50 protein-coding genes and 1 pseudogene (1 of these 51 only partly in view) are annotated in these 56934 nt (G+C 70.1%); 24 read left to right on the top strand and 27 right to left on the bottom strand.

Annotated features, from left to right (window positions below; all coding sequences use genetic code 11):
* Positions 1-642, bottom strand: partial view of a VOC family protein gene (locus IWX89_RS14745; RefSeq protein ID WP_196904304.1) — the 5' portion only. It extends 159 nt beyond the left edge of the window; only the first 642 of its 801 coding nucleotides appear in the window; its start codon is at positions 640-642; its stop codon lies beyond the left edge, outside the window.
* Positions 643-800: 158 nt separating this feature from the next.
* Entirely contained in the window at positions 801-4619 is a 3819-nt protein-coding gene (locus IWX89_RS14740) for a multifunctional oxoglutarate decarboxylase/oxoglutarate dehydrogenase thiamine pyrophosphate-binding subunit/dihydrolipoyllysine-residue succinyltransferase subunit (protein ID WP_196904303.1), read from the bottom strand.
* 132 nt (positions 4620-4751) lie between these two features.
* On the opposite strand from IWX89_RS14740, the gene IWX89_RS14735 reads away from it, so the two are divergent.
* The 3 genes from IWX89_RS14735 to IWX89_RS14725 all read left to right on the top strand — a co-directional run bounded on the left by IWX89_RS14735 (position 4752) and on the right by IWX89_RS14725 (position 8784).
* Entirely contained in the window at positions 4752-6191 is a 1440-nt protein-coding gene (locus tag IWX89_RS14735; protein ID WP_196904301.1) for a GuaB1 family IMP dehydrogenase-related protein, read from the top strand.
* Between the two features lie 162 nt (positions 6192-6353).
* Positions 6354-7724 carry a hemolysin family protein gene (locus tag IWX89_RS14730; protein WP_196904330.1) on the top strand — a complete coding sequence of 457 codons (1371 nt, stop codon included), beginning with the start codon at positions 6354-6356 and terminating at the stop codon, positions 7722-7724.
* Positions 7717-8784: a hemolysin family protein gene (locus tag IWX89_RS14725; RefSeq protein WP_196904300.1), complete on the top strand. Its 1068-nt coding sequence runs from the start codon at positions 7717-7719 to the stop codon at positions 8782-8784. Before IWX89_RS14730 ends, IWX89_RS14725 begins: the two co-directional genes overlap by 8 nt.
* Positions 8785-8790: 6 nt before the next feature.
* Here IWX89_RS14725 and IWX89_RS14720 read toward each other — a convergent pair whose 3' ends face one another.
* A complete protein-coding gene (locus IWX89_RS14720; RefSeq protein ID WP_196904299.1) occupies positions 8791-9882 on the bottom strand; it encodes an NADH:flavin oxidoreductase/NADH oxidase in 1092 nt (363 codons plus the stop codon).
* Positions 9883-9955: 73 nt separating this feature from the next.
* Here IWX89_RS14720 and IWX89_RS14715 point away from each other — a divergent pair, with 73 nt between their 5' ends.
* From IWX89_RS14715 to IWX89_RS14700, 4 genes are read left to right on the top strand one after another with little or no spacing between them, the layout of a single operon-like run.
* On the top strand, positions 9956-10834 hold the full coding sequence (locus IWX89_RS14715) for an ADP/ATP-dependent (S)-NAD(P)H-hydrate dehydratase (protein WP_196904298.1): 879 nt from the start codon (positions 9956-9958) through the stop codon (positions 10832-10834).
* A gap of 53 nt (positions 10835-10887) precedes the next feature.
* Positions 10888-12165, top strand: a complete 1278-nt coding sequence (locus tag IWX89_RS14710; protein WP_307836578.1) for a glycosyltransferase 87 family protein — start codon at positions 10888-10890, stop codon at positions 12163-12165.
* A 28-nt stretch (positions 12166-12193) separates the two neighbouring features.
* Complete coding sequence (locus tag IWX89_RS14705) at positions 12194-12529, top strand: thiamine-binding protein (RefSeq protein ID WP_196904297.1); 336 nt, start codon at positions 12194-12196, stop codon at positions 12527-12529.
* A gap of 10 nt (positions 12530-12539) precedes the next feature.
* On the top strand, positions 12540-13811 hold the full coding sequence (locus IWX89_RS14700) for an MFS transporter (protein ID WP_196904296.1): 1272 nt from the start codon (positions 12540-12542) through the stop codon (positions 13809-13811).
* 45 nt (positions 13812-13856) lie between these two features.
* On the opposite strand, the gene IWX89_RS14695 is transcribed toward IWX89_RS14700, so the two are convergent.
* The 7 genes from IWX89_RS14695 to IWX89_RS14665 form a co-directional block, all read right to left on the bottom strand.
* Complete coding sequence (locus IWX89_RS14695) at positions 13857-14534, bottom strand: response regulator transcription factor (protein WP_231383351.1); 678 nt, start codon at positions 14532-14534, stop codon at positions 13857-13859.
* A 69-nt stretch (positions 14535-14603) separates the two neighbouring features.
* A complete protein-coding gene (locus IWX89_RS14690) occupies positions 14604-15896 on the bottom strand; it encodes a hypothetical protein (protein WP_196904295.1) in 1293 nt (430 codons plus the stop codon).
* Positions 15893-17062: a sensor histidine kinase gene (locus IWX89_RS14685; RefSeq protein ID WP_196904294.1), complete on the bottom strand. Its 1170-nt coding sequence runs from the start codon at positions 17060-17062 to the stop codon at positions 15893-15895. The genes IWX89_RS14690 and IWX89_RS14685 overlap by 4 nt, the downstream gene beginning before the upstream one ends.
* 268 nt (positions 17063-17330) lie before the next feature.
* Entirely contained in the window at positions 17331-18770 is a 1440-nt protein-coding gene (locus tag IWX89_RS14680; protein ID WP_196904293.1) for a DUF4389 domain-containing protein, read from the bottom strand.
* Between the two features lie 106 nt (positions 18771-18876).
* On the bottom strand, positions 18877-20079 hold the full coding sequence (locus IWX89_RS14675) for a homoserine O-acetyltransferase (protein ID WP_196904292.1): 1203 nt from the start codon (positions 20077-20079) through the stop codon (positions 18877-18879).
* Between the two features lie 194 nt (positions 20080-20273).
* Positions 20274-21605 (bottom strand): bifunctional o-acetylhomoserine/o-acetylserine sulfhydrylase, encoded by a 1332-nt coding sequence (locus tag IWX89_RS14670; protein WP_196904291.1) that lies wholly within the window; start codon positions 21603-21605, stop codon positions 20274-20276.
* 140 nt (positions 21606-21745) lie between these two features.
* The gene (locus IWX89_RS14665; protein ID WP_231383339.1) at positions 21746-22861 is read right to left on the bottom strand and encodes an acyltransferase family protein; all 1116 of its coding nucleotides are present in this window, start codon (positions 22859-22861) and stop codon (positions 21746-21748) included.
* A gap of 29 nt (positions 22862-22890) precedes the next feature.
* Here IWX89_RS14665 and IWX89_RS14660 point away from each other — a divergent pair, with 29 nt between their 5' ends.
* Positions 22891-23670: an SDR family NAD(P)-dependent oxidoreductase gene (locus IWX89_RS14660; RefSeq protein WP_196904289.1), complete on the top strand. Its 780-nt coding sequence runs from the start codon at positions 22891-22893 to the stop codon at positions 23668-23670.
* 48 nt (positions 23671-23718) lie between these two features.
* Here IWX89_RS14660 and IWX89_RS14655 read toward each other — a convergent pair whose 3' ends face one another.
* The 4 genes from IWX89_RS14655 to IWX89_RS14640 all read right to left on the bottom strand — a co-directional run bounded on the left by IWX89_RS14655 (position 23719) and on the right by IWX89_RS14640 (position 28890).
* Entirely contained in the window at positions 23719-24774 is a 1056-nt protein-coding gene (locus IWX89_RS14655) for a 2,3-butanediol dehydrogenase (protein ID WP_196904288.1), read from the bottom strand.
* 133 nt (positions 24775-24907) lie between these two features.
* The gene (locus IWX89_RS14650; RefSeq protein WP_196904287.1) at positions 24908-26551 is read right to left on the bottom strand and encodes a cation acetate symporter; all 1644 of its coding nucleotides are present in this window, start codon (positions 26549-26551) and stop codon (positions 24908-24910) included.
* Complete coding sequence (locus IWX89_RS14645) at positions 26548-26907, bottom strand: DUF485 domain-containing protein (RefSeq protein WP_196904286.1); 360 nt, start codon at positions 26905-26907, stop codon at positions 26548-26550. Before IWX89_RS14645 ends, IWX89_RS14650 begins: the two co-directional genes overlap by 4 nt.
* A 36-nt stretch (positions 26908-26943) precedes the next feature.
* Positions 26944-28890 carry an AMP-binding protein gene (locus tag IWX89_RS14640; protein ID WP_196904285.1) on the bottom strand — a complete coding sequence of 649 codons (1947 nt, stop codon included), beginning with the start codon at positions 28888-28890 and terminating at the stop codon, positions 26944-26946.
* An 88-nt stretch (positions 28891-28978) separates the two neighbouring features.
* Between IWX89_RS14640 and IWX89_RS14635 the strand changes: the two genes are divergently transcribed.
* Genes IWX89_RS14635 through IWX89_RS14600 form a run of 8 tightly spaced genes read left to right on the top strand, consistent with a single transcriptional unit; the run spans position 28979 to position 35896 of the window.
* Complete coding sequence (locus tag IWX89_RS14635) at positions 28979-29677, top strand: GntR family transcriptional regulator (RefSeq protein ID WP_307836577.1); 699 nt, start codon at positions 28979-28981, stop codon at positions 29675-29677.
* Between the two features lie 15 nt (positions 29678-29692).
* Positions 29693-31228 carry an MmgE/PrpD family protein gene (locus IWX89_RS14630; protein ID WP_196904283.1) on the top strand — a complete coding sequence of 512 codons (1536 nt, stop codon included), beginning with the start codon at positions 29693-29695 and terminating at the stop codon, positions 31226-31228.
* Positions 31228-32139, top strand: coding sequence for a methylisocitrate lyase (prpB, locus tag IWX89_RS14625; protein ID WP_196904282.1), 912 nt, complete (start codon positions 31228-31230; stop codon positions 32137-32139). The genes IWX89_RS14630 and prpB overlap by 1 nt, the downstream gene beginning before the upstream one ends.
* A gap of 17 nt (positions 32140-32156) precedes the next feature.
* On the top strand, positions 32157-33287 hold the full coding sequence (locus tag IWX89_RS14620) for a bifunctional 2-methylcitrate synthase/citrate synthase (RefSeq protein WP_196904281.1): 1131 nt from the start codon (positions 32157-32159) through the stop codon (positions 33285-33287).
* Between the two features lie 25 nt (positions 33288-33312).
* Positions 33313-33870: a phosphoribosyltransferase gene (locus IWX89_RS14615; RefSeq protein ID WP_196904280.1), complete on the top strand. Its 558-nt coding sequence runs from the start codon at positions 33313-33315 to the stop codon at positions 33868-33870.
* Complete coding sequence (locus IWX89_RS14610) at positions 33867-34586, top strand: Type 1 glutamine amidotransferase-like domain-containing protein (protein ID WP_196904279.1); 720 nt, start codon at positions 33867-33869, stop codon at positions 34584-34586. The genes IWX89_RS14615 and IWX89_RS14610 overlap by 4 nt, the downstream gene beginning before the upstream one ends.
* Before the next feature lie 11 nt (positions 34587-34597).
* Positions 34598-35287 carry a uracil-DNA glycosylase gene (locus tag IWX89_RS14605; RefSeq protein WP_196904278.1) on the top strand — a complete coding sequence of 230 codons (690 nt, stop codon included), beginning with the start codon at positions 34598-34600 and terminating at the stop codon, positions 35285-35287.
* Positions 35288-35317: 30 nt separating this feature from the next.
* The gene (locus IWX89_RS14600; protein ID WP_196904277.1) at positions 35318-35896 is read left to right on the top strand and encodes a GNAT family N-acetyltransferase; all 579 of its coding nucleotides are present in this window, start codon (positions 35318-35320) and stop codon (positions 35894-35896) included.
* Between the two features lie 12 nt (positions 35897-35908).
* Here the strand turns inward: IWX89_RS14600 and IWX89_RS14595 are convergent, their stop codons facing one another.
* A complete protein-coding gene (locus IWX89_RS14595) occupies positions 35909-36733 on the bottom strand; it encodes an SDR family oxidoreductase (RefSeq protein ID WP_196904276.1) in 825 nt (274 codons plus the stop codon).
* Between the two features lie 39 nt (positions 36734-36772).
* On the opposite strand from IWX89_RS14595, the gene IWX89_RS14590 reads away from it, so the two are divergent.
* Complete coding sequence (locus IWX89_RS14590; protein ID WP_196904275.1) at positions 36773-37129, top strand: hypothetical protein; 357 nt, start codon at positions 36773-36775, stop codon at positions 37127-37129.
* A gap of 5 nt (positions 37130-37134) precedes the next feature.
* On the top strand, positions 37135-38562 hold the full coding sequence (locus IWX89_RS14585; RefSeq protein WP_196904274.1) for an amidase: 1428 nt from the start codon (positions 37135-37137) through the stop codon (positions 38560-38562).
* Between the two features lie 57 nt (positions 38563-38619).
* Here the strand turns inward: IWX89_RS14585 and IWX89_RS14580 are convergent, their stop codons facing one another.
* Entirely contained in the window at positions 38620-40683 is a 2064-nt protein-coding gene (locus IWX89_RS14580; protein WP_196904273.1) for an MMPL family transporter, read from the bottom strand.
* A 62-nt stretch (positions 40684-40745) separates the two neighbouring features.
* Here IWX89_RS14580 and IWX89_RS14575 point away from each other — a divergent pair, with 62 nt between their 5' ends.
* From IWX89_RS14575 to IWX89_RS14565, 3 genes are all read left to right on the top strand, one after another.
* Positions 40746-41360, top strand: a complete 615-nt coding sequence (locus IWX89_RS14575) for a MarR family winged helix-turn-helix transcriptional regulator (RefSeq protein ID WP_231383338.1) — start codon at positions 40746-40748, stop codon at positions 41358-41360.
* Positions 41361-41454: 94 nt separating this feature from the next.
* On the top strand, positions 41455-41997 hold the full coding sequence (locus IWX89_RS14570) for a Fur family transcriptional regulator (protein ID WP_196904272.1): 543 nt from the start codon (positions 41455-41457) through the stop codon (positions 41995-41997).
* Positions 41994-43490, top strand: coding sequence for a catalase (locus IWX89_RS14565; protein ID WP_196904271.1), 1497 nt, complete (start codon positions 41994-41996; stop codon positions 43488-43490). The genes IWX89_RS14570 and IWX89_RS14565 overlap by 4 nt, the downstream gene beginning before the upstream one ends.
* Positions 43491-43592: 102 nt before the next feature.
* Here IWX89_RS14565 and IWX89_RS14560 read toward each other — a convergent pair whose 3' ends face one another.
* The 9 genes from IWX89_RS14560 to IWX89_RS14520 form a co-directional block, all read right to left on the bottom strand.
* Complete coding sequence (locus IWX89_RS14560; RefSeq protein WP_196904270.1) at positions 43593-44006, bottom strand: DUF302 domain-containing protein; 414 nt, start codon at positions 44004-44006, stop codon at positions 43593-43595.
* A 23-nt stretch (positions 44007-44029) separates the two neighbouring features.
* On the bottom strand, positions 44030-44872 hold the full coding sequence (locus IWX89_RS14555; RefSeq protein WP_196904269.1) for an SDR family NAD(P)-dependent oxidoreductase: 843 nt from the start codon (positions 44870-44872) through the stop codon (positions 44030-44032).
* Positions 44869-45243, bottom strand: coding sequence for a Fe-S oxidoreductase (locus IWX89_RS14550; RefSeq protein ID WP_196904268.1), 375 nt, complete (start codon positions 45241-45243; stop codon positions 44869-44871). Before IWX89_RS14550 ends, IWX89_RS14555 begins: the two co-directional genes overlap by 4 nt.
* Before the next feature lie 45 nt (positions 45244-45288).
* Entirely contained in the window at positions 45289-46293 is a 1005-nt protein-coding gene (locus IWX89_RS14545; RefSeq protein ID WP_196904267.1) for a TerC family protein, read from the bottom strand.
* A gap of 271 nt (positions 46294-46564) precedes the next feature.
* Positions 46565-48019, bottom strand: a complete 1455-nt coding sequence (locus tag IWX89_RS14540) for an NAD(P)/FAD-dependent oxidoreductase (RefSeq protein WP_196904266.1) — start codon at positions 48017-48019, stop codon at positions 46565-46567.
* Between the two features lie 51 nt (positions 48020-48070).
* Positions 48071-48877, bottom strand: coding sequence for a crotonase/enoyl-CoA hydratase family protein (locus IWX89_RS14535; protein WP_307836576.1), 807 nt, complete (start codon positions 48875-48877; stop codon positions 48071-48073).
* 114 nt (positions 48878-48991) lie between these two features.
* The gene (locus IWX89_RS14530) at positions 48992-49825 is read right to left on the bottom strand and encodes an arginase family protein (RefSeq protein ID WP_196904265.1); all 834 of its coding nucleotides are present in this window, start codon (positions 49823-49825) and stop codon (positions 48992-48994) included.
* Positions 49826-49914: 89 nt separating this feature from the next.
* Complete coding sequence (locus IWX89_RS14525; RefSeq protein ID WP_196904264.1) at positions 49915-50646, bottom strand: PspA/IM30 family protein; 732 nt, start codon at positions 50644-50646, stop codon at positions 49915-49917.
* A 109-nt stretch (positions 50647-50755) separates the two neighbouring features.
* Positions 50756-52831 (bottom strand): TPM domain-containing protein, encoded by a 2076-nt coding sequence (locus IWX89_RS14520; protein WP_231383337.1) that lies wholly within the window; start codon positions 52829-52831, stop codon positions 50756-50758.
* A gap of 256 nt (positions 52832-53087) precedes the next feature.
* Here IWX89_RS14520 and IWX89_RS14515 point away from each other — a divergent pair, with 256 nt between their 5' ends.
* Together IWX89_RS14515 and IWX89_RS14510 are read left to right on the top strand one after the other, a co-directional pair.
* The gene (locus IWX89_RS14515) at positions 53088-53891 is read left to right on the top strand and encodes a gamma-glutamyl-gamma-aminobutyrate hydrolase family protein (protein WP_196904262.1); all 804 of its coding nucleotides are present in this window, start codon (positions 53088-53090) and stop codon (positions 53889-53891) included.
* Between the two features lie 165 nt (positions 53892-54056).
* Positions 54057-54902: an aldo/keto reductase gene (locus IWX89_RS14510; RefSeq protein ID WP_196904261.1), complete on the top strand. Its 846-nt coding sequence runs from the start codon at positions 54057-54059 to the stop codon at positions 54900-54902.
* Here IWX89_RS14510 and IWX89_RS14505 read toward each other — a convergent pair.
* Positions 54890-56131 (bottom strand): PLP-dependent aspartate aminotransferase family protein, encoded by a 1242-nt coding sequence (locus IWX89_RS14505; protein ID WP_196904260.1) that lies wholly within the window; start codon positions 56129-56131, stop codon positions 54890-54892. The two genes, IWX89_RS14510 and IWX89_RS14505, sit on opposite strands and share 13 nt — an antisense overlap.
* Before the next feature lie 54 nt (positions 56132-56185).
* Between IWX89_RS14505 and IWX89_RS14500 the strand changes: the two genes are divergently transcribed.
* Positions 56186-56623, top strand: coding sequence for a DUF1294 domain-containing protein (locus IWX89_RS14500; RefSeq protein ID WP_196904259.1), 438 nt, complete (start codon positions 56186-56188; stop codon positions 56621-56623).
* Between the two features lie 84 nt (positions 56624-56707).
* Here the strand turns inward: IWX89_RS14500 and IWX89_RS14495 are convergent.
* Positions 56708-56934, bottom strand: a pseudogene (locus IWX89_RS14495) (HNH endonuclease); the annotation flags it as partial.

The raw sequence follows: 56934 nt of genomic DNA, 5'->3' as shown, positions 1-56934 counted from the left end.
GGGCACATCGGCCACGCCGAGGTAGAGCTGCCAGTGCGAAGGCATTCCGTCGGGGAGATGCGCCGACGCGTCGAAGACGCCGGCGACCATCGCGCCCTCCGCACCGATGGTGCTGTAGCGGAACTCGTCGGTGTCGCTGAGCACGACCGGTTTCCAGCCGAAGACGGTCTCATAGAACGCGACGGCGGTGGGGTAGTCCAGGGTGTTCAGTTCGTGCCAGACCGGGCTGCCCACCTCGCCCGTCACGCCGAAACCGGCGAAGTCGTGGGGCTGCCAGAGGCCGACGGCCGCCCCGGTCGGGTCTGACACGATGGCCATCCGCCCCATCGAGCCGATCGTCACCGGGTCGGCGAGCACCTGGCCGCCGGCCGCCCGTGCGGCCTGGGCGGTGGCGTCCACGTCCTCGACGGCGAGGTAGATCGACCAGGCGTCCGGGGCTCGGGAACCGGCCATCTGCACGGCCATGCCGGCGACGTCGGCGTCACCGCGCCGGAACGTGATGTAGTCGCTGTCTTCCAGGTCGGACCGGACCGCCGTCCAGCCGAAGAGCCCGCCGTAGAACTCCCGGGCCCCGTCGGGGTCGGTGGTCATCAGGTCTGCCCAGCATGGTTCGCCGAATCGGGTGGCATCGCGTTCGGGCATGGTGGCGGGCTCCTGTCGACGGGGGATGCGCCCAGCCTAGGACGGTCGCCCGGAAGCGGCAACGGGGCGGCCGGCGGGAGGCCCGCCGCACGCAGGAGGGCCCGCACGAAACCGTACGGGCCCTCCTGCGTGCGTCTATCGACAGTGCTCCTATCAACTCAGACGGTGAGCGCCCTGCTGATCAGGTCAGCCTGCTCCGCGGCGTGGCGCTTGGCCGATCCGGCGGCCGGCGACGCCGACGCCGCCCGCGAGAACAGCGTCACCGGGCGCGGGCCCAGCTTGTTCGTCTCCAGGTAGAAGAACGGCCAGGCGCCCTGGTTCTCCGGTTCGTCCTGGACCCAGGCGAGTTCGGCATCCGGGTACTGGTCGGCAATCTGCTTGAGTTCGACCTTGGGCAGCGGGTAGTACTGCTCCATCCGGACGAGGGCGATCTCGGGGTTCGGGTTCTTCTCGAGTTCGCTGAGCAGGTCGTAGTAGAGCTTGCCGGCCATGAACAGCACCCGCTTGACTCGTGACCGGTCGGTGATCCGGGCGTCGTCGATGACCGGTTCGAACCGGCCGGAGGTGAAGTCGGCGACGCTGCTGGTCGCGCCGCGAAGCCGCAGCATCGACTTGGGCGTGAAGACGACGAGCGGGCGCCGCGGGCGCATGTACGCCTGGCGGCGGAGCAGGTGGAAGTACGAGGCCGGCGTCGACGGGCGGGCGACGGTCATGTTGTCTTCGGCGCAGAGCTGCAGGTAGCGTTCGATCCGGGCGGAGGAGTGGTCAGGGCCCTGGCCCTCGTAGCCGTGCGGCAACAGCAGCACGACGGATGACCGCTGGCCCCACTTCTGCTCCGCGGAGGACACGAACTCGTCGATCACGGTCTGCGCGCCGTTGGCGAAGTCGCCGAACTGGGCCTCCCAGAGCACGAGGGCGTCGGCGCGTTCCACCGAGTAGCCGTACTCGAAGCCCATGGCGGCGTATTCGCTGAGCAGCGAGTCGTAGATCCAGAACCGGGCCTGGTCCTCGCTCAGGTTCGCCAGCGGCAGCCATTCCTGGCCGTTGATGCGGTCGTGCAGCACCGCGTGGCGCTGCACGAACGTGCCGCGGCGGGCGTCCTGGCCGGCGAAGCGCACCGGGGTGCGCTCGAGCAGCAGCGAGCCGAGGGCGAGCAGCTCGCCGAAGCTCCAGTCGATGTTGCCGTTGCGGCTCATATCGAGACGCTTCTGCATCAGCTGCTGCAGCTTGTTGTGCACGGTGAAGCCGGCGGGCTTGTTCATGAACGCGTCACCGATGAGGTGCACGACGGCCTCGGGGACGCCGGTCGTGGCGGGTTCGCCGACCGCGTCATCCTGGGCCTGGTTCTCGCCGAGCCCGCGCGAGCCGGAGCCGGCGGCGCCGACGATCGGGATCGACGAGGACTGCGCCGCGTGAGTCTCCATGAACGCGCGCTCCAGCCGGTCCTGGAAGTCGCCGTGCGCGGCCTCGTATTCCGCCTGGGTGATGTCGCCACGGCCGACAAGGGCCTCCGTGTACAGCTTCCGGACCGAGCGCTTCGCCTCGATCAGGTTGTACATGAGCGGCTGCGTCATCGACGGGTCGTCGCCCTCGTTGTGGCCGCGCCGGCGGTAGCAGACGAGGTCGATGACGACATCGCGCTTGAATTCCTGGCGGTAGGCGAACGCGAGTTCGGCGACCCTCACCACGGCTTCGGGGTCGTCCCCGTTGACGTGGAAGATGGGCGCCTGGATGGTCTTGGCGACGTCGGTGGCGTACACCGACGTGCGGCCGTCGCCCGGCAGGGTCGTGAAGCCGACCTGGTTGTTGACGACGAGGTGGATGGTGCCGCCGGTGCGGAACCCGCGCAGCTGGGACATCTGCAGGGTTTCGAGCACGATGCCCTGGCCGGCCATCGCGGCGTCGCCGTGGACGAGCACGGGCAGGGTGGAGAAGGTGCCGATCGGCTTGCGGTCCTGCTTGGCCCGCACGATGCCCTCGAGGACGCCGTCGACGGCCTCCAGGTGGGACGGGTTCGCGGCCAGGTAGACCGGCATCTCGGTGCCGTCGGTGGCGCGGAAGGTCCCCTCGGTGCCGAGGTGGTACTTGACGTCGCCGGAACCCTGCACGGTGCGGGGGTCCTGGGTCCCCTCGAACTCGCGGAAGATCTGGCCGTAGGTCTTGCCGGCGATGTTGGTGAGCACGTTCAGGCGGCCGCGGTGGGCCATGCCGATCGCGACCTCGTCGAGCCCGGCATCCGCCGCGCCCTGCAGGATCGCGTCGAGCAGCGCGATCGTGCACTCGCCGCCCTCGAGGCTGAACCGCTTCTGGCCGACGTACTTGGTCTGCAGGAAGGTCTCGAAGGCCTCGGCCTCGTTGAGCTTGCCGAGGATGCGCATCTGCTCGTCGTGGGTGGGCTTGACGTAGGTCTTCTCGATCTTCTCCTGCACCCATTTGCGCTGGGCCGGGTCCTGGATGTGCATGTACTCGATGCCCGTGGTGCGGCAGTACGAGTCGCGGAGCACGCCGAGGATGTCGCGGAGCAGCATCAGGCGTTTGCTGCCGAAGCCGCCGGTGACGAACTCGCGGTCGAGGTCCCAGAAGGTCAGCCCGTGGTTGGAGATGTCCAGGTCGGGGTGGGTGCGCTGGGTGTACTCGAGCGGGTCGATGTCGGCCATCAGGTGGCCGCGCACGCGGTAGGCGTTGATGAGTTCCTGGACGCGGGCGGTCTTGTCGACGGCGCTGGCCAGGTCGACGCTGATGTCGGGCGCCCAGTGGATCGGGTCGTAGGGGATGCGGAGGGCGGAGAAGATGTCCTCGTAGAAGTTGTGCCCGCCGATCAGCAGCTCGTGCACGATCTTGAGGAACTCGCCCGAGCCGGCGCCCTGGACGACCCGGTGGTCGTAGGTGCTGGTGAGGGTGATGGTCTTCGAGATGGCCAGGCCGGTCAGCGTCTTGACGCTCGCGCCCTGGAACTCGGCCGGGTAGTCGAGCGCGCCGGCGCCGATGATGCAGCCCTGGCCCTTCATCAGCCGGGGCACGGAGTGCACGGTGCCGATGCCGCCGGGGTTGGTGAGGGACACCGTCGCGCCCGAGAAGTCGTCGGCGGTGAGCTTGCCGGTGCGGGCGCGGGTGACGAGGTCTTCGTAGGCGGAGAGGTACTCGCCGAACGTCATCGTGTCGGCCCTCTTGATCGCGGGGACCATCAGCGACCGGGTGCCGTCGGGCTTGGGCAGGTCGATCGCGATGCCGAGTCCGACGTGGGCGGGGGCGATCACCGACGGCTTGCCGTCGATCTCGTTGTAGTACACGTTCTGGCTCGGGAACATCTTGAGCGCGTTGATCAGGGCCCAGCCGATCAGGTGCGTGAACGACACCTTGCCGCCGCGGGACCGGCGCATGTGGTTGTTCATCACGATGCGGTTGTCGATCAGGAGCTTGGCGGGGATGGTGCGCACGCTGGTGGCGGTCGGGACGGTCAGGCTCATCGCCATGTTCGCGGCGAGGCTCTTCGACATGCCGCGCAGGGGAGTGACGACGTCCTGCGCCTCGACGGTCTGCTCCTTGCCCGCGAGCGGCTGCGGGCTCGTGATGGGAGCGTCGGCCGGCACGGGAACCGGTTTGGGTGCGACGCCGGTGGTGCGGGCGGTGCGCTGGCCGCCGATGATCGTGATCGGGGCCGGCTCGGCCGCGGCGGGTACCGCGGGTGCTGCGAGCGGCGGGGCTGCGACCGGCGGGGCTGCGACCGGCGGGGCTGCGGCGGGGGCGGCCGCGGCAGCGCCTGCTGCCTCGGCGGGGGCGTCCCCGGCATCCGTCACCGCGGCGGTCCGGCCGTTCGCGGTCTGGTGGTAGCTCTCGAGGACGGGCCACCAGGACTCGTCTACCTGGTTCTTGTCGACGAGGTACCGTTCGTACAGCTCGTCGACGAGCCACTCGTTCGCTCCGAATTCACCCGACGTGGTCTCGTCGGATCCACTACCGGTCAACTGGCTTGACACAGCCGGTTCCCACTCTCTGCGTTGATTCTGAATGTCCAGACGATGAAAAATCGCCGGTTCGGTCTGCCCGTCCAGCCTAATCCCCTCGGGCATGGCTGCGGGCATCCGCGCGGGGGGGCTAGCGTTATTTCCATGCAGTTCTATGGAGCGGTACCCAGCCACGATCTCACGTACTCCGACGTCTTCCTGGTGCCCAGTCAATCAGGCATCCGGAGCCGGCTCGACGTTTCGCTCGCCCCCGGCGACGGAACCGGCGCCACCATCCCCGTGGTGTCGGCGAACATGAATTCGGTGACGGGCCCGCGCCTGGCCGCGGCGCTCGCCCGGCGTGGCGGCCTCGGCGTGCTGCCGCAGGACATGCACCTGCAGGAGCTGGATGCCGCGATCCGCTGGGTCAAGGACCAGTCGACCAGGTTCGACACCCCCTTCGTGTTCGGCCCGGAGGACACCGTGGCGCTTGCCCTGCGGCAGGTCCCGCCGGTGGCCGGCCAGGGGCTCGTGATCAACGACGAGGACGGCACCTACCTGGGCTGCATCGACGCCGCCCGCCTGGCCACGGCGCTCTCCGACGCCCGGCTCGGGGACCTGCTGCACGGCCCGCTCACCTCGCTCGACGCCGACGACATCGAGGGCCCGCGCCGCGCGTTCGACCTGATGACCGCGGCCGAACTCGACTTCGCGCCGGTGCTGCACCACGGCTCCATCGTGGGCACGCTCAGCCGCAAGAGCGCCCTGCGCTCCACCCTGTACCAGCCGGCCCTCGACGCCCAGGGACGGCTCAGCGTGGCCGCCGCGATCGGGATCAACGGCGACGTGGCCGCCAAGGCGCGCGCCCTCGCCGCCGCCGGGGTCGACGTGCTCGTCCTGGACACCGCCCACGGACACCAGGACGGCATGCTGCGCGCGCTGAAGACCGTCGCCGACCTCGACCTCGGCATCCCCATCGTGGCCGGCAACGTGGTCACCGCGGACGCCGTCGGCGACCTCGTCGGCGCCGGCGCCACCATCGTGAAGGTCGGCGTGGGTCCCGGCGCCATGTGCACGACCCGGATGATGACGGCGGTCGGGCGTCCGCAGTTCTCCGCGGTGCTGGAGACCGCCGCCGCCGCGCGGGAGCTCGGCGCTCACGTCTGGGCCGATGGCGGGGTGCGCTACCCCCGCGACGTGGCCCTCGCGCTCGCCGCGGGCGCGGCATCCGTCATGATCGGCTCCTGGTTCGCCGGCACGATCGAGGCGCCGGGCACGCTGGCCACGGATGCCGCGGGCGCCCTCTACAAGGAAAGCTGGGGGATGGCCTCCACCAAGGCCGTCCAGGAGCGCTTCGATCGGCTCGACCCCTACGAGCTGGCCCGCAAGACCCTCTTCGCCGAGGGCATCTCGAGCTCGAAGATCTACCTGGACCCGCTGCGCCCGTCGCTCGAGGACCTGCTGGACATGATCACCTCCGGGGTGCGCAGCTCGTTCACCTACGCCGGCGCGACGAGCGTGGCGGAGTTCCACACCCGCTCGCTGGTCGGGATCCAGTCCGCCGCCGGCTACGAGGAGGGCAAGGCTCTGCCCGTCTCCTGGTAGCCGGGCGCCGGTGAAACGGGGCGTGCCGGTACAGGCGTGCCGGTATAGTTGAGGGAATAATGGACGACCCCCCTTCTGCGAAATCGCCCGGCCACCATTCCCGCCGCCCCCACGGACACTCGTCCGTGAACACGGGCGGTGAACCGCGTGTTTGAGTGGCTGATGCTCGGCGTCGGGTTGATCCTGACCGTCGGCACCGGCCTGTTCGTGGCCAGTGAGTTCGCCCTGGTCAACCTCGACCGCTCCGACCTCGAGGCACGCCGCGACCGCGGGGAGACCCGCCTCGCCCTGACTATCGCCGCGCTCCGGATCACCTCGACGCACCTGTCCAGCGCGCAGCTCGGGATCACCCTGACCACCCTCCTCACCGGGTATGCGATGGAGCCGGCGCTCAGCTCCCTGCTCACCGGCCCGCTGACGGGGCTGGGGCTTCCGGCGGGCGTGGTGCCCGTCGTGGCGACGACGCTCGCCGTGGTCATCGCCACGCTGGCGTCGATGATCATCGGCGAACTCGTGCCCAAGAACTTCGCCCTCGCCCTGCCGATCCAGACGGCGAAGCTCGTCATCCCGTTCCAGACCCTGTTCACGACCGTGTTCAAGCCGGCCGTGCTGGTGCTCAACGGCAGCGCCAACGGGGTGCTCCGCTCGATCGGGATCGAGCCCAAGGAGGAACTCTCCGGGGCGCGCACGGCCGAGGAGCTCTCGTCGCTGGTTCGCCGCTCGGCCAGCGCCGGCCTGCTCGAGAAGGACACCGCGACCCTGCTGCACCGCACCCTGCTCTTCTCCGGCCACACCGCCTCCGACGTGATGACGCCGCGGCCGCGGGTGGCGAGCATCCAGCGCACCGACTCCGCCCAGGCCGTCATCGACCTCGCCCGGCAGACCGGCTACTCCCGCTTTCCTGTCGTCGACGAGGGCGTGGACGACATCGTCGGGATCGTGCACGTCAAGCAGGCCGTGGCCGTGCCCCGGCAGCGCCGCGCGGATGTCCCCGTGTCGGCCCTGCAATCGGAGGCCGTGCGAGTGCCGGAGACCATGAAACTCGACGGGCTGCTGGTCGAACTGCGCGGCCGCGGCTACCAGATGGCCATCGTCGTCGATGAATACGGGGGGACGGCCGGCGTGGCGACCCTCGAAGACCTCGTCGAGGAGCTCGTCGGCGAGGTGGCCGACGAACACGACCGCGCCCGCGCGGGCGTCGTGCTCTCGACGGACTCCCTCACCTTCCCCGGTATGCTCCGGCCAGACGAGCTCCTCGAACGCACCGGCATCTTCGTGCCCGACGACGGGCCGTACGAGACCGTCGCCGGGTTCGTGATGAGCGAACTCGGCCGCCTCCCCGTCGTCGGCGACACCGTCACCATCGACTCGGGTGAGTTCACCGTGGAACGCCTCGACGGCCGGCGGATCGACCGGTTGCGGTTCACGCCGGTCGTCGAACCCGCCGCCGTCGAACCGGGCAGCGTCGAACCGGGCAGCGTCGAACCGGGCACCGGCGAACCGGGCAGCGGCGAAGGGATCCCGAATGAGTGACTGGGCCGGAATCGTCTGGCTGGTCGTGCTGCTCGCGGCCAACGCCTTCTTCGTCGCGGCCGAATTCGCGGTCATCTCGGCCCGCCGGTCGCAGATCGAGCCTCTGGCCGAGGCCGGGAAGGGCAGCGCCCGGACCGCGCTCTGGGCGATGGAGCACGCCACCCTGATGCTGGCGACCACCCAGCTGGGGATCACCGTCTGTTCGCTGCTCATCCTGAACGTGTCGGAGCCGGCGATCCACCACCTGCTCGAGTACCCGCTCGGCCTGACCGGGCTGCCCGGCGAGGCGATCACCGCGATCGCCTTCGTGATCACGCTGCTCCTCGTCTCGTACCTGCACGTCGTGTTCGGTGAGATGGTGCCGAAGAACCTGTCGTTCTCCATCCCCGACCGGGCCGTGCTCTTCCTCGCGCCGCCGCTGGTCTTCTTCGGCCGAACGGTCAAGCCCGTGATCGTGGCGCTCAACGCCACGGCCAACCTGGTCCTGCGGCTGTTCCGGGTGCAGCCCAAGGAGGAGGCGAACAGCACGTACACGCTGGACGAGGTCGCCACGATCGTGTCCCAGTCGACCAGGGAGGGTGTGCTGCGCGACGGCACTGGCGCGCTCAGCGCCACCTTCGAGTTCACCACCCGCAAGGTGAAGGATGTCGCGGTGAACCTCGGCGACCTTATCAGCCTGCCCGAATCGGCCACCCCGGCCGATGTCGAGAAGGCGGTGACCAAGCACGGTTTCTCCCGCTATGTGCTCGTCACCGACGGCGGCGAACCGACCGGCTACGTCCACCTGAAGGATGTCCTGGATCTGGACGGCGACGCCGGTGCCGAGGGCGGCCACGCGGCGGGCAGCTACGCCGAGCCGATCCCGGCCAAGCGCATCCGCCGGCTCGTGTCGATCTTCGAGGACACCGACCTCGAGGACGCCCTGGCTACGATGCGCCGCTCCGGTGCGCACCTGGCCCGTTCGTTCACCGCGGTCGGCGCGACCGCGGGCGTCTTGTTCCTCGAGGACATCATCGAGGAGCTCGTCGGCGAAGTGCAGGACGCGACCCGGCGCCTCTGATCGGGTTCAGTCCTCCGGCCACCGGGCCCGGAGGTACTGCGGCGGCCAGTAGTCCAGGCTGACCCCGAGCTCGTGCGCGGCGCGAAGCGGGAAGTGCGGATCGCGCAGGAGCTCCCGGCCCAGCATGATCGCGTCGGCCTGGCCGGACGCGACGATCTGCTCGGCCTGCGCCGGGGTGGTGATCAGCCCGACCGCGCTGACCGGGACATCCGCCTCGGTCTTCACGTGCCGGGCCAGCGGAACCTGGTAGCCGGGCCCGAGCGGGATGCTCACCCCGGTGACGTTCCCGCCGGAGGAGATGTCGAAGAAGTCTGCACCGGCCGCCGCCGCCCAGCCGGCGACCGTGGCGGTGTCGTCTTCATTCCAGCCGCCCGGCGCGTAGTCGGTGGCGGAGAAGCGCACGAACAAGGGATGGTCGGGACCGATCGCGTCGCGGACGGCCCTCACCACGGCGAGCAGCAACCGGGCACGGTTCTCCAGCGAGCCGCCGTACTCGTCGGTGCGTCGGTTGCTCAGCGGGGAGAGGAACTGGTGCAGAAGGTAGCCGTGCGCCGCGTGGATCTCGACCAGGTCGAAGCCCGCTCCGATCGCGCGAGCGGCGGCCGCCGCGAAGTCGTCGACGACGTCCCGGATGCCGGCGGCGTCGAGCGCGACGGGAGGGTCATAGCCGGGGAACGAAACGGCCGAGGCCGACACGGTCTGCCAGCCGCCGGCGCCGGCGGGCACAGTGCCGTGCTCGTCATGTCCCCAGGCCGGCCAGGTCGAGGCCTTGCGCCCCGCGTGGGCGAGCTGGATGCCGGCCACGGCGCCCTGCGAATGGATGAAGTCCACGATCCGCGCCCACGCCGAGGCCTGCTCGTCGTTCCAGATCCCGGTGTCCGCGTCGGTGATCCGGCCCTCGGGGCTGACCGCGCTCGCCTCGGCGACGACGAGGCCCGCGCCGCCCGCCGCCAGCTGGCCCAGGTGCATGAGGTGCCAGTCCCGGGGCACCCCGTCCTTCGCCAGGATCGAGTACTGGCACATCGGGGCCGCCCAGACCCGGTTGCGGAACGTGACGCCGCGCAGAGTGAGCGGTTCGAACAGTGCGGCAGTGGCCACGGGGTCCCCCAGTATCGGTGCGGCCGCCCGATCTGACGGCCCGGATCTCTCCGAAACAACCTATCGTGAGTGCATGGGCGAACCGCGGGACTGGCTGGAGTGGGACGAGCGGCATGCACGGGCCTGGATCGATGTTCCCCAGCCGGTCGACGACAAATACAGTCGCGGCGTGCTCGGCGTGCGCACCGGGTCGAAGCAGTACCCGGGCGCTGCGGTGCTCGGGGTCGAGGCTGCCGCGCGCACCGGCGTGGGCATGGTGCGCTATCTGGGACCGCGCCGGGCATCGAACCTCGTGCTCCAGCGCCGGCCGGAGGTCGTCACCGTTCCCGGCCGGGTGCAGGCGTGGCTGCTCGGTTCCGGGATGGATGCCGCCTCCCGCGACGACGCGACCGCCACTGCCCTGGTCGAGGCCCTCGCGGCCGGGCTGCCGACGGTGTGCGACGCGGGCGTGCTCGACCTCGTCGCGCACGCCACCGGCCCCACCGTGGTCACCCCGCACTTCCGGGAACTGGCGGGGCTGCTCAGCCGGCGTGGAAAACCGGTGACCGCGGCGGAGATCGCCGCAGCACCGGGGGAGTGGGCCGGCCGTGCCGCGACCGACCTCGGCGTCACAGTGCTGCTCAAGGGCTCCGTCACCTTCGTCGCCTCGCCGGCCGGCTCCCGCCTCCGCGTCACCGGGGCGCCGGCCTGGCTGGCGACGGCCGGTTCAGGGGACGTGCTGGCCGGCATCCTCGGCGCACTGCTGGCCACGCATTCCGCCGCCATCGACACGGATGCCGACGCCCTCGTCGCCCTTGCCGCGACCGCGGCCCTGGTGCACGCGCTCGCCGCCGGTCGAGCGTCGGACGGCGGTCCGATCACCGCCCTCGATCTGGCCGAGTCCGTTCCCGCCACGATCGCCGCCCTCCTGGCGCCGACCTCCGGCGGCCGTCGCGCGGCCGCGCCCGCCTGATCAGGGCGACCGGACAGCACCCGCTGGGGCACTCCATTGTGGGAAGGTTGACCGTGCCTGATCCCGTCGCCCGCGAGCCGATGCCCGAGCCGCAGCCTGCGCCGACGCCGGGGCCGCGCGGGGCGACGCTCGCAGCCCGCCTCGGGGCCGCGCCGCGGGCGATGCTCTGGGCCGGCTTCATCCTCGTGCACCTTGCGCTGGTGCTGCTCTGCGTTCTCGCTCCGGGCTGGCCGCTCGGTGACGTGCAGAAGGTCTACTTCGGCTGGGCCACCGACGCCGCGGCCGGCACCTCGGTCGTCGGCATCGACACGCCCTTCGTCTATCCGATCCTCGCGGTCGTGCCGATCTTCGCCTCCCTCGCCTTCGGTCCCGCTCTCTACGTGGCAACCTGGCTGGGCATCGTGACCCTGCTCGACGCGGCCGCGTTCGCCTTCCTGCTCGGGCGCGGCCGGGACCGTCGCGCGCTCCGGGCCGCCGGCTGGTGGCTGGCGTTCCTCGTGCTGCTCGGCCCGATCGCCCTCGCCCGGATCGACGCCGTCACCGCCTCGCTCGTGATCGTCGCCGTGCTCTGGGTGCGCGCGCGGCCGCTCGTTGCCACCGTGCTGCTCACCGTTGCCACCTGGGTGAAGATCTGGCCGATCGCCCTGGTCGCGGCGCTCGTGGTGGTGTCGAAACGGCGCCGGCAGGTGGCCCTGGCGATGGCCGGCACCAGTGCGGTCATCGTCGGTGCCGCGCTGAGCCTCGGCAGCGGATCGAACGTGTTCAGCTTCGTGACCGAGCAGACGAACCGGGGCATCCAGATCGAATCCCCGGTCGGCGGGATCTGGATGTGGCAGGCGGCCCTGCGCCTGCCGGGAACCTTCGTCTACTACGACCGGCAGATCCTCACCTACCAGGTCATCGGCCCGGGCACCGGCGTCGCGATCGCCCTGATGACCCCGCTGCTCGTGATCGCGGTGGCCGGCGTGCTCCTGCTCGGCTGGCAGGTCGCTCGCCGGGGAGCCGCCTGGGACCGGCTGTACCCTGCGTTGGTGCTGGCGTTGGTGCTGACCCTGATCCTGGCGAACAAGGTCGGGTCGCCGCAGTTCGTCGGCTGGCTCGCCGCGCCGGTCATCCTCGGCCTGCTCGTGCGGACACGCGAGTGGCGGCTGCCGGCCGTGCTCGTCCTGGTCATCGCCGGGCTCACCCAGCTCGTCTACCCTTACCTGTACGGGTGGCTGCTCGTCGCCGATCCGGTCATGGTGCTGGTGCTGACGGCGCGCAACCTGCTCGAGGTCGTGCTGCTCGGCTGGGCGCTGAGGCAGGTGTGGCGCTCGGCCGCCCCGCAGTGACCCGCGCCACCAATCACAAGGAGAACCCATGCTCGTCGCATTCTCGGTCGCACCATCCGGCGGCCACGACCCGGACGGCTCGGTGCACAACGCCGTCGCCGCAGCGGTGCGGGTCGTGCGCGACTCCGGCCTGCCCAACCACACCGACTCGATGTTCACGACCATCGAGGGCGACTGGGACGAGGTGTTCGCCGTGGTCAAGGCGGCGACCGAAGCCGTCGGCGCCTGGGGGCCGCGGGTGTCCCTGGTGCTGAAGGCGGACATCCGGCCGGGCCGGACCGGCGAGCTGACGAGCAAGGTCGAGCGGCTCGAGGCTGCCCTGGAGGCCGCACCAGCGCCGCCCACCGGCGCCACGGGGCCATAGTCTGGATCGCATGCCTTCACCTCGCCCGGGGTCGACGACGCTGTCGCCGACCCGCATCCGTTTCGCCCTCCTCGCCCTGGCCCTCGGCGGGTTCGGGATCGGGTCGACCGAGTTCGTCGCCATGGGCCTGTTGCCGAACCTGGCCCAGGATCTGCTGCCCGGCCTCTACGCCGCGGCCCCGGATGCCGCCAACGCCCAGGCAGGCTGGCTCATCTCCGCGTATGCCCTCGGGGTCGTCGTCGGCGCGCCGACGATCGCCGCCGCCGCGGCCCGATGGCCGCGGAAGCGGCTCCTGCTGGCGCTCCTGGCCGCCTTCACCCTCAGCACCATCGCGTCGGCGCTGCTGCCCACCTTCGGGCTGGTCCTGGCGGCCCGCTTCGTCGCCGCTCTGCCGCACGGAGCCTACTTCGGGATCGCCTCGCTGGTCGCCGCCGACCTGATGGGTCCGGGGAAGCGCGCCCGCGGCGTCGCCCTGGTGCTCAGCGGTCTCACGATCGCCAATGTGATCGGGGTCCCGCTGATCACCTGGCTCGGTCAGGCCTCGGGCTGGCGGGTGGCCTACCTGGTCGTGGCCGCGGTGTTCGCGGCCACCTTCCTGGCGGTCGCCCTGCTGGTCCCGTTCCAGGCCGGCAACCTCGGTGCCACCATGAGGAGCGAGCTGCGCGCGTTCGGCCGGCTCCAGGTCTGGTTCGCGCTCTCGATCGGTGCGATCGGGTTCGGCGGGCTGTTCGCCGTGTACACCTACGTCGCCCCGCTCGTGATCGAGGTCACGGGGCTCTCCGCTGCGTCGGTCCCGCTCGTGCTCGTCGTGATCGGCCTGGGAATGACGATCGGCAACCTGGCCGGCGGGGTCCTGGCCGACCGCAGCGTGCGCCGCACGATGTACTGGTTCTTCGGCGTGATGCTGGTGGCGCTGGCCGGGCTGGCCCTGTCGGCCCGATTCGTGCCCGGCCTGCTGATCGGGGTGTTCCTGGTCGGCGCGGCGGCGGCGGCGCTCTCGCCCGCGATCCAGGCGCGGCTGATGGACGTCTCCCACGACAGCCAGTCGATCGCCGCCGCCCTCAACCACTCGGCGTTGAACATCGGCAACGCGCTCGGAGCCTTCCTCGGCGGGGTGGCGATCGCGGGCGGCCTCGGCTACCTCGCCCCCGTCTGGATCGGACTGGGGCTGAGTGCGCTGGGCATGGCCCTGACCTTCGTCACCTTCGCGATCGACAGGTCCAGGCGCCGCAACGGGCTGCACGTGCCCTACGGCACCGAGGCGATCACCGTCGTCGGATAGCCGGACGCCGTGATCGTCCCGGCCAGCAGGTGACTGCGGGCAGGTCTAGTCGGTCTGCAGGAGGATGCCGTCGTGGATGGCGCGCTTGCGCAGGGCCACCTTCGTGCCGACGTCGAACCCGGCGAGGCGGTACTTCTCGCGGATCCGCTTGAGGTAGGACTTCGCGGTCTCCTCGGAGATGCCGAGCTGGTGGGCCACGGCCTTGACCGGCTCGCCCGCGCCGTACAGGGCCATCACCCGGCGCTCCTGGGCGCTCAGCCGGGGGGAGCCGCCGCTGGTGCCGGCGCTCAGCGCCTCGTCCAGCTCGGCGGAGATGTAGGACTCGCCGTCGTAGGCCGCGCGGATCGCCTCGACGATCATGTTCGCTTCCTCGCTCTTGACGAGGTAGCCGAGCGCGCCGGCCGCCAGCGCTTCGCGCACCAGGCCGGGCTCGGAATAGGTGCTCATCAACACCGTCTTGACGCCCGCGGTCTTGAGGGTGGAGATCTTCAAGGAGACGGGGATGTTGTCCTTGAGGTCGAGGTCGAGGAGAACGACGTCGACGGGGAATTCGGGGTGGGTCAGCAGCTCCGGCCAGGTCGTGACGGCGGCGACCATGTTGATGTCGTCTGCAGCCCCCCTGATCCACTCGGTCAGGGCGCCGAGGAGCATCCGGTGATCGTCGACCAGGGCCAGCCTGATGGGATGCTCCCTGCTCGGCACTGCGATATTCGTCATTGTCATGTTCGTCACTGCTGCCTCCTACTGCCTTTGCACCCGACCAAAAAGCCCGACGGCTCTCCGTCGCAGACCTTAAGCATCCGCGGGATTGTCGATACTGCACTCGATCTCCACCCGGAGACTTCCGTCCCGGGTCGAATCGATGTGAGGACCGACTACTCGGATAGCTTGCCACGTCTCGGGGTCCACACGCCGCCGTGGCACACCCGTCGTGGTCAATTCGATTGGAAATCGTAACTTCTGGCGGGCTCGCACGCCGTGGGTGGGCCGGATCGGGCCGAGGGAGAGCGAAACTGCGGCCTCGGCGCGGGTCGTGTCGCTGATCAGGAGCCAAATCGTGCGGAGCAGCGCGTCGCGCTGGGCCGGGTCGAGCAGCCCGGCGAGGCCGGCGGGATCGTGCAGGTTGACGGAAGGGCCGAGGAACTCCGATTCCGTGATCGCATGGTGGAGCCAGGTTTCGCGCCGGCCCTGGATCAGGTGCAGGCGCAGCTGGGTGGCGAGCGTGGAGGCCGTCGTCGACTTGTCGGCGCTGAGCGGAAGCGCGGTCCGGCCCTGGGCGACGTCGTCGAGAAGGGTTTCCGCATCGAGGTCGATCCGCGCGAGTTCCTCGGAGGCGAGCATGCCCACCGCGAACTGCGGTTGGGAGACGGTGCTCTGCACGAGCACCAGGTCGAGTTCCCGCTGGGCCATCCGGCGGAAGGAACGCACGATCGCGACTCCGAGCAGCGGAGGCATGATGGCCAGGCCGATCGCCAGCAGTTCCGGTGCGAGGGTGAGCGGGTCGGGGCGGGACTCGGTGACGGCGCCGACGAACAGGACGGCGGCCAGCACGACGGCCGATGTGATGACGTCGCGACCGCGGCGCACCGTGACGAGGGCGATCAGCAGCGAACCGACGGCCGCCGCCGCGGTCGGGTACACCTCCGACCCGCCCTGTCCTCGTGAACCGGCCAGGTCGAGCACGACCACGACGCTGCCGCTGACCAGCGCCGCGGCGAACAGCCAGTCGGGCATCCGCGCCGACAGCCGCTGCACGGTGACCAGGGCGAGCGCCGTTGTCGCCATCAGCAGCGTCCAGGCCGCCAGGCTCGGCAGGGGGTTCGGATAGTCGAACCATTGGATCATGAAGCGCCAGAACAGGAACAGGGCGATGAACCCGCCGCTGAAGGACAGGCCGATGCCCAGGTGGCGGCCGCCCAGGCCGCTCTGGTTCGCGCGGGTCGTCTTGACGGTGCGCTCCGGCCGGCGGAAGGTGCGCCGGCGGTCCTGGCGCTCCTGGACCTCCTTCTGGCGCAGATCCTTCCGGCTGACCCCGGCGGCCCCGAGGTCGCCCAGCGGGACGTCGACGAGATCAGGGCCGATCACTTCGGCACCTCAAGCACCACGGTCGTGCCGGAACCGGGGGAGGAGAACAACCTGGCGTTGCCGCCGACGTCTCGCAGCCGGGCCACGACGGATTCGGCGAAGCCGAGCCGTTCGGCGCTCACTCCGAGCAGGTCGAAGCCGACGCCGGCGTCGGTGACCATGGCGCGCACGGTGGTGTCGTCATCCGAGATCGTGACGTCGGCCCGGTCGACCCCGGCGTGGCGGCGCACGTTTTCCAGGCACTCGCCCAGCGCGAGCAGGAACGAGTCGAGGACATCGCTGGGCAGCAGCACCTGCCCGCTGCCGTGCCAGTCCACCTCCAGTCCCATCCGGCCGAAGCGCTGCTTCACCGATTCCAGGGTGCTGCCCAGGGTCGACTCCGTGGCCGGCTCGAGGGTGTACACGCCGGAGCGACGTGGTGTCGGCAGGCCGCCCAGGCGCAACTGCCGCAACAGCCGGGCATCGTCGCCGGCCTGCTGGCGGAGGGCGGCGGGGCTGACGCCGACACCGGAGTGGGCGAGCAGGGTGAGGGTGGCGAGCACGGTGTCGTGCAGGAGCCTGGCGTCCTGGCGGCGCTGCGCCTCCAGTTCGCTGGCGTGTCGTTCGGCCAGGTGGGCCCGGCCGATCGCGGCGATGCGTTGCATCACCCGGGGCACGCTTTGGGCAACCCACCAGCCCGCCAGTGCCACGGCGAACCAGCCGCAGATCGTGATGGCCAGTGGGACGATCGCCCCGGCGGAGGTGATCGTGCTGGCGAGGACGCTGGCCAGGGTGGCCGAGAACGAGACGAACAGCAGGATCAGCCGGCGGGTGCTGACGACCAGCACGAGTGCGACGGAGCTCGTCGCGGTCGCGGCCACGGTGCCGATGACGGTCTCCTCAACCAGGTTCAGGCCAGACGGTCCCTGGCCGGAGAAGCCGACCAGAAGGACGATTCCGATGCCGCAGAGCACGATCAGGATGGCCCAGCGCATCCGGCCTGACCGGCCGAGCAGGTACTGGCCGGCGACCATGAGGAGGAGCACCGGCAGGCAGCGGCCGAGCAGGCCCAGGCTGAGGCCGCCCGGCACGAGCATCACGACCAGCACCGCCACGGAACCGGTCAGGCCGGTCAGCCGGGCTGCTCTCCGCAGGAGGCGGTCGCGCTCTTTGAAGATTCGTTGCATGTCGCCTGGATTACCCCTCGTAATGCCCTAAGAAGCACCATATCCGGCCCGAACCGGTTTTCTCGTGATCGGGAGACACTGGTTCCCGCGATTGTGGTTCATCGGGCCGACTCGACCTGCTGCCGGGACCGGACCGCGGAGGACGCCGCCTGGGTCCAGCCGGGCGCGGGGGCGAGGAAACCGGCGCTCTCGCCCAGGCCGGCCCAGAGCAACCAACTCCGGAACATGGCCGCGGGTGCCCGGGCAGGATGCCGCACGCCGCCGTGCATCAGGGCCGCGCCACGGGTGCCGGCGGGTCGGCGGATCCCTGGTCGAGCCGGAACGGCGGGTAGTCGTCCCGCATCAGCGAGGTGTACACCATGACCCGGATCACCCAGCGATTCAGGCCGAGAATCAGGTCGAACAAGGTGCGCCGCAGCCGACCCGTGAAGAGCAGGATCAACCCCGAGAGCAGCACGAGCAGCCCGATCAGGGACGGCGCGGTCACGGCAGCGGTTCCGGCGCCCGCCGGCCAGTCGGCCGGTTGGGTGCGCCAGGACCAGGTGCTGCCGGTGATGACCGCGACGATCAGGAGGTGCGGCAATGCCAGCAGCCACCACTTGACGAGGACCAGTCCGTTGGACAGCCGCGCGGGATAGTCGACCTGGAGATCGGCCGGGTAGTCCGTTGTGGCGAGGGTGAACGGGGGATACCGGTCGGTTCCGAGGGCCGAGTAGGAGTAGAACGCCACCCGCCAGTTCCAGCGCAGGACGCCGACGTTGAAGGTGAACAGCGACGCGGGGTACCGCCCGGTGAACAGGATCGCGAAGCCGGCCACGATGGTGGTGACGAAGAAGGCGCACCAGAGGAAGAACAGCACGATCAGGTGCGGAATGACCAGGAACCACTTCACCAGCCACAGCCACCGCGACAGCACGGGGTCGGGTTCCCCGGTCAGCCGGGCCGGGTAGGGGCGCCATTCGTCGATCGGGGGGACGGCCGCCGACATCGGGCCGGGCTGCATCGGGCCGGGCGGCGCAATACCGGCCGGCGCACCACCGGGCGGCACCGGGGTACCCCGGCCGAGCCCGATGGCCCCGAGCACGACCAGCGCGATTCCGAGCAGCAGCAGCAGGATGCCGGCGATCACCAGCCCGATCGCGAGCGGCCCGAGCAGGCCCAGCCGCACGCCGGCGCGCAGCTGCACGGCCACGCGGGGGCTCGCATCCGCGTTCATCACGACAACGGCCCAGGTGCCGGGCTGGACGTCCCAGACAACCTGCTGCGTTCCCGGCCCGGTGGCTGACACGCTCCACCAGCCCTGGTCGCCGGGGAGGGCAGGCCGGGCCGTACCGGGGACGTCGCGGTACTCCGCGCGGAACGGGGAGACGCTCACGTCCACGAGTTCGGTGTGGTGCACCGCCGTGAGGTAGCGGTCCACCTCGGCCTGCGGTGCGATGCCGATGAACACGTCGCCGCCCGTGCTCGTCGCCTCCAGACGGATGCTGGCGACACCGGCCGGGATTCCGGACGTGCCGGCGACGTCCAGTCTCGGCGAGGTGAGCGCGTAGGAGTCGGCGGAGAATGAGGCGGGCGGCGCGCTGAAGAAACCGTTGTCCGCCTGCTGCGAACTCGCCACCGTGGCGGCGACGCCCCCGGTCAGCATGCCCAATCCGAGCAGCGAGAACACCGTTCCGAGCACCAGCATGACGACGTAGGCGGGTTTCATGGCAGCCATCCTCTCGGGGGAATCACCCGATTTTCAGGCTTTCCCCGAAGGCTGCGGCTGTCAACCCCTCGGCCGCCGTCACGCCGCCGTCACGGCCCCGTCAGGGTCAGTCGAGGAGACGGCCCAGCTGGGCGCCGATCGCCGCGGTCTCGATCAGGAACCCGTCGTGGCCGTATCCCGACTCGAGTACGACCGGGTCGGTGCCGTCGATGTTGTGCCGAAGGTGCTCGGCGATCCGCCGCTGGCCCTCCACCGGGAACAGCCGGTCGCTGTCGATTCCGACCACCACGGTGCGGGCCGTCACCCGGCTGAGGGCGGCCGGGACACCGCCGCGACCGCGGCCGACGTCGTGCGAGTCCATCGCCTGCACGAGTGTGACGTAGCTGTTGGCGTCGAACCGGCGGGTGAACTTGTTGCCGTGGAAGTCGAGGTAGGACTCGACCGCGAACCGGCCGCCGGCGCCGAGTGGGCTGATCTCGCTCTGCCAGCCGCGGTCGAACCTCAGGTTGAGCTCGGCGGGGCTGCGGTAGTTGAGCAGGGCCATCCGGCGGGCGAGGGCCAGGCCGCGGGTGGGACCGTCGCCGTCGTCGGCGTCGTAGTAGTCCCCGGACCGGAACAGGGGGTCGGAGCGGATCGCCTCGATCTGCACCGAGTTCAAGGCGATCTGGTCGGCAGTCGTCACCGGCGGTGCGGCGAGGATGGCGAGGCGCGCCACGCGCTCGGGGGCCTCGATCGCCCACTCGAGGGCATGCATCCCGCCCATCGAACCGCCGATGACGGCGGCCCAGCTGTCGATGCCCAGGCGGTCGCTGAAGGCACGCTGCGCGGCCACCTGGTCGCGGATGGTGAGGTAGGGGAAACGGGTGCCCCATTCGCTGCCGTCGGGCGCCAGCGATGCGGGGCCGGTGCTGCCCTGGCAGCCGCCGAGCATGTTCGGCGCCACCACGAACCAGCGGTCGGTGTCGATGGCGAGCCCCGGGCCGACGATGCCGCCCCACCAGCCTGCCGTGACGTGGCCGTCGCCGGCGGCGCCGACCAGGTGGCTGTCGCCGGTGAGGGCGTGCAGCACGAGCACGGCGTTGTCACCGGAAGGGGAGAGTTCGCCCCAGGTCTCGTAGGCGACGCGCACGGCGCCCAGGCTGCCGCCGGCCTCGAAGCGGAGCGGGCCGACGTCGAGGAAGCGGCGGGAGCCGACGGGGTCGCCGTCGCGCCAGGCGCCGGTCGCCGGGGGCTTGCCGAGGAGCGAGCGCGCCTGGGCTTCAGTGACGAAGCTGGACGGGACCGTGTCTGCCGAGAATTGCCATTCCATACGCCCCCATTCTGGCGAACCTCGAGGGCCTCCGTCTGATTGTTACGCGCGAACTCGCGCGCAGCATCCTGCGTCCCACACCTTTCTTGGCCCGAGCCTCGTCGAATTCGACGGAGATTTTGACGAAGTGACCCGGAAAACTGCGTTTCAGCCTCGGATCACGGAAAATCTCCGTCGAATTCGACACCCAGGGGCTAGGCGTTGGCGCGGGATGCCACCACGACGGCGCGTGCCGCGGCCAGGCCGAGCTCGAGGTCGGCCTTGAGGTCGGCGATGTTCTCGATGCCGACGGAGAGGCGCACGAGGCCGGGCGTGACGCCGGCCGTGAGCTGCTGCTCGGGGGTGAGCTGCGCATGGGTGGTCGAGGCCGGGTGGATCACGAGCGAGCGCACGTCGCCGATGTTGGCCAGGTGGCTGAACAGCTCGAGGTTGTCGACCAGGGCGCGGCCGGCATCCACCCCGCCCTTGAGCTCGAACGAGAGCACCGCGCCGACGCCCCGGGGGGCGTACTTGTTGGCGGCGGCGTACCAGGGGCTCGTCGGCAGGCCGGCGTAGTTGACCGAGGCGATGTCCGGGTGGTTCTCAAGCCACTCGGCGATCTCCTGGGCGTTCTGCACGTGGCGTTCGATCCGCAGGCTCAGGGTTTCGATGCCCTGGATGAGCTGCCAGGCGCTCGCCGGGGCGATCGCGGCACCCAGGTCGCGGAGCAGCTGCACCCGGGCCTTGATGATGTAGGCGATGGGGTCGCCGACGGCGCCGGTGTAGCTGACCCCGTGGTAGGACGGGTCGGGCTCGGTCAGGCCGGGGAACTTCGCGACGTTCTTCGACCATTCGAAGCTGCCGCCGTCGACGATGACGCCGCCGATGACCGCGCCGTGGCCGCCGAGGAACTTGGTGGCCGAGTGGATGACGATGTCGGCGCCGTGCTCGAACGGGCGGATCAGGTAGGGGGTGGCGATCGTGTTGTCGACGATCAGCGGAACACCTGCCTCGTGGGCGACGCCGGCGACGAGGGAGATGTCGAGCACGTTGATCTTCGGGTTGCCGATGGTCTCCGCGAAGAAGAGCTTGGTGTTCGGGCGCACGGCGCGGGCCCACTCGGCCGCGTCGTCCTGGTTCTCGACGAACGTGGTCTCGATGCCGAGCTTGGCGAGCGTGTACTTGAACAGGTTGTAGGTGCCGCCGTAGATCGAGCTGGACGACACGATGTGGTCGCCGGCCTGGGCGATGTTCAGCACGGCGAAGGTCGACGCGGCCTGGCCGGAGGCGAGCAGCAGGGCAGCGGTTCCACCTTCGAGGGCGGCGACGCGCTCCTCGACGACGGCCTGGGTCGGGTTCATGATGCGGGTGTAGATGTTGCCGAATTCGGCCAGCGCGAACAGGTTCTGAGCGTGCTGCGCGTTGTTGAACACGTAGGACGTGGTCTGGTAGATCGGGGTGTTGCGGGCGTTCGTGGTGGGGTCGGGCTGGGCGCCGGAGTGAACCTGCTTGGTTTCGAACTTCCAGGCTTGTGCGTTGTCGCTCATGAGGTGGTCTCCCTGATAATCCTCGACGAGCGTGGACCGTCCATCGCTCTGGGTGCGAGTTTAGGCATCCGTCCGGAGGGGTGGCAACGACCCGTGAAACACGGCGTCACACGCGGGGTGCCCCCATCGAACCGGCCGGATCAGGACTGTTCGGCGGGCGGCGGATCCATCGGCGGCAGCACGATCGTTCCGGTGTGCGTTGACTCGTGCTTGCGGAACAGCCAGCGTGCCCGCGGCTCGATGATCGGCCGGAACAGCCGCTTGACGATCGGGAGGGACAGCAGCACGCTGATCCCCACGCTGAGCAGCAGCAGCGCCGGCAGCACCCAGGCCGGCTGCGCGCCGCCGAGAACCCCCGATTCGCGCAGCGGGAAGAGCAGGAAGCTGTGCAGCAGGTAGATGTACATCGTCGCCGACCCCAGCGCGGTGAACCACGTGGTGCGGCGCGGCACGAGCAGGAGGAACGCCATGATCAGGGCGAAGGCGAGGAGCATCAGCCCCAGGCGGATGCCGCCGGCCCAGAGCTGGTCGTAGCCGAACGTCGGGTACGCCTCGCTGTAGAGCAGGAACTGGCGGATCTGCAGGGTGCGGAGGGCGTCGATGTTGAGGGCGATCACGCCCAGCAGCGCGGAGAACAGGGTCAGGGCGCCGACCCGCCAGCGCCACACCTCGCCGACGCCGAGCTCGAGCCAGCGGGCGGTGAGCTTCCACTGGCGCAGTTTCCAGCCGAACACGAAGAAGGGCAGCAGGCCCAGGGTCCGGGAGAGGGCGAAGGTGCCGTCGATCGAGGTGATGTAGCCGGCACCGATCGAGATCAGGATGCTGACCAGCAGCGGATAGCGCAGCAACACCATGAACGGCAGCATCAGGCGCCAGACCAGCAGGGCGATCAGGAACCACAGCGTCCAGGAGGCGCTGGAGTAGTCCAGGTTGAACTCCCCGCCGAGCAGCCACCGCACGAGAGTCCAGATCGTCTCGAACACGACGTACGGGAAGACCACGTCGGTGATCAGGCGGTGCAGCTGCCGCGTGCCCGGGGGGCCCGAGCGGGCGAAGTACCCGCTGACGGCGACGAAGAGCGGCACGTGGAAGGCGTAGATGAACAGGTAGGCCTCGTAGGCGACATCCGACCCGTGGATGAGCTTGAGGATCGCGTGCCCCATCACCATGAGCGTGATGGCGATCCAGCGAGCGTTGTCCCAGAGGGGAACCCGCCGCTTCTTGACATGGGGCCTGCCGGCGACTCGTGCACTCATCAGAGCCATTCTCCCAGCAGAATGGAGCAATGGGTACAAGAAGAGTTGTCGTGACCGGTGCCAGCTCGGGAATCGGGGCCGCCACGGTGCGCCTGTTCCGTGAACGAGGATGGGACGTCGTCGGTGTCGCCCGCCGGGCCGACCGCCTGGCCGCGCTCGCCGCGGAGACCGGGGCGGCGGTGTTCACGGCCGACCTGACGAGCCAGGCGGACGTCGACGCCCTGCGTGACTACCTCGCGGTATCCGGGCCGGTGCACGCGCTCGTCAACAACGCGGGCGGCGCGCTCGGGCTGGACAGCGTCGAGAACTCGTCGATCGACGACTGGGCCTGGATGTTCGAGATCAACGTGCTCGCGGTCAAAAGGGTCACGAGCGCGCTGCTGCCGCTGCTCCGGGACGCGATCCGCGCGGATGCCGGTTCGGCCGACATCGTCACCGTCACCTCGATCGCCGGGCACGTCGCCTACCTCGGCGGGGGCGGCTACAACGCGGCGAAGTTCGCCGCGCACGCGCTGATGGAGGTGCTGCGACTCGAACTCAACGGCGAACCGATCCGGGTGATCGAAGTGGCCCCCGGGATGGTCAAGACCGACGAATTCGGCCTGGTGCGATTCGGCGGCGATGAGGAGAAGGCGGCCGCGGCGTATGCCGGGGTTCCGAATCCGCTCGTCGCGGAGGACATCGCGGAGACGATCGTGTCGAGCGTCGAACGCCCGGCCCACGTGAACCTGGACCTGATCACGATCAAGCCGGTCGCCCAGGCCGCGCCGACCCGGGTCGCTCGGGGGCCGCTCCTGCCGAAGGACTGAGTCCTCCGGCAGGTGGCCGGCCGCGGGTGGACGACTGCGGGTGGACGACTACGGGTGGACGATGATCTTCACTGCGGTGTCGTTGTGGTTGATCAGCGTGTCGAAGCCCTGCGAAATCAGGTCGTCCAGCGCGATCCGGCCCGTGATGAACGGCTTCAGGTCGATCGTGCCCGACTGCACCAGGGCGACGGTCTCCTCGTGGTCGCGCACATAGGCGATGGTTCCACGCAGGTCGATCTCCTTCAGGACGATTTTCTGCATGTCCACGGTGGCGGGACGGCCCCAGATCGAGACGTTGACGAGCACCCCGGCCGGGCGCAGGGCGTCGAGCATGGCGTCGAGCACGGCGTTGACGCCCGCACACTCGAACGCCACATCAGTGCCGATGCCACCGGTGATCTCCAGCACGCGAGCCTCGAGGTCCTCGACGGTCGGGTCGATCACGTAGTCGGCGACGCCGCTCGAGAGCGCCTTCGCCTTGCGGGCGGCGCTGAGCTCGGAGATGATCGTGGTCACGCCGATGCCCTTGAGGATGGCGGCCGTCAGCAGTCCGATGGGCCCGGCGCCACCGACGATGGCGACGTCTCCGGCCTTCGCGCCGCTGCGGATCACGGCGTGGTGGGCGACCGAGAGAGGCTCGATCAGGGCGGCCTCGTCCAGGGGGATGTCACCGATCGCGTGCACCCAGCGCTGGTCGACGACGATCTTCTCGCTCAGGCCACCACCGCCGCCGGCGAGGCCGATGAAGCCCATCTTCTCGCACAGGTGGTAGTTGCCGGCCTTGCAGGGCGGGCACTCGCCGCAGACGAAATAGGGCTCCACGACGACGTTGTCGCCGACGGCGAGTCCCGTGACACCCTCGCCGACCTCTTCGATGGTGCCGGAGAACTCGTGGCCCATGGTGACCGGGAGGGTTTCGTGCGAGAGCGGATGCGGGTGGCCCGGGGCGGAGATGAAGATCGGGCCTTCGAGGTACTCGTGCAGGTCGGTCCCGCAGATGCCGCACCAGGCGACGGCGATCTTCACCGTTCCGCTGCGGGTCGACGGTTCCTCGATGTTCTCGATTCGGACGTCTTTCCGGCCGTAGAAGCGCGCAGCTTTCATGGGGATCATCTCCAGTGTTCATCGTGGGCTCGGCGCAGGCGAATGACCTGGCCCTCTAACCCGGGGATGACACTACTCCCCCTCGACTGGGGGCCAGCCGAGGGGGAGTAGTGGTGTGAGACGGGCGGAGCGGTTAGTGCTCGACCGCCTTCTCGGCGCCGTGGCCGGTGAGCGAGCGCACCGCCATCTCTGAGGCGAGGAGCGGGTCTTCCTTCGTGCTGCTCGTGACCGACCCGAGCCAGCCGAGGAAGAAGCCGAGCGGGATCGACACGATGCCGGGGTTGCTCAGCGGGAACCAGGCGAAGTTCACCGCGTCGCCGAACATCGAGGTCGGCGTGCCGGAGAAGACCGGCGAGAACACGATCAGGACCACGGTGGCGCCGAGGCCGCCGTACATGCTCCAGACCGCTCCGCGGGTGGTGAAGCCGCGCCAGAACAGCGAGTAGAGGATGGTCGGCAGGTTCGCGCTCGCCGCGACGGCGAAGGCGAGGGCGACCAGGAAGGCGATGTTCTGCCCCTGCACGCCGATTCCGCCGGCGATCGCGAGGATGCCGATGACGACCACCGTGCGACGGGCCACCTTGACCTCGCTGTCGGGGTCTCCCTTGCCCTTCCGGATCACGCTCATGTAGATGTCATGCGCGAACGAGGTGGCGGCCGTGATCGTGATCCCGGCCACGACGGCCAGGATCGTCGCGAACGCGATCGCCGAGATGAAGCCGAGAAGGATCGGCCCGCCGAGCGCGAGCGAGAGCAGCGGCGCCGCCGAGTTCACTCCGCCGGGGGCGGCGAGGATGGTGTCGGCTCCGACGAGCGCGGCCGCGCCGAACCCGAGCACCAGGGTGAACAGGTAGAACGCGCCGATCAGCCAGATCGCCCAGACCACGGAGCGACGGGCCTCCTTGGCGGTCGGGACCGTGTAGAAGCGCATCAGCACGTGCGGCAGTCCCGCCGTGCCGAGCACGAGGGCGATGGCCAGGGAGATGAAGTCCAGCGGGTTGGTGCCGTACTTCAGCCCGGGGACCAGGATGGCCGAGCCGGGCGTGCTCGTGGAGGCGGCGACGGCCGTGTCGAGCAGCGCCGAGAAGTTGAAGCCGTTGATGGCGAGCACCCAGATCGTCATCGCGAAGGCGCCGATGATGAGCAGGAACGCCTTGATGATCTGCACCCAGGTGGTGCCCTTCATCCCGCCGATCAGCACGTAGAGGATCATCAGGCCGCCGACGACGGTGACGACGATGGACTGCCCGAGCTTGTCGTTGATGCCGAGGAGCAGCGAGACGAGCCCGCCGGCTCCGGCCATCTGGGCGAGGAGGTAGAAGAAGCACACGGCCAGGGTGGTCGTGGCCGCGGCCACCCGCACCGGGCCCTGCTTCAGCCGGAAGGAGAGCACATCCGCCATCGTGTACTTGCCGGTGTTGCGCATCAGCTCGGCCACCAGCAGCAGCGCGACGAGCCAGGCGACGAGGAAGCCGATCGAGTAGAGGAACCCGTCGTACCCGCTGACCGCGATCGCCCCGACGATGCCGAGGAACGAGGCGGCGGAGAGGTAGTCGCCGGCGATCGCGAAGCCGTTCTGCGGCCCGGTGAAGGAGCGGCCGCCGGTGTAATAGTCGGCCGCGGTCTTGTTGTTGCGCCCGGCGCGGATGACCACGATCAGGGTCACCGCCACGAAGGCCAGGAAGATCGAGATGTTGAGGACGGGGTTGTTCTCGACCGGTTTGACGGCGAGGGCCGCCTGCGCGGCCAGGGACTGCGCGATGATGGCGGCGCTCATTTCTGGTCCAGCCCTTCGAGTTCGGTGCGGAGAGACTGGCCGAGGGGGTCCAGGACGCGGTTCGAGTAGGAGACGTACCACATCGTGATGGCGAAGGTCGTGACGAACTGGCCGAGGCCGAGGACGAGGCCGAGGTTGATCCGCCCGAAGACCTGGATGGCCATCACATCGGGCAGGTAGGCCGCGACAAGCACGAACGCGAAGTACCAGATGAGGAAGATCGCCGCGAGCGGCAGCACGAAGCTGCGCCTCTTGTGCTTGAGGTTGCGGAAACCCGCTGTCTGCTCGAATGCGACGTAGTCGATGGTCGTCGGCGACGAACCGTCCGGGAGGGCGTCTTTCGTTGTTTCCTTCATGGGGCTCCTTTGCTCCGGTGAGGGTGGTGACGGATGCTACGGGGTGGTTTGGGGGGTGCCGGCCGCGCCGTGCACGGCCAGCTTGAGGGCGTCGAGGGTGGCCGGGTCCTCGATGGTGGGCGGCACCGTGTACGGCTCGCCGTCGACGATCTGCCGGATCGTCTTGCGCAGGATCTTGCCCGAGCGGGTCTTCGGCAGCCGATCGAGAATGGTCACGTCCCGGAACGCGGCGACCGGGCCGACATGCTCGCGCACGAGGCCGACGAGCTCCGTGGCGAGGGTGTCGTGGTCGATCGTCGCGCCGGCCTTGAGCGTGACGAAACCGGCGGCGCGCTGGCCCTTGAGCGGGTCGTGCACCCCGAGCACCGCGCATTCGGCGACCGCCGGATGCAGGGTGAGCACCTCCTCGAGCGAGCCGGTGGAGAGCCGGTGGCCGGCCACGTTGATGACGTCGTCGGTTCGGCCCATCACGTAGAGGTAGCCGTCGTCGTCGAAATGGCCGGAGTCCCCGGTGGCGTAGAAACCGGGGAAGGCGGAGAGGTAGGCGCTGGCGAAGCGTTCCTCGCTGCCCCAGATGCCGAGCAGGTTGCCCGGCGGCAGCGGCAGCCGGATGGCGATGTTGCCGTCCTTGCCGACCCGGCTGACCGGTCTGCCCTTCGAATCGAGGATGACGACGTCGTAACCGGGCACCGGGAAGGTGGCCGAGCCCGGCTTGGTCTCGAGTTCGGCGATGCCGCGCGGGTTCGCGCAGATCGCCCAGCCGGTCTCGGTCTGCCACCAGTGGTCGACGACGGGACAGTGCAGGCCGTCGTTGGCCCAGTGGTAGGTCTCCGGGTCGAGGCGCTCACCGGCCAGGAACAGCCCGTGCAGGCTGGACACGTCGTACTTCTCGAGTTCGCGCAGCTCCGGGTCGACCCGGCGGATGGCGCGGATCGCGGTGGGCGCGGTGAACAGGACCTTCACCTTGTAGTCCTCGACCACGCGCCAGAACGCGCCGGCATCCGGGGTGCCGATCGGCTTGCCCTCGTAGATCACGGTGGTCGCCCCGACCAAGAGCGGGGCGTAGACGATGTAGGAGTGGCCGACCACCCAGCCCACGTCGGAGGCGGCCCAGAACACGTCGCCGGCCCCGGCTGCGTAGATGTTGCGCATCGACCAGGCCAGCGCGACGGCGTGGCCGCCGTTGTCGCGCACGATGCCCTTGGGATTGCCCGTCGTCCCGGACGTGTAGAGGATGTACAGCGGGTCCTCGGAGCGCAGGGCCACCGGGTCGGCCGGCGTGGCCTGCTCCTCCTCGGTCGCCCAGTCCAGCCAGGCGACACCGTCGGCGCCGGCGTAGTCGGCCGCACTGCCCGGGATCATCTCCCGGTCGCGCACGATCACCGTGCGCACCGAACCGGCGCTCTGGGCCAGGGCCCGCTGCACCAGGGGCAGGTATTCGACCGCGCGGCCGGGCTCCAGGCCGCCGGATGCCGTCACGATCACGGTCGGCCGGGCGTCGTCGATGCGCACGGCCAGCTCGCTCGCGGCGAAGCCGCCGAAGACGACGGAGTGCACGGCGCCGATCCGCGCGCAGGCCAGCATCGCGACGATGGCCTCCGGGATCATCGGCAGGTAGACGATCACCCGGTCGCCCCGGCCGACGCCGTTCTCCCTGAGGACACCCGCGAAGCGGGACACCCGGCCGAGGAGGTCGAGGTAGCTGATCCGGATCCGGGTGCCCGACATCGCGGAGTCGTAGATCACGGCGGTCTGGGCGCCCCGCCCGGCAAGGACGTGGCGGTCGAGGGCGTTGTAGCTCGTGTTCAGCTCGCCGTCCGGGAACCAGCGCCAGGTTCCGGGGGAGCGCTCCTCGAGGGCGATCCGCGGCGGCGTGATCCAGTCGACGGCCTGCGCGGCCTCGAGCCAGAATTCGGCGCGCGTGTCGGCGTCGATGCTCCGCTGCCACGTCTCGTGATAACCGACGGTTGAGTCGCTTGTCATTGTGAACCTCCCCATTGAAGCTCCTATGTATACATAGAATGCACGAAGTCTTGCATAAAACCCCCACAAAGGGAATAACATGTGGTTTGTGTATACAGAAACCCCAACGGCGGGGACCACCGCACCGGTACGTGCCAGCGAGCGCGCCTACCGGCAACTGCGCGGGGAGATCCTGGACGGGATCCTGCCCGCCGGCACCGGGCTGCTCGAGATCGAGCAATCGGCCCGGATCGGAGTGTCCCGCACGCCGCTGCGCGCCGCCATCGCCCGGCTGATCGCCGACGGCCTCGTCGCCGGCCGGCCCGGCCGGGGCTTCATGGTCACCGAGATGTCGATGGACAGCATCCGCGAACTGTACGAGGTGCGCCGGGCCCTCGAGGAGCACGCCGCCCGGATTGCCGCCGACCGCCGCGACCCTGCCGTCTTCCTGGCGCTGCGGGACCAGTTCCTCGCCGCCCCCGAGCTTCTGGCCCAGGGCGAGACCGGCCTGCACCGCTACTACGACCTGATCGACGAGTTCGACGATGCCGTCGATGAGGCCGTCGCCAACCCGTTCCTGGTCGGCGCGCTCGCCACCGTGCGCACCCACTTGGCCCGCATCCGCCGCCTGGCCAGGGGAAACCCGGCCCGGCTTCGCGCCGCGGCGGCCGAGCACCTGCTCATCATCGACGCGATCATCGCCGGCGACACCTCGCTGGCGGCCCACGCCACCCACGTCCACCTCCAGCAGAGCCTCACGAACGTCCTCGCGGCGATCCAGGGGCAGCCGACCGGCCCGGTCGCCTAACCGAAAGGAACCACCGTGCAGCAGCACCACGTTCGTGTTCACCGCAGCGATGAGAACCTGGCCCGCACCGATCAGCTCGCCTGGAAGATCGCCGAATGCGCCGCCGACCCGGTGCCGGTCTCCGAGGAGGTGACCGAGATGATCATCAACCGGGTCATCGACAACGCCGCCGTCGCCGCGGCCTCCCTGACCCGGCGGCCCGTGGTCGCCGCCCGCTCGCAGGCGCTGGCCCATCCGCGGTCCTTCAACGGGGTGGGGTCGACCGTGTTCGGCGAACAGCGCTCGCGCCGGGTGTCCCCGGAGTGGGCGGCCTGGGCGAACGGCGTGGCCGTGCGCGAACTGGACTACCACGACACGTTCCTCGCCGCCGAGTACTCGCACCCCGGCGACAACATCCCGCCGGTCGTCGCCGTGGCCCAGCACCTCGCCACCGCCCGGGGCCTGACCGGGCGCGACCTCGTGCGCGGGATCGCGACCGGCTATGAGGTGCAGATCGACCTGGTCAAGGCGATCAGCCTGCACGCCCACAAGATCGACCACGTCGCCCACCTCGGCCCGTCGGCCGCGGCCGGAATCGGCACGCTCCTCGGCCTCGACCCGGCGACGATCTTCCAGGCGGTCGGCCAGGCTCTGCACACCACGACCGCGACCCGGCAGTCCCGCAAGGGGGAGATCTCCAGCTGGAAGGCCTACGCGCCGGCCTTCGCCGGCAAGATGGCGGTCGAAGCCGTCGACCGCGCGATGCGGGGCGAAACCAGCCCGACGCCGATCTACGAGGGCGAGGACGGCGTGATCGCCTGGCTGCTCGACGGGCCGGATGCCGCCTACGAGGTGTCCCTGCCCGGCGCGGGCGAGGCGAAGCGGGCGATCCTGGACAGCTATACCAAGGAGCACTCGGCCGAATACCAGGCCCAGGCCCTGATCGACCTGGCCCGCAAGCTGCACCGCGAGCACCCCGAACTGGCCGACCCGGCCAATGTGGAATCCATCGTCATCCACACCAGCCATCACACCCACAACGTGATCGGCTCCGGGGCGAACGACCCGCAGAAATACGACCCGACCGCCAGCCGGGAGACCCTGGACCACTCGATCCCGTACATCTTCACGGTGGCGCTCCAGGACGGCAGCTGGCACCACGTCGATTCCTACCGGCCCGAGCGCGCCGGCCGCGCCGACACCGTCGCCCTCTGGAACCGGGTCACCACCACCGAAGACGCGGAATGGACCCGCCGGTACCATTCCCTCGATCCGGCCGAGAAGGCCTTCGGCGGCCGGGTCGAGATCCGGCTCACCGACGGCAGCCGCATCGTCGACGAGCTCGCGGTCGCCGACGCGCACCCGCTCGGCGCCCGGCCCTTCGGCCGCGCCGAGTACATCGACAAGTTCCGCGTGCTCGCCGCCGGCGTGCTGGAGGAGGGCGAGATCGTGCGCTTCCTCAGCGCCGCCGAACGCCTCCCGAGCCTGACCGCCGCAGAACTCGGCGAACTCACCATCGTGGCCGCCAACGGCCTGCTCACCTCCCTCCCCACCCCGAACGGAATCTTCTGATGCTCTACTCCGCCGTCACCCCCACCCAGAAGCGCGCCGACTTCCGGGCGGCGCTCGCCTCCGGCCGGCTGCTCCGCTTCCCCGGCGCGTTCAACCCGCTCTCGGCCCGGCTGATCGCGGCCAAGGGGTTCGAGGGCGTGTACATCTCCGGGGCGGTGCTGTCGGCCGACCTCGGCCTGCCCGACATCGGCCTGACCACCCTCACCGAGGTCGCCGGGCGCAGCCAGCAGATCAGCCGGATGACCGACCTTCCCACCATCGTCGACGCCGACACCGGCTTCGGCGAGCCGATGAACGTGGCGCGCACCATCCAGACCCTTGAAGACGCGGGACTGGCCGGGATGCACATCGAGGACCAGGTGAACCCGAAGCGGTGCGGCCACCTCGACGGCAAGCAGGTCGTCGACGATGAGACGGCCGCCAAGCGCATCCGCGCGGCGGTCGACGCGCGGCGGGACCCAAACTTCCTGGTCATGGCGCGCACCGACATCCGTGCCGTCGACGGCCTGGCCGCCGCCGTCGACCGGGCGAAGAAGCTCGTCGACGCCGGCGCGGACGCGATCTTCCCCGAGGCGATGGCCTCGCTGGCCGAGTTCGCCGCGATCCGAGCCGCGGTCGACGCGCCGATCCTGGCGAACATGACCGAGTTCGGCAAGGGCGAGCTGTTCACCGTGAAGCAACTCGCCGACGTCGGGATGAACATCGTCATCTTCCCCGTCTCGCTCCTGCGCCTGGCCATGGGCGCGGCGGAGCGCGGTCTCGATACCATCGAGACGGAGGGGTCGCTGACCTCGCTCCTGCCGCAGATGCAGCACCGGGCGGAACTCTACGAACTGCTCGACTACCCGGCCTACAACCACTTCGACTCCGGCGTGTTCAACTTCACCCTCAACCCGAACCTTCCCTCGTAGAAACGCAAAGGAGCGTCATGACTCAGAACGAACCAACGGTTTTCAAGGGCCTCGCGGGGGTTGTCGTCGACAGGACCGCCGTGTCCAAGGTCAATCCGGACTCCAACTCGTTGCTCTACCGCGGCTACCCCGTGCAGGAACTGGCCGCACAGCGCAGCTTCGAGGAGGTCGCCTACCTGCTCTGGAACGGGGAACTGCCCACCGAGGACGAGCTGGCCGACTTCGAGGAGCAGGAACGGTCGCTGCGGCATCTGGCGCCCGCCGTGCGCCGGGTCATCGACGAACTGCCGCTGACCGCGCACCCGATGGACGTCGTGCGCACCGCGGTGAGCCTGATCGGCGCGGGCGACCCCCAGGTCGACGACGCGTCCCCGGAGGCCAACCGGGCGAAGGGGTTGCGCCTGTGGGCGCAGATGCCGTCGATCGTCGCCTACGACCAGCGCCGCCGCCACGGGCTGGACCTGATCGAGCCGCGCGACGACCTCGGCTATTCGGCGAACTTCCTGTTCATGACGTTCGGCGAGGTGCCGGAGCTCATCGTGGTCGAGGCCTTCGACGTGTCGATGATCATGTACGCCGAGCACTCGTTCAACGCGTCCACGTTCACCGCCCGCGTGATCACCTCGACGATGTCCGACCTGCACTCCGCGATCACCGGCGCGATCGGCGCGCTCAAGGGTCCCTTGCACGGCGGCGCGAACGAGGCCGTCATGCACATCTTCGACGAGATCGGCACCGGGCCGGGCGCTGGGGAGCGGGCCGAGGCCTGGCTGAACCGCACCCTCGACGCCAAACACAAGGTGATGGGCTTCGGGCACCGGGTCTACAAGCACGGCGACTCCCGCGTGCCGACCATGTACACGGCCCTGCTCACCATGATCGAGCACTACGACCGGCCCGACCTGCTCGAGCTCTACGAATCCCTCGCCGCGGCGATGAAGGCCCGCACGGGCATCCTGCCCAACCTCGACTACCCGTCGGGCCCGGCCTACCACCTGATGGGCTTCGACACCCTCACCTTCACGCCCATCTTCGTGGCGGCCAGGCTCACCGGCTGGACCGCCCACATCATCGAGCAGACCGCCGCGAACGCGCTCATCCGGCCCCTGTCGCTCTACAACGGCCATGAGGAGCGGCACCTCTCGTGACCTGCTCGTGACCTAGCATTGGCAGATGGCATTCGACGCGCATGACGCAGGCACAGACCTGACCGGGATTCAACGAGAAGTCCTCGAATGGAACGTCTTCGCCGACGCTGCCCGCACGCTGGCCGCCGAGGTCCTGGCCAGCGGCTACCAGACGGATGTCGTGATCGCCATCGCCCGCGGCGGCCTGCTGCTCGCGGGCGCGATGTCCTACGCCCTCGGCACCAAGAACTGCGGCAGCATCAACGTGCAGTTCTACACGGGCGTGGACGAGCGGCTGCCGGAGCCGGTGCTGTCCGGCCCGATGCTCGACGCGCCGGCGCTCGCCGGGCTGCGCGTGCTCCTGGTCGACGACGTGTCCGACTCCGGGCACACCCTCGCGCTCGTCGTGGATCTGCTGCGCGAATGCGCGGCCGAGGTGCGCACGGCCACCCTTTACACGAAGCCGCGGACGGTGCTCGTCCCCGACTACACCTGGCGGGAGACGGACCGCTGGATCGTCTTCCCGTGGTCGTCGCTGCCCGTGGTGGCGCCGGACGCGACGGTGCCTGTCGTCCCCGCCGCAGCCGAGGGAGTCCTCGCGTGAGCGTGCATCTGGTCGGCGGCGGCTGGACCCCCGAACACGACGCGGCCGTCTACGGGCCCTTCCTGGCCGAGGCCACGGCACGGGGAGTCGCGCTGGGCCGCACCGCGCCGCGGATCGCGATCATCGCGGTGCGCGATGGCGACGGCGCCGAACACGCGGCGAACCTCGTGGCCGCGGTCGGTGCCGCGGGGGAGCTCGAACCGAAGGTCACCAGCCTCGCCCACGGCGCCCTCGCCGGCCTGCTCGCCGTCTCCGAGGTCGACGGCATCCTCATCGGCGGCGGGCTCACCCCGGCCTACCTCGCGGCGGTCGCCCCGATCGCGGGCGAGATCCGCCGCCAGGTGGCCGCCGGCATCCCGTATCTCGGGTTCTCCGCGGGCGCCATGATCGCGGCCGAGCGTGCCCTGATCGGCGGCTGGCGGATGGGCGGGGTCGAGGTGAACGCTCAGGATGCCGCCGAAGGCCTCGACGAGGTCACCATCGAGCCCGGCATCGGGCTGCTCGACGTCACCGTCGAAGTGCACGCGGCCCAGTGGGGAACGCTCTCCCGGCTCGTCGCGGCCACCGAAGCCGGCCTGATCGACGGGGGACTGGCCATCGACGAGAGCACGGCCCTGATCGTGGGCGTCGGTGCCCTCAGCGTCGTCGGCGCCGGCAGCGTCTGGCGGGTCAGCCAGGCCGACGGCGGCGTGCTCGTCAGCACCTTCGGCGCCTGAGCCGCCCTCCGGTGCCGCCGACAACGCTGGAGACGCTCGCCCGCTCCGGCGCGATCGACCCGGGCTGGGCGCTCGCGCTCGCGCCGGTGTCGGCCGAGGTCGCGGCGATGGACGGGTTCCTCAGCGCCGAGACCGCGGCCGGGCGCCCGTGGCTTCCGCCGGCCGACACGGTCTTCCGGGCGTTCCGGGACCCGTTCGACGCCGTGTCGGTGCTCATCCTCGGCCAGGACCCGTATCCGACCCCGGGGCATCCGATCGGCCTCGCCTTCGCGGTGGAGCGCCACGTGCGCCCGCTGCCGCGCAGCCTCCAGAACATCGCGGCGGAGCTGCGGGAGGACGTGGGCGTCACGGCCGCCAACGGCGACCTCTCAGCCTGGGCCGACCAGGGTGTGCTCCTGCTCAACCGGGTGCTCACCGTGCAGGCCGGCCTCGCCGGGTCGCACCGGCGGCGCGGCTGGGAGAAGATCACCGAACAGGCCGTCCGGGCGCTCGTCGCGCGGCGGCGCCCCCTGGTCGCGATCCTCTGGGGCAGGGACGCCGGTCAGGCCCGGCCGTTGCTCGGCGACACGCCCGTGATCGAGTCCGCGCACCCGAGCCCGCTCTCGGCGCGCCGCGGGTTCTTCGGGTCCCGGCCGTTCAGCCGGGCGAACGACTACCTCGTGGCGGCCGGAGCGGCCCCGGTGGACTGGTCGCTCGGGTAATCTGGAAGCTTCCGGGGTGAGGAGTAGTACGTGCTTGAAGAGGAATACCAGCCGCGCCGACAGCTGCCCCGGCACCTCCGGCCGCGGCCGGAGGCCGAGGCCCCGTTCGAATACACGATGCGCGACGCCCAAATCACGGACCTGCCGTACATCCGCGAGATCTACAACTATTACGTCGCCAACAGCACGGTGACCTTCGACGTCGACCCGATGACCCTCGCCGCGTGGCGGAGCAAGTTCTACTACCTCGGCAAGCTCGGGATGCCGTTCATCGTGGCCGTGTCGCCGGCCGGGCAGATCCTCGGCTACGCGCTCGTCAGCCCCTGGAAGGAGAAGCGGGCCTACCGGTTCACGGTCGAGAACTCGATCTACCTCGGCGCCGCCTCCACCGGCAAGGGCCTCGGCCGGGTGCTGCTGGGCGAACTGATCACCCGATCGAAGACGGCCGGCCTCAAGGAGATCATCGCGGTGATCGCCGACCAGGGCGCCGACGCGTCGATCAAGCTGCACCGCGACTACGGCTTCGAGGAGATCGGCCGGATGGGCAAGGTCGGTTACAAGTTCGAGCGCTGGCTCGGCACCGTGCTGATGCAGAAGAGCCTCAAGTAGGACCGGCGCGGGTCAGGCGGTCGGACCCGAGCGGTTCATCCGGCCCACCACGGTGACGACCGTGCGGTGGGGGAGCCGGCCGGCAACCTGGGCGAACACGGAGTTGCGCAGGCCGCTCACGGCGTGCGGCGGGGTGGACGCCCGGTCGAGGGCCGTGAACGTGGTGCGCATGACGTCGGCCACCGTGAGCAGGTCCCGGTAGGAGTCGGCGCTGCGTCCGGCGACCTCGAAGAACTCGGTGTCCACCGGGCCTGGGCAGATCGCCGTGACCTTGAGGCCCGACTGCCTGGTCTCGTACCAGAGCGCCTCTGTGAAGCTGAGCACATAGGCCTTCGTCGCACCGTAGACGGCCATCTTCGGCACCGGCTGGAAGGCCGCGGTGCTCGCCAGGTTCACCAGGGCCGCGCTGGCCGGGTGGGCCCGGCTGGTCCGGAGCAGGTCGGGCAGCAGCGCCCGGGTGAGCGCGGTGAGCGCCGTGACGTTGAGCGCGACCTCGTCGGCGAGCCGCACGGGGTCGGTGTCGGCCAGGTTGCCGTAGGTGGCGAAACCCGCGTTGTTGACGAGCGTGCCGACGGTGATGCCGCGGGTGTGCAGGTCGGCGACCAGCTCGGCGACGGCGCCCGGCGCGGCGAGATCGAGCGGGATCACCGTCGACACCGTGCCGTACTTCTCGGCCAGTTCGACGGCCAGGCCTTCGAGCCGGTCCTGGCGACGGGCGGTGAGCACGAGGTCGGCCCCGCGCTCGGCGAGCTCGCGCGCGAAACCGGCGCCCAGGCCGCTCGAGGCCCCGGTGACGAGGGCGACGGTTCCGATCGGGTTGAACACTCTGTTTCTCATGGTTTCAGGCTACCGAGTCGGCCCGCGTACAGTCGAGGGATGACCGATGCCCCCCTCGACCTGCCCGAGCGGCACACGGTACTGCGTTCCTTCGCCGGCCACCTCGACGCCGCCCCGACCGTTGTCTACCCGCGTCTGCTGCGGGCGCTCGAGCCGCGCGCCGGGGCCGGCGGCCGGTTCCTCTCCGACCCCGCGCAGCGACTGATCGTGGTGCAGCGCGGCTGGTGGTACCGCGGCGAGTACCGGGTGCTCGAGGAGGATTCCGGCTCCGTCGTGCAGTACGAGATCATCAACGTGGCGCAGGTTGCGCACTGGGCCGGCACCTGGGCGGCGCGTTCCGTGCTCACCGCGGCGCCCCGGGCCTTCCAGGCCCTCCTAACCGGAATCGGAGCCTGACCGGCATGACCGAACCACACGAACTGACCGCCCTGGAGCAATGGCAGGCACTGCAGCGCGGCGAGCTCAGCCCCTCCGAACTGACCCGGCACTATCTGGCCCGGATCGAAGCGGCCAACCCCGCCCTCGGCGCGTTCGTCACCGTCACCGCGGATGCCGCGCAGGTGCGGGCCCGTCACGTCGAGGAGCACGTGCCGCGCACGGCGCCGCTCTGGGGACTCCCGTTCGCCGACAAGGACCTCCAGCTCCGCGCCGGGGTGCCGGCCCGGTTCGGCTCCCGGCTGATGCGGGACTTCGTTCCCGCGGAGTCGGACGACCTCGTGGCCGCGCTCGACGCGGCAGGCGGGGTGAGCCTGGGCAAGACCAACACTCCGGAGTTCGGCCTGCCCTCGTACACCGAGAGCCTGGCGGCCGCCCCCGCCCGCAACCCGTGGAATCCCGACCTCGGCGCCGGGGGATCGAGCGGCGGGGCGGCGGTCGCCGTCGCGGCGCGCCTGCTCCCGTTCGCCCCCGGCTCCGACGGCGGCGGATCGATTCGTATTCCGGCCGCGGCATGCGGCCTGGTCGGGCTCAAGCCGTCCCGCGGCCGGGTTCCTGCCGCGTCCGGGATCGACAAGCTCGGCGGCCTCAGCGTCGGCGGGCCGCTGGCGAGGACCGTGGCGGATGCCGCCCTGCTGCTGGACGCGATGGTCACGCCCCGGGGCGGGCATCCGTCGCACCCGTTCGCCCTCCGCGCCCCCGGCGAGGAGGCCCCGCTGCTGGCGGCGGCCGTGCGCGGGGAGGGCCGGTTCCAGCTCGGGGTGATGACCACCTCGGCCTGGGACGGCGACTACCCGATCGACCTCGCACCGGAGGCGATGGCGGCCCTGGACCTCGCCGTCGCCGAGTTCGCCGCCATCGGGCACGGCCTGGAGGAGACGGCGCTCACCCCGGACGAGAGCTACGCGCCGGCCTTCCGCACGATCTGGCAGGCCGGGGCCGCGAGCATCCCGGCCGAGACCGAGGAGGAGTTGCTGCTGCTCGAGCCGCTCACCCGGTGGCTCGTCGGCCGGGGCCGGGCCCTCTCGGCGCGCACCCTGGCCGAGGCGCTCGCCGCGCTCGCCGCCTACGAACGGTCGCTCATCGGCCAGCTTTCCCGCTTCGACGCCGTGCTCACCCCGGCGCTGGCGATGACCCCGCGCCCGGTGGGCTGGTACGACAAGGACGACGGCGAGGCGAACTTCGCCCAGCAGGTGCGGTACACCCCGTTCACGTCGATGGTGAACGTGGCCGGGCTCCCGGCCATCGTGCTGCCGGTGCTGCAGACCGAGGACGGCCTGCCGATGGGCGTGCAGCTGATCGGCCGGCCGGGCGGCGAGGCCACCCTGCTGGCCCTCGGCGCCCAGCTCGAGCGGCGCCTGAGCTGGCAGCACCGGGTGCCGCCCGAGCGGTGACGATGGTGCGGCCAGGGGACCGGCCGGCCGGACGCCCGAACGGCCCCGCCGACCAGGTCAGCTCCGAGGGGCCCGCGCTGCCGGGCGCGACGGGAACCAGAAGCGGTCGCCGGTGAGGAAGACCAGGGCGGGCACCACCAGCGTGCGCACGACGAGGGTGTCCAGCAGTACGCCGATGCAGACGATCACGCCGATCTGGGTGAGTGCCACCACGGGCAGGACGCCGAGGACGGCGAACACCGCGGCGATCAGGATGCCGGCGCTGGTGATGACGGCGCCGGTGGAGGAGAGGGCGCGCACCATTCCCTCCTTCGTGCCGTGCTGCTGGGCCTCCTCCCTGGCCCGGGTGGTCAGGAAGATGTTGTAGTCCACCCCGAGCGCCACCAGGAACAGGAACGCGAACAGCACGACGTTGGTGTTGAAGGCGGGGAAGCCCATCAGGTTCTGGAAGATCGCGTTGGAGGCGCCCAGGCTGGCGAAGAACGTCGCGAGCACGCTCACGATCAGCAGCACCGGCGCGACCAGCGAACGGAGCAGGATGGCCAGGATGCCGAAGACGATGGCGAGGATCATCGGGATGATCAGGTCCTGGTCGGCCTGCGCGCTCGTGCGGTTGTCGAGCGCGGTGGCATCGCTGCCGCCGACCAGCGACTCGGAGACCGCACCGGAGGCATCCGCGTAGCCGGTGCGCAGCGCGGCGATGGTGCCGAAGGTCTCGTCGCTGCCCGGCTCGCTCGCCAGCGAGAGGTTCAGCCGGGTGCGGCCGTTCGCGCTCTCGCCCGGCTGCACGGCCTCGACCCCGGTCGTGGCGGAGGCGAGGTCCGCGGCCTCGGCGGCCGCGGCATCCGGGGCCAGGACGACGGTCTGGCTGGTCAGGCCGGCCGAGAAGGACCGGTCGACGATCTTCTGCGCCTGCACCGACTCCGGGTTGCCGAGCAGCTGGTCGGCCTGGGAGAGGCCGACGGATGCCCCGAGCAGGCCGAGGCTGAGCGCCCCGATGCCAACGATCGAGGTGACCACGATCAGGGCTGGCCGGCGGGCGACTCCGCGGCCGAGCCGGGTCCAGAAGCCCTCGCGAGCCGGCTCCAGGCCGGCCTGGAAGCGGGGGACGAACGGCCAGAAGAGGCCGCGGCCGCAGACCACGAGCGCGGCGGGCAGCACGATCAGGGCGAACAGGATGGCCACGACGACGCCGATGGCGCAGGCGAAGCCCAGCGCCCGGTTGCCGGAGAGTTCGGCGAAGAGCAGGGTGAGCAGGCTGAGCGCCACCGTGCCGCCGCTGGCGGCGATGGCTGGTCCGGCGCTGCGCACGGCGGTGAGCATTGCCGCGTTGCGGTTCTCCACCCGGAGCAGTTCCTCCCGGTAGCGGGCGACGAGCAGCAGGGCGTAGTTCGTGCCGGCACCGAAGACCAGGACGGACTGGATGCCGGACACCGACGGGTCGAGCACGATGCCGAACGGCCCGGCGAGGGCGCCGACCACGACAGTGGACAGGCCGTCGGCCAGGCCGACCACGACCAGGGGAACGATCCAGAGCACGGGGCTGCGGTAGGTGACGATCAGGAGCACCGCGACCACGATCACGGTGACGAGGAGGAGCCGGAGGTCGGCGCCGGCGAACGCGTTGGTGATGTCGGACTGGAAGCCGACCGGGCCGGTGACGTAGGCGGTGAGCCCGTTCGGCAGATCGGACGAGGCCGTCGAGCGGATGTCCGTCGCGGTCTTCCCGATGTCGGCGGTCGCCTTCTTCGCCTCGAGTGGCACGACGCTGATGGCGGCCCGCTTGTCGTCGCTGAACCGCGGCGTCGTCGCCCGGGGAGCGGTCGACTGCTCGCCGAGCGCGGCAGCCCGGTCGGTGATCGCCGTGACATCCGCGGCGGAGAGGTCGGCGCCCGTCCGGCTCCACACCACGATCGCGGAGGTCTGCTTGGCCGAGGGGAAGTCCGCGAGGAGCTTGTCGACCTGGGCAGCCTGGCTCGAACTCGGCAGCCCGGAGGTGGGGAAGTCCTCTGATTTGTCCTGCGGCAGCAGGCTGAACAGCAGCCCGACGGCAACCGCGGTCGCGGCGAGAACGAGCCAGGCCGTGCGCCGACCGGTGATGAACCGCAGGATTGCGATCACAATTTCCTCCAATGAGCCTTATTGCTAAGCATCCTAGCTATGTTTGTACTAGTATGTCCGTTATGGATCAGCGCCGCAACTCAGCTCCCCACGCCGCGCGCGGCGTCGGAGACGCAGCCGGCGAGGCCGGCGTCAACGATTCCGGCGTCAGTGATTCCGGCGTCAGTGATTCCGGCGTCAGTGATTCCGGCGTCAATGACATCGGCCTGCCGCGCTCCGGGGGCATCGGCAACCAACTGCGCAAGATCGTGACGCTCTCCCGGGACTTCGAGCGCCACGTCGGCGCCGCCCTCACGGTGAACCCGACCGACCTGTCCGCGATGGAGCACCTGATGGTCTCCGGGTCGCTGACCCCGAGCGAACTCTCCCGGCGCCTGGAGATCTCCACGGCGGCGACGACCCTGGTCGTGGACCGTCTCGTCACACTCGGTCACGCCCAGCGGCATCCGCACGCCTCCGACCGGCGGAAGGTCGTCGTCGTGCCGGCCGCGGCCTCCGTGGCGAAGGCCGTGGACGAGCTGATGCCCGTCATCGGCGGAGTCGCTTCCCTCACCCAGGAGCTGTCGGCCGAGGAGCGGGCCGTCATCGAGGCCTTCCTCACCCGGGTGGTGGGCATCTACGAGTCCGCGCTCGCCCCCGACCGGGCGCTGGATGCGGGCGGTCCGTCCGCCGCGTAGCCGGAGACCGGCGGTCCGAGCCCCGAGCCCCGCCAGTGGTTCACGCAGGGTGCCCTTATTTTGAGTAATTCAAAACAACGGCTAGCGTGGGGGCATGACGGCGACCGAGGTGACGCAGACCGGGGTGACGCAGCCGAGCGCCGAGGCCTCCGCCCTCGCGCCGGTTGCCGCCGGGGACGGGCTCTCGGAGAGCATCCGTGCTGCCGGACTCAGGGTCACCGCGCCGCGCCTGGCCGTGCTGCGCGCGCTGGCCGACGCGCCGCATTCGACCGCCGACCGTTTGTTCACCGCCGTGCGCACCGACCTCCCGGGCACTTCGCTCCAGGCCGTCTACGGGGTGCTCGCTGCCTTCACCGACGCCGGGCTCGCCCGAAAGATCGAGCCGTCCGGCTCCGCGGCCCTGTTCGAACGCCGGGTCGGCGACAACCACCACCACATCGTCTGCACCCGCTGCGGCACCGTGCGCGACGTCGACTGCGCCGTCGGCGAGGCACCCTGCCTGACGCCCGACGACGCCGCCGGCTTCGCCGTGCGTGCCGCCGAGGTCACTTACTGGGGCCTGTGCCCTGCCTGCCAGGTCGAACTGGCCACCACTCTTACCGGACCACCACTGCTGTCGAACAAAGGAGCACGATGACTATCAAGCCCACCACTACCCAGACGGGAACGCCCGTCGCCAGCGACGAGCACTCCCTGACCGTTGGCACCGACGGAGTCACAGCCCTGCACGACCGCTACCTGGTCGAGAAGCTCGCCCAGTTCAACCGCGAGCGCATCCCGGAGCGCATCGTCCACGCCAAGGGTGGCGGAGCGCACGGCACATTCGAGGTCACCGGTGACGTCTCCGCGTACACCCGCGCCGCGGTCTTCCAGCCCGGCACCACCACCGACACGCTGCAGCGCTTCTCCAGCGTCGCCGGCGAGCAGGGCAGCCCCGACACCTGGCGCGACGTGCGCGGCTTCTCGGTGAAGTTCTACACGACCGAGGGCAACTACGACATCGTCGGCAACAACACCCCCGTCTTCTTCATCCGCGACGGCATCAAGTTCCCCGACTTCATCCACTCCCAGAAGCGCCTGCCGGGTTCCGGCCTCCGCGACGCCACGATGCAGTGGGACTTCTGGACACTCTCTCCCGAGTCCGCGCACCAGGTGACCTACCTGATGGGCGACCGCGGCCTGCCGCGTTCCTGGCGCGAGATGCCCGGCTTCGGCTCGCACACGTATCAGTGGATCAACGCCGAGGGCGAGCGCTTCTGGGTCAAGTACCACTTCACCTCCAACCAGGGCAACATCGAGATGGAGGGCTCGGAGGCCGAGCTCATCGCCGGCGCCGACGCCGACTACTACCGCCGCGACCTGCACGACGCCATCGAGGCCGGCGACTTCCCGTCCTGGGACGTCTCGGTGCAGATCATGCCCTACGAAGAGGGCAAGACCTACCGTTTCAACCCGTTCGACATCACCAAGGTCTGGCCGCACGCCGACTACCCGCTGGTCAAGATCGGCACGCACACCCTCAACCGTAATCCGCAGAACTTCTTCGCCGAGATCGAGCAGGCCGCGTTCTCGCCGGCCAACTTCGTGCCCGGCATCGCGGCGAGCCCCGACAAGATGCTGATGGCCCGCATCTTCTCCTACCCCGACGCGCAGCGCTACCGCGTCGGCACCAACTTCGCCGAGCTTCCGGTGAACGCGCCGAAGGCGCCGGTGAACAACTACTCGCAGGATGGCGCGGCGCGCCACCACTACAACGCCCCGGAGGCACCGAACTACGCTCCGAACTCGCTCGGCGGCCCCGTCGCCGACCCGCTCCTCGCTGCGGAAGGCGGCTGGGAGAACGACGGCGAACTGCTCCGTGCCGCCGCGCAGCTGCGCAGTGAGGACAGCGACTTCGGCCAGGCCGGCACGCTCTACCGCGACGTCTACGACGAGGCGGCCAAGGCTCGGTTCCTGGACACCATCACCGGCGCCATCAGCGGCGTCGAGCGGCCCGAGGTCACCGAGCGGGCCATCGGCTACTGGACCAGCGTGGACGCCGACCTCGGCGCGAAGCTGCGGGCGAACCTCGCGGCCTGGGCCGAGGCAGACCTGCTGGCCGAGGCATCAGCGGGCTACGCCGCCGAGTAGCCCAGCGCCGCAGCATCAGCGCTGACGGAAACGCCCGGTCTCCTCGCGGAGGCCGGGCGTTTTCGGTGCTGCCGCAGGGCCTCGATGCCCCGCAACCTCGGGTCAGACGGGCGGGAGCAGGGTCGTGAGCGCAGCCCGCAGGCGGGCGTCGGCCTCGGCCGCGACGTCCTTGATCTCCGGCGCGTGGCTCAGTTCCACCATGATGGCCGGGTTGATCGCCTGCACCGTGGTCTGGGCGGCGCCGGGCGCGCGCCGCACCACCACATTGCAGGGCAGCAGCGCCCCGATGCTCGGGTCGGCGGCGATCGCCCGGCTGGCGAGCTGCGGGTTGCAGGCGCCGAGGATGAGATAGTCACCCACCGCATCCGCCTGTTCCGCACGGAGTTTCGCGGTGAAGGTGGCGTGCACGTCGATCTCGGACAGCACCCCGAATCCCTGATCGGCCAGGGCGGCCCTGATGAGTCGAACGGCCTCGTCGAATGAAGCGTCCACGGTGATGGTGTGTGCGTAGCTCATTGTCCTTCTCCTCTGCTGGGTGGTCACTCCGGTACCGGAGCGGCCGATTCGCGGGTCATGGCCTCACTGCGAGCCCAGAGGCCGGCGGCCAGGGCGGGGTCGTACGCCTGCGGGTTCGCCTTCTGCACCACGCGCTTCTCGTAGTACTCGCCCGAGATCCAGTCCGTGCCCGGCGTCGCCGTGGCCAGCCAGGTCAACGTGTCGGCACCCTGCTCCGGCGGCATCAGGAAGCGCTTCAGCGGGGTGCGGTAGATCAGGCGCATGACGCTCGTCGAGCCGGCGGCGAAACCGGTCGCGACCACGCCGGGGTGGAACGCTGCGGTGGAGATTCCCTGGTCGTGGAAGCGGTGGTGCAGCTCCCGGGTGAAGAGGATGTTGGCCAGCTTGGCATTCCCGTAGGCCCGGTTCGGCGAGTACGAACGTTCCGCGTCGAGGTCGTCGAGGTCGAACTTGCCGAAGACGCTGTTCGCGGCGCTGGAAGTGTTGACCACGGTGGCCGAGCTCTCGCTGAGCCGGTCGATCAGGAGCGTCGTCAGCAGGAACGGAGCGAGGTGATTGACCTGGAACGTCTTCTCATGGCCGTCGACGGTGAGCTCGCGGGTGCCCATGATGCCGCCGGCGTTGTTGGCCAGGACATCGATCCGCGGGTAGCGCTCGCGCAGTTCGCCGGCGAGGGTGCGCACCTCGTCCAGCCGGGCGAAGTCGGCCACGAAGAATTCCAGGCCGAGCTCGGCGGCGATCGACGCCGTTTTGGCGGGGGAGCGCCCCACGATCACGACGTGTTCGCCGTCCGTGCTGAGTTTGCGGGCGGCGGCGGCCCCGATGCCGTCGCTGGCGCCGGTGATGATGATCGTTCGCTGGCTCATCTGTGTTCCCCCTGGGCGAGGTAGCCGCCCTTGTCGAGTCCTGCTTCGATTTCGAACCGGTTCCGGAGCGGATTGCGGCCGGCCACCAGGTAGAGCAGCGGGAAGACCATCCCGTACCGCTGCCACTGGCGTTTGTGCACGGCCTCGTGTTCCAGGATCCGGTCGCTGACGTTCTGGTCGGTCAGGTAGCAGCTGCCCACGCAGGAACCGCCGCGACCGAAGGCCCAGGCCGGCATCCCGCGGAAGACCACGAGGCCGCCGCGGCGTTCGACCCGGCCGGTGCTCCAGACGGAACCCCAGACCAGGCCGATCACTGTCGCATAGAGGTAGCCGGCCCGGCTGACGGGGGAATCGAAGAGGATGCTGCGCACCTCCCCAGAGTAGGCGCTCTCGGCCCGACCCAGCTGATCAGACGGTCATCTCGAGCGGCCGGAATCGTTCGGTTCCTCCGCCGTGAGCGAACCGGCGTGGGCGCGTGCGGTTGGGTCTCGGCGCACCTTGACCAGGCTGGCAATGGTCGTCACGGTCAAGACGACGCTGATGACGATGAGGCTCACGTTGGTGCTGACCTCCGGCACTCGGTCGTCGAGGCCATGCCCCCAGTGCAGCACGAGCTTGACGCCGATGAAGGCCAGGATGATTGCCAGACCGGTGGAGAGGTAGACGAGGCGGTCCAGGAGCCCCTTGACGAGGAAGTAGAGTGCGCGGAGCCCGAGAAGGGCGAAGGCGTTCGCGGTGAAGACGATGTACGGTTCGTCGGTGATCCCGAAGATCGCCGGGATCGAGTCGAGCGCAAACAGGAGGTCCGTGCTGCCGATGGCCAGCAGCACGATGAAGAGCGGCGTCACGGCTCGGCGGCCGTCCAGGCGTGAGAACAGGCGGCCGCCGTCGTACTCTTCGGTGACCGTCAGGCCGCGACGGGCCACGCGCACCAGTACGTTGTCCTGCACATCCGGGTCCACATCGCGGTGCCGGTAGAGCTGAACGGCTGTGAAGATCAGGACCAGACCGAAGATCAGGAACATGAAAGAGAAGAGCGAGAGCAATGCGGCACCGAGCGCGATGAAGATCGCTCGCATGACCAGGGCCAGGGCGATGCCGAAGATGAGAACCTTCTGCTGGTACTTGGCCGGCACGGCGAAGGTCGTCATGATGATTACGAAGACGAAAAGGTTGTCGATGGAGAGGCTTTTCTCCACGATGTAGCCGGCGAAGTATTCCGCACCGAATTCCCATCCCACTTGCGCGGCGAAGACCAGGCCGAAGCCGATAGCCACGGCAATGTAGAGAATCGACGAGATCGCGGCTTCGCGGAACTTGACCTCGTGCGGCCGGGCAGCAGCGAGACCCAGGTCCAGTGCGAGGAGCCCCAGGATGACGGCGATGGTGAGCGCCCAGCGGAGCGTGGTCACTTCGAGCATGGGTGGCCTTCCCGTTGTTTGAGACGAGTCCGGCGTCCACCGAGAATCGTTCACCCAGAATATCGGGGTGGGACGGCAACCACGTGCTCTCGTGTCCACCGTCCGGATCTGTGCCGATACGCTCCCTGCGCCTCGTGGCGCAGGTTTGAGAAGCGGGCGGGCGGTGCACCCTGCGCCGGCTTCACAAACCTGAGCCGCGAGCTGGTTCCGCGTTCGGCAGACCGGACGGCCGCGGGCCGAAGAGCTCGGACAACGGGTCGGGGGTTCGGGGCTACGGTCGCCCGTACTCCTCGAGCAGCCGCAGCCACACCTCGCTCATCGTCGGGTAGCTCGGCACGGCGTGCCAGAGCCGGCGGATCGGGACCTCGCCGACCACGGCGATGGTGGCCGCGTGCAGGAGTTCCGCGACGTCCTGGCCGACGAAGGTGACCCCGAGCAGCACGTCCCGGTCGAGGTCGACGATCGCCCTGGCCGTTCCGGTGTAGCCGTCGGCGTGCACGCTCGACCCGGCGACCCAGCCCAGGTTGTAGTCGAGCACCCGGATGCGGTGGCCGGCCTTCTCTGCGGCCGCCTGGGTCAGCCCGACCGACGCGACCTCGGGGTCGCCGAAGGTCACCTGGGGGACCGCGGCGTGGTCGGCCGTGGCGACGTGGGTTCCCCAGGGGGCGTCGTCGACCGGCCGACCGGCGGCCCGGGCGGCGATCACGTCGCCGGCCGCCCTGGCCTGGTACTTGCCCTGATGGGTGAGCAGGGCGCGGTGGTTGACGTCCCCGGTCGCGTACAGCCACTGCCCGGCCAGTTCCGGCGCGGTTCCCCGCACGAGCATGGTGTCGTCGACCGTGAGCCAGTCGCCGGGGGTGAGGCCGACCGTTTCGAGGCCGAGGTCGCCGGTGTGCGGCACCCGGCCGGTGGCGACGAGCACCTCGGCGGCGGTGACCGTGGTGCCGTCGTCGAGGGTGAGTGCGACCCGGCCGTCCTCGGTGCGCGCCGCGCCCGTCGTGGACACCCCGGTGAGCACGGTGACGCCGCTCTCCCGGAGCGAGGCCGTGACGAGGTCCCCGGCGAACGGTTCCATCCCGCCGAGCAGGCGGCTGCGCACGATCAGGGTGACGTCGGCGCCGAGGGTGGCGTACGCGGTGGCCATCTCGACCGCGACGACGCCCCCGCCGATCACGGCGAGGCCCGCCGGGATGCTCCGGGCGCTGGTGGCCTCCCGGCTGGTCCACGGTGCGACGTCGGCCAGTCCGGGGATGTCGGGCAGCAGCGCGGCGGAACCGGTGCTGACGACCACGGCGTGCGCCGCCGTCAGCACGGTGCTGGTGCCGTCCTGGTGGGTCACGGTCACCTCGCGCACCCCGGTCAGCCGGGCGTGGCCGCGCACGAGGTCGATCCCGGTCTTCTCCAGCCAGCTCACCTGGCCCTCGTCCGACCAGTTGCTCGTGAAGGAATCCCGGCGGCGCAGCACGGCCGCGACATCCAACTCGCCGGTGACGGCCTCGGCCGCGCCGCCGACGCGCCGGGCGGCGGTCACGGCGGCCCCACTGCGGAGCAGCGCCTTTGAAGGCATGCACGCCCAGTAGGAGCATTCGCCGCCGACGAGTTCGCTCTCGACGATCACCGTGCGCAGGCCGCCCTGCACCGTGCGGTCGGCGACGTTCTCGCCCACCGCTCCGGCGCCGATCACGATCACGTCGTAGTCCGTGCTGCTTTCGGTCGGGTCTGCCATGGCTGTTCTCCTGACTGCGGGGCGGGTGGTGGTGGTCAGCGGTGGTGGTGGTCAGCGACCGACGAAGGCCGCGGGCGTGCGGGTGAGGAACGACTCCATGCCGATCCGGGAATCCTCGGTCACGGCGAGGCGGGCCAGGGCCGGCTGCAGTTGCGCCTCGGCCGCCGCGTCGCCGTCCCGCACCGCGGTGCGGGCGTTGGCGAGAGTCGCCTGCACGGCGAGCGGCGCCTGGCCGGCGACCCGCTCGGCCAATTCGAGGGCGCGGGCGAACTGGGTGCCGTCCGGCACGACCTCCTGCACCAGTCCGATCCGGTGGGCCTCGGCCGCGTCGAACATGTCGCCGGTGAGGATCCAGCGCATCGCGTTCCCCCAGCCCGCGGTGCGAGGGAACCGGATGGTGGCGCCGCCGAAGGGGAGGATGCCCCTGGCCACCTCGATCTGCCCGAACCGGGTGGACTCGGCCGCGATCGAGATGTCGCTGGCCAGCATGAGTTCGATGCCGAGGGTGAGACAGGTGCCCTGCACAGCCATCACGACGGGCTTGGACAGAGCGTGGCCGTCGACCTGCCAGGGGTGGATTCCGCCCTCCGGCACCATGTCGAGGCCGTCCGGGCCGAGGCGCGGCCCGATGTCGGCCAGGTCGAGGCCGGCGGTGAAGTGGTCCCCGACCGCGTAGACCAGGCCGACCCGCAGCTCAGGATCGCGCTCGAGCTCCCCGTAGGCGAGGGCGAGCTGCTGCAGCAGGGCGAGGTCGGCGGCATTGCGCTTCTCCGGCCGGTTGAACCCGATCAGGAACACGTGTCCCCGCCGCTCGGTGATGATCCTCGGCTGGTCGGAAACGGGGTTCTGCAGGCTCACGGATGCCTCCTTTGGCGTCGTGACGCTCGGCGCGTCGGTCCCATGCTACGGGGCGGGTACCCAGGGGTCGGATGCGGCGGGTCGCGCTCCCGGGCGGGCCGGGGGACTCCCCGGTCAGCGTGTGAGAGCTCCGATGATCCGGAGGATGCTCGGCAGGTCGTCGGTGGCCGCCTCGGGTGAGGCAGGGGCGAAGCCGGCGATGGTCGCCCCGGCGAGCGTGAACTCGCCCCGCAGTGCGGTGATCGCGCGGTTGAGCGCGTCGAGGCTCAGGCCGAACGGCATCAGGTCGGCCAGCCCGGCCAGGATGGCCGGATCGAGCACATCGAGGTCGATGTGCAGGTAGAACGAACTCGCCCCGGTGGCGCGCACCGCAGCGAGAAGCACCTCCGGGGAGGTGAGGTTGTCGATCGACAGGGTCGCCACCGAGCGTTCCTCGATGAACTCGGCCTCGGCCGGGTCGATGTCACGCGCCCCGCCGAGGATGACCCGCTCCAGCGGCACCCGGTCGTCGCCGGACAGCGCCAGGCCGTCGGTGCCCTCGCCGATGATGGCGCGCAGCACCATGCCGTTGAAGGCGCCGGACGGAGACGTCTCCGCCGTGTGCAGGTCGGGATGCGCGTCGAGCCAGACCAGGGCGAGATCGCCCGGGTGCTGCCGGGCGGCGTGTTCGACGGAGGCCAGGGACACCCCGCAGTCACCGCCGATCGTCAGCACCGGCGTCGTCGTGGTGCGCAGCGCCGACGCCAGGCGCTCGCGCACCATGACCAGGGTGGAGAACCGGTCGATCCCGGTGTCGAGGGCATCGCCTGCCTCGACCGGGACGGGGACCTCCCGCGTCGCGGACGAGGGAAGATCCCCTCGGATGGCCTCCGCCCCGTCACTCAGGCGCATCGCGCGAGGAGAAACCGAACCCTGCCACTGCGGTACAACAACGAAGGTGGGAGCCATACCCTCAGTATGCTCCCCTCCGCTTGCGGCGCGCGAGCGGGTGGACCGCGTGTGCGGCACCCGATCGCCTGGCCGGCTTCCCGCGCCGGCTACTTCTCGATCTCGCTCGTGCCGCCGGCCTTGAGCGCGGCGAGCCGGGCGTCGACCTCGGTGAGTTCACCGAGGTCCTCGAGGCTCTCGAACTGGGCGTCGAGGCTGGATGCGGCCAGCTCGCTGGCGCCGCGAACCCGGGCCTCCTCGCGGCGGATCTTGTCCTCGAACCGGGAGACCTCGCTGGTCGGGTCCATGATGTCGATGCTCTTGACGGCATCCATCACCTTGGTCTGGGCTTCGGCGGTCTTCGAACGGGCGATCAGTTCGTTCCGCTTGGAGGACAGCTGGTTCAGTTTCTCCTTCATGGCGTTGAGGCCGTTCTTGAGCTGGGCGACGACGGCCGACTGGGACTCGATCTGGGGCTCGGCGATCTTCGCCTCCTTCTCGGACTGCAGCTGGCGGCCGAGGGCCACCTTCGCTAGGTTGTCGAACCGGTCGGCGTCGGCGGCGGCGCCCGCCGCGCGCAGCTCGTCTGCCTTGCGGCTGGCGGCCAGCGCCTTGCCGCCCCATTCGGTGGCCGCTTCCACGTCTTCGCGGTGGTCGTCCTCGAGCAGGCGCAGATTGCCGATGGTCTCGGCGATGGCGCTCTCGGCGTCGGCGATGCTGTTGGTGTAGTCGCGCACCATCTGGTCGAGCATGAGCTTCGGGTCCTCGGCGGAATCCAGGAGCGCATTGATGTTGGCCTTCGCGAGCTGGGCGATGCGGCCGAAGATGGACTGTTTTGTCATTGCAGTGTCCTTTCGAGGATCAGACGGGGTTGAACCCATTCTGTCGGTGTGTGCTGGGTGAATGTGCCGGTTATGAGTGAAAACGTCGATGACGGATGCGGCGCTGAACCTAGAACCTGCCCCCGCCTCCCCGCCGTGAACGGGTGGCAGCCCCGCCGAATCCGCCGGGGATGCCGAAGCCGCCGCCCCCGCCGCGGCGTCCGCCCCCGCCGCCCCCGCCGAAGATACCCCCGCCCCCGCCGCCGAGGATCGAGTTGATGATGATGCCCCCGAGAATGGCTCCCATCATGCCGTTGCCGCCCCCACCGCGGTTGCCACCTCCGCCGGCGAAGACGTCGCCGAGCCCGCCGGCCGCCTGGCCGCCGGAGAATCCGTTGACGTCGTTCCGGGCGAGGGCGATGGCGTTGGCGGCCAGGGAGTTGGCCCGGGCGGCGGCGGCGAGGGCGGCATCCGGGTTGACGGCGCTCGCCGACTCCGCCTCGACCAGGAGCCGTCCGGCCTCGGCCAGGCGGGTGCGTGCCTCCGCGCCGACCGCGCCCCGCCGGGCCGTGATGAAGTCCTCGGCGGCGGAGACCTGGGCGCGGGCGGCCAGCAGGTTCTGGTTCAGGGCGGCCTGGGCGCGTTGAGCGTTCGCCACGGCGTCGCGCACGCCCTGCAGGGCCGCATCCATCTGGGTGTTGGCGGCCTCGAGCCTCTGCATCAGTTCGAGCGGGTTGATCCGGGTGGCCCCGAGCCGGCCGGTCACCTCGCCGATGGCCTGCTCGGTCGCGGCGATCACGCCGGGCAGGGCGCCGGAGGCGGGGGTGTCCGCAGGCAGCCCGCGGGCGGTGACCAGGTCGGCCTGCAGCTCGGCGAGGGTTGAGGCCACGCTGGCGGTCGCGGTCTGCAGGTCCGTGCCGAGCCGGTCGACGGCGTCGAGCAGCAGCCTGGCCTGGTCGACCGATTCCTCGGCCGCGCGCACGCCCACGGCGGCGGCAGCGGTCTCCCCGGCGGTCAGGCGCGTATTCGCCTCGGCCAGGGCTGCCCCGGCGAACGCGATCCGTTCGCGCGCCTGGCGCGGGTTGTCGGCGACGGTGGCGATCGCGTTGTCGGTGTACCGGGCGGTCAGGGCAGCCAGGGCTGCGTCGGCCGAGGTGACGCGCGCCTCGATCGCGGCGACCTCCTGGGTTGCCGCTGCGACGGCCTCCGGAGCCTTCTTCTCCAGTTGCCGGAGCTCGTCGAAGTCGTCGGTCTGTTCGTCGAGGGCGGTATTGGCTCGGGTGCAGAGGTCGATGATCCCGGCGTACCAGTCCCGTTGCTGGGCCTCGGAGTCCGGCTCGGAGTCGTCGAGCCGCTGCTGCAGGGTGAACGCCTCGGTGAGTTGCGCCTTCGCGGCGGTCAGGGCGGTCTGGAAGGCGCCCGTCGCCGCGGTGCTGTACTGGGCGATGGCGAAGCCGAGTTCCTGCTCGCTCGACTTCACCGCGTCATCCGTCTGCACCAGCGCGCTCGCCGCGCGGCGCTTCAGCTCCGCGGTCGGCAGGGCCTGCAGACCCGTCGGCGGCACGCCGGCAGGCGGAAGCTGGGCCTTTCTTCTGCCACGCACGATGAAGAAGACCACGGCGCCCACGAAGAGGAGACCGATCACGATCAGGATCACCAGGATGACGCCGACCGTTCCGCCGGATCCCTGGCCGGGGGTGGCATCGCCCGGGGTGATCTGCGGGGCGGTGACAGCCGTGCCCGTGATGCCGGCGCGGAGTCCGTTCGCCGCACCGATGGCCGCGCCGGCCCAGTCGTTGACCCGAAGCGCCGGCTCGATCGCGACGGTCTCGACCTCGCGGAGCTGGGCGTCGGTCAGGGCGAAGTCGGGGGCGACCGACAACTGGTATTCCCGGTCGCCGGTGGCGATGGCCAGCAGCACGTCGTTGGTGCCGAGACCGTTGTCGTCGGCGGTCTTGTCCGCCCACTGCTGGCGGTCGGCCACGCCGGTGAACGCGTCGACGTAGACCACGAAGAGATCGGTGCGCGTGTCGGCATAGAGCTTGTCGAGGGCGGCGGTCACCTCGGCACTGCGCGCGGTGACCGCGCCGACCTTGTCCGCGATGTGGCTCGCGCCGAAGGTGACGGGGTCTTCGGCCCAGGCGAGGGTGGGAGCGGCGAGGACGGGTACGGAGACGGCGAACAGGGCCGCCATTGCGACAGGCATCAACCACCGTGACCGCATGGGCCCACATCCTCACAAACCGTCGATACGCTGGTGTTTCTCGTGCCGAGCATAGAACGGTCTGGCGTTTCACGTCTAGGAACCGGCGGGACCACTTTCGCCGGGCGGAGCGGGTCGCCGGCGGGCCGGCGGTGTGCCGCCCGGTCCGCACTGTTTCGCACTGTTACGGGGCCGCTGGCGGGATCCCGGCATAGTCTCCAGACTGGTGGAACCACAACGACCGAAAGCGGAGGCGAACATGAAACGGGACTTCTCGCCGTCGCAGCTCGTCTCCGTGGACGTCTCTTCTGAGGACCTGCCCCGCCTCGCCATCGTCGAGGTCACCCGCCACCGGCCGGACCGGCCCGCCTACCACGCCAAGGTGCAGGTGCTCAATGCCTCCGCGGTCTCCGCCGGAGAACAGGGCGGCTGGCGAGTGACGCGTCTCGCGGCCGCCGACATGACTCCGGCCGAACTGCTCGCGGCAACGGATGACAGCGACGCCATCCTGATCATGGGCGGCGAGGACATCACCCCCCGGTTCTACGGCGGTTCCGACGGCTATGAGGGTGAGACCCGCCACTATGACGCGGCCGACGAGGGGCAGATCGCCCTCGTGCACCGCGCCGTGGAGCGGGACACCCCGCTCCTCGGAATCTGCCGCGGGCTGCAGGTCATCAACGTAGCCCTCGGCGGCGGCATCGTGCAGCACATCGAGGACGGCATCCACCGCAACGTGGACGTGCCGGTCGATCAGATCCTGCGCGAGCACCCCGTCGAGCTCCTCGACGGCAGCGGACTGCTCGACAGCCTCGGCTCCGTCGCCGTCTCGGTGCAGAGCGCCCACCACCAGAGTGTCGGCCGGCTCGGCGCCGGGCTGGTCCCCGCGGCGATCGCCCCGGATGGCCTTGTCGAGGCGGTCGAACACGAGTCGGCGCCGATCACCGGGGTGCAGTGGCACCCCGAGGCGCCGGATGCCCCGGCCGAGCAGCTGCCGCTCCTCCTCGCAGCCTTGCAGCGCCAGGTTGCCGACGCACGCGTCGCCGATCTCGTCGCGGCCTGATCGAAACCCGGCCTGATCGAAACCCGGTCGGACGTCGTGGTGGTCCGACCTCCGACCTGACGATTCACCGGGTTCGGGAATGCGTTGCCCCGGTCGGGGGGTTGGGGTCAGGGTGAGGTGCGCACCATCATCCGCGCACCGCCCCCGACAGAAGGAGAACCCGGAATGACGGCAGCAGTCTCAGCAGTCCCCACCCTCGCGCTGAACAACGGGCAGGCGATCCCTCAGCTCGGTTTCGGCGTGTTCCAGATCGACCCGGCCGACACCAGGCGCGCCACGCTGGCAGCGCTGGAGGTCGGCTACCGCCACATCGACACCGCCGAGATGTACGGCAACGAGCAGGGCGCCGGCGAGGCCGTGCGTGAATCCGGGCTCGACCGCTCCGAGGTGTTCGTCACCAGCAAGCTGAACAACGGCTTCCACAAGCGGGAGGACGCCCTCGCGGCCTTCGACGCGAGCCTGTCCACCCTCGGGTTCGACTACCTCGACCTGTTCCTGATCCACTGGCCGCTGCCGGCCGTCGGCGACTTCGTCGAGACCTGGAAGGCGCTGGAGGAGATGCACGCCTCCGGACGGGTGAAGACCATCGGCGTCTCCAACTTCCAGCAGCACCACCTGCAGCGCCTCTTCGACGAGACCGGCACCGTTCCCGCGGTCAACCAGATCGAGGTGCACCCCTACCTGACCCAGGACGACCTGCGCGCGTTCAACACGGCGCACGGCATCGCGACCGAAGCCTGGTCGCCGATCGCCCAGGGCAAGGTGCTCGGCGATCCCGTCATCACGGCGATCGCCGACCGGGTCGGCCGCTCGGCCGCCCAGGTCACCCTGCGCTGGCACCTGCAGCGCGGCGACGTCGTCTTCCCGAAGTCGGTGACCCGCAGCCGGGTCGAGGAGAACTTCGCCCTCTTCGACTTCGAACTCACCGCTGACGACGTCGCGGCCATCACGGCGCTAAACCGTGACGAGCGCACCGGACCGAACCCGGACGAGTTCAACTACATCCCGTAACGGCTAACGGCTAAGGGGAACGTTGCGGCGAGGGCTGCGGAGAGGTCGGCGACCAGATCGTCGGCGTCTTCCAGCCCCACCGAGAGACGCAGGTGCCCGAACTCGCGGAACTCCGGCGGGTAGGCCGCCACCCGCGGGCCGGAGGCGTCGACGTGCACGATCAGGGTCTCGTCGTGCCCGAGCGACACGGCCGAGGTGATCACCCGCAGGTTCGACACGAACCGGTTCTGGGTCGCCGCGTCGCCGGTCACCGCGAACGCCATCATGCCGCCGAACCCCCGGCCGAACTGGCGCACCGCCACGGCATGCTGCGGATGCGACGCCAGCCCCGGGTAGGCGACGTAGGCCACCCGCGGGTCGGCCTCGAGGAACTCGGCGACCAGCTGCGCCGACGCGCAGTGCTGGCGCAGCCGAAGCGGCAGGGTGACCGAGCCGCGCATGATCAGCCAGGCGTTGAACGGGCTGATCACGCCGCCCACGTCGACCATGGCGTCGAGCTTGATCCGGCGGATCAGGTCGGCGCGGCCGATGACGGCGCCGCCCATCGCGTCGCCGTGCCCGTTGATGTACTTCGTCAGCGAGTGCACGACGAGGTCGGCGCCCAGCGCGAGCGGGCGGAACAGCGGCGGGGGAGTGAAGGTGTTGTCGATCGAGAGCAGGGCCCCGGCCGCATGGGCGATCTCGGCGATGGCCGCGACATCCGTCACCTTGGTGGTCGGGTTGCCCACCGACTCGATGTGCACCAGCCGGGTTTCCGGGCGGATGGCCGCCCGCACGGCGGCCAGATCGGTCGGATCGACGAAGCTGGCCTGGATGCCGTACTTCTCCGGCAACAGCTCGGTGAACAGCCGGAAGACGGCCTCGTAGGTCACATCGGCGACGACGACGTGGTCACCGGTCTTCAGCAGCGTGAAGAAGATCGCGTGCAGGGCCGCCACGCCGCTCGCGAGGGCGACGGCATCCTCGCCGCCCTCGAGCACGGCGAGCTTGCGCTGCAGTCCCAGCTGGTTGGCGCCGCTGTTGCGGGTGTACAGGGGAACGTCGGTGCCCGACCAGCTCAGGGCCGCGGGGTCGTCGGGGAGCGCATAGGAATTCGCCATCACGATGGGCGTGCGGAGCGCGCCGGACCCGGTATCGATCTCGTTGCCGGCGTGCACCGACTGGGTGGCGAACCCGAGACTGCGCGGGTCGTGCTTATCGGGTCGGGGCTGGGTGCGCGGCGAGGTCATGGTTCCAACCTATGGGTGGACGCCGCCGCGCGCCGGAACGTTACGCTCGTCTACATGGGCCAGGGCAGAACACGCAGCACGCCGAGGCGCCGGACCCCGGGCCGCCGGCCGGCCTCGCCCAGATCAGGGTCAGGCGCGGGCGCATACCTCGCCATTCCGGCGTTCGTCGTGGTCTGCCTGGTGCTGAACGCGATCTGGCCGCTGTCGCCCTGGGTCGCGGGTGTCTATCTCGCGGCGAGCGTGTGCTGCTTCGTGGTCTATGCGGTGGACAAGTCAGCGGCGACGGCAGGCCGCTGGCGAGTGCCGGAGAGCACCCTCCTCGTCTGGGGTGCCGTGGGCGGCTGGCCCGGCGCCATCGTCGCCCAGCAGACCCTCCGTCACAAGACCAAGAAGGCGAGCTTCCGCACCGCCTTCTGGGGGACCGTGGTGCTGAACGTTGTCGCCTTCGTCGGGCTGACCTCGCTGCTGCTCTCCGGAGTGATGGCCGGATAACGGTGTGCGGGCGGTCGACGCCTGGTCGCGCACTCGTCTGGTCTCACATCGACGTCTGGCCTCACCTCAAGCAGCGCAGCGGGCTCAGAACGGCGGGTCGTCGGGGACATCAGACGCCGACGACGGCGGTCCGGTCGGAAGGATCGTGGCGGGTTCGGTGATGAAGTCCCGTCCGGTCGGGGAGGTCCAGGTGAGGATGCCGCCGGGTTTCTGGGTGACGGTCCACCGGGTCTGGGTTTTCAACGCGTGGTTGGGTTTGCACAGGTGGGCGAGGTTGTCGTGCGCGGTCTCGCCGAGCAACCCCCAGTCAT

It is taken from the genome of Cryobacterium sp. MP_M3 (assembly GCF_015752155.1).
Lineage (GTDB): Bacteria > Actinomycetota > Actinomycetes > Actinomycetales > Microbacteriaceae > Cryobacterium.
Note: the sequence above shows the minus strand (reverse complement) of the source record. Positions and strands in the feature narration are given on the sequence as shown.

Bases quoted from the DNA above. Each gene is read 5' to 3' on its own strand.
- IWX89_RS14725 (WP_196904300.1), top strand. From the start codon at position 7,717: ATGAGTGACTGGGCCGGAATCGTCTGGCTGGTCGTGCTGCTCGCGGCC.
- IWX89_RS14545 (WP_196904267.1), bottom strand. From the start codon at position 46,293: ATGCTCGAAGTGACCACGCTCCGCTGGGCGCTCACCATCGCCGTCATC.
- IWX89_RS14700 (WP_196904296.1), top strand. From the start codon at position 12,540: ATGCCTTCACCTCGCCCGGGGTCGACGACGCTGTCGCCGACCCGCATC.
- IWX89_RS14685 (WP_196904294.1), bottom strand. From the start codon at position 17,062: ATGCAACGAATCTTCAAAGAGCGCGACCGCCTCCTGCGGAGAGCAGCC.
- IWX89_RS14670 (WP_196904291.1), bottom strand. From the start codon at position 21,605: ATGAGCGACAACGCACAAGCCTGGAAGTTCGAAACCAAGCAGGTTCAC.
- IWX89_RS14640 (WP_196904285.1), bottom strand. From the start codon at position 28,890: ATGACAAGCGACTCAACCGTCGGTTATCACGAGACGTGGCAGCGGAGC.
- IWX89_RS14715 (WP_196904298.1), top strand. From the start codon at position 9,956: ATGGGCGAACCGCGGGACTGGCTGGAGTGGGACGAGCGGCATGCACGG.
- IWX89_RS14555 (WP_196904269.1), bottom strand. From the start codon at position 44,872: ATGAGCCAGCGAACGATCATCATCACCGGCGCCAGCGACGGCATCGGG.
- IWX89_RS14500 (WP_196904259.1), top strand. From the start codon at position 56,186: ATGGGCCAGGGCAGAACACGCAGCACGCCGAGGCGCCGGACCCCGGGC.
- IWX89_RS14585 (WP_196904274.1), top strand. From the start codon at position 37,135: ATGACCGAACCACACGAACTGACCGCCCTGGAGCAATGGCAGGCACTG.
- IWX89_RS14570 (WP_196904272.1), top strand. From the start codon at position 41,455: ATGACGGCGACCGAGGTGACGCAGACCGGGGTGACGCAGCCGAGCGCC.
- IWX89_RS14655 (WP_196904288.1), bottom strand. From the start codon at position 24,774: ATGAAAGCTGCGCGCTTCTACGGCCGGAAAGACGTCCGAATCGAGAAC.
- IWX89_RS14675 (WP_196904292.1), bottom strand. From the start codon at position 20,079: ATGGAATGGCAATTCTCGGCAGACACGGTCCCGTCCAGCTTCGTCACT.
- IWX89_RS14615 (WP_196904280.1), top strand. From the start codon at position 33,313: ATGGCATTCGACGCGCATGACGCAGGCACAGACCTGACCGGGATTCAA.
- IWX89_RS14695 (WP_231383351.1), bottom strand. From the start codon at position 14,534: ATGACAATGACGAATATCGCAGTGCCGAGCAGGGAGCATCCCATCAGG.
- IWX89_RS14510 (WP_196904261.1), top strand. From the start codon at position 54,057: ATGACGGCAGCAGTCTCAGCAGTCCCCACCCTCGCGCTGAACAACGGG.
- IWX89_RS14560 (WP_196904270.1), bottom strand. From the start codon at position 44,006: ATGAGCTACGCACACACCATCACCGTGGACGCTTCATTCGACGAGGCC.
- IWX89_RS14730 (WP_196904330.1), top strand. From the start codon at position 6,354: ATGCTCGGCGTCGGGTTGATCCTGACCGTCGGCACCGGCCTGTTCGTG.
- IWX89_RS14515 (WP_196904262.1), top strand. From the start codon at position 53,088: ATGAAACGGGACTTCTCGCCGTCGCAGCTCGTCTCCGTGGACGTCTCT.
- IWX89_RS14645 (WP_196904286.1), bottom strand. From the start codon at position 26,907: ATGAAGGAAACAACGAAAGACGCCCTCCCGGACGGTTCGTCGCCGACG.
- IWX89_RS14530 (WP_196904265.1), bottom strand. From the start codon at position 49,825: ATGGCTCCCACCTTCGTTGTTGTACCGCAGTGGCAGGGTTCGGTTTCT.
- IWX89_RS14525 (WP_196904264.1), bottom strand. From the start codon at position 50,646: ATGACAAAACAGTCCATCTTCGGCCGCATCGCCCAGCTCGCGAAGGCC.
- IWX89_RS14680 (WP_196904293.1), bottom strand. From the start codon at position 18,770: ATGAAACCCGCCTACGTCGTCATGCTGGTGCTCGGAACGGTGTTCTCG.
- IWX89_RS14565 (WP_196904271.1), top strand. From the start codon at position 41,994: ATGACTATCAAGCCCACCACTACCCAGACGGGAACGCCCGTCGCCAGC.
- IWX89_RS14660 (WP_196904289.1), top strand. From the start codon at position 22,891: ATGGGTACAAGAAGAGTTGTCGTGACCGGTGCCAGCTCGGGAATCGGG.
- IWX89_RS14665 (WP_231383339.1), bottom strand. From the start codon at position 22,861: ATGAGTGCACGAGTCGCCGGCAGGCCCCATGTCAAGAAGCGGCGGGTT.
- IWX89_RS14520 (WP_231383337.1), bottom strand. From the start codon at position 52,831: ATGCCTGTCGCAATGGCGGCCCTGTTCGCCGTCTCCGTACCCGTCCTC.
- IWX89_RS14650 (WP_196904287.1), bottom strand. From the start codon at position 26,551: ATGAGCGCCGCCATCATCGCGCAGTCCCTGGCCGCGCAGGCGGCCCTC.
- IWX89_RS14575 (WP_231383338.1), top strand. From the start codon at position 40,746: ATGGATCAGCGCCGCAACTCAGCTCCCCACGCCGCGCGCGGCGTCGGA.
- prpB (WP_196904282.1), top strand. From the start codon at position 31,228: ATGCTCTACTCCGCCGTCACCCCCACCCAGAAGCGCGCCGACTTCCGG.
- IWX89_RS14735 (WP_196904301.1), top strand. From the start codon at position 4,752: ATGCAGTTCTATGGAGCGGTACCCAGCCACGATCTCACGTACTCCGAC.
- IWX89_RS14590 (WP_196904275.1), top strand. From the start codon at position 36,773: ATGACCGATGCCCCCCTCGACCTGCCCGAGCGGCACACGGTACTGCGT.
- IWX89_RS14505 (WP_196904260.1), bottom strand. From the start codon at position 56,131: ATGACCTCGCCGCGCACCCAGCCCCGACCCGATAAGCACGACCCGCGC.
- IWX89_RS14620 (WP_196904281.1), top strand. From the start codon at position 32,157: ATGACTCAGAACGAACCAACGGTTTTCAAGGGCCTCGCGGGGGTTGTC.
- IWX89_RS14705 (WP_196904297.1), top strand. From the start codon at position 12,194: ATGCTCGTCGCATTCTCGGTCGCACCATCCGGCGGCCACGACCCGGAC.
- IWX89_RS14595 (WP_196904276.1), bottom strand. From the start codon at position 36,733: ATGAGAAACAGAGTGTTCAACCCGATCGGAACCGTCGCCCTCGTCACC.
- IWX89_RS14540 (WP_196904266.1), bottom strand. From the start codon at position 48,019: ATGGCAGACCCGACCGAAAGCAGCACGGACTACGACGTGATCGTGATC.